Raw genomic sequence first — 57671 nt, 5'->3', positions numbered from 1 at the left:
AGAAAGACATCAGCAATATCATAGCACTACCTATAATTTAGAGCCCGATTTAAAAAATAGTCCTGGTGGCTTGCGTGATATGCAAATTATCCAATGGTTAGCTATTCGCCATTTTGGGGGAGAGTTTTTGCAAAAAATTGGACATTTTGATTATCTCACACCCGAGGAAGTCGAAGAATTCAAAGCCTGTCGCAAATTTTTATGGCGGATGCGTTTTGCCCTGCATTGTGTTATTAACCGCTATGACAACCGCCTACTATTCGATCGCCAGTTAAGCATCGCTAAAATGTTAGGTTATAGTGGAGAAGGAAATGCCCCGGTTGAAAACATGATGCATGATTATTATCGGGTAGCACATAATATTACCGAACTCAATCAAATGCTTTTACAGTTATTTGATGAATCAATATTGAAAAGTTACTCACAATATAAAACTTATGATATCGATGAGCATTTCCAAAGTAGAGATAACCTTATTGATGTTAAACATAATAGTGTTTTTACTGATGATCCGGTAATGATTCTTAAGCTGTTCTATACGCTTTTACTTAATCCTCAAATTACCGGACTTTACTCTAATACCATTAGACAACTCCGTTCTGCAAGGCGAAAACTCACGTATTTATTATGTGAAAAGCCAGAGGCGAGGACGTTGTTTATGAAGATCATCAAACATCCTGATGCAATCAAAAAAGCCATTTTACCCATGCATCAATATGGCATTCTGGCGGTTTATATTCCCGGTTGGCAACAGATTTCAGGAATGATGCAGTTTGATTTATTTCATGCTTATACCGTAGATGAACATACTATCCGTTTATTGCTAGAACTGGATCTTTTACGTTCAGAAGATGGCAAACAAAAACATCCAAATAGTTCAATGGCATTGGCTAAATTGTCAAAACCTGAATTGCTTATTATTACCGGATTATTTCATGATATTGGCAAAGGACGGCATGGCGATCATTCGGAAATTGGCGCAAAATTAGTGGAATCTTTCTGTCAATTACATGAATTAGATGCGAAAGATACTGATTTGATTGTCTGGTTAGTTCGTTATCATTTATTGATGTCAGTAACTGCCCAAAACCGTGATCTGCAAGATCCGGAAGTTATTCGTGAATTTGTTCAACTGGTTAAAAGCAAACGACGATTACAATATTTGCTTTGTTTAACGGTTGCCGATGTTTGTGCAACCAATGAAACCTTGTGGAATAGCTGGAAACAGAGCTTAATGCGTGAGCTTTATCTAACAGCCAAGCGCTCGCTTGATTCTGGCATTCATCAAATACCAGAACAACGCAGTATTGCACGCCAACATAAACAGCAAGCACTAGCTCAATTGCTTGCACAAAATTACGATGAACAATCCATTAAACATTTTTGGCAAAGCTATCGTGTTGACTACTTTTTGCGATATACCGCTGAACAGATTGCTTGGCATGTACAGCTTCTATTGAACCATGAATTGAATCAAACACTCGTTTCAATTAATCCAAATCCTTATCATGGTGGTACGGAAATAATTATCTACTCATCAGATAGACCTTTCCTATTTGCAGCGGCATGTAATGCTTTAAGTATGCTAAATTTAAGTATTCATGATGCTTTAATTATTACCAATAAAAATGGGTTTGCGCTTGATACTTTTATTGTACTAGAACCTAATGGGCAAGTGGTGCCTGAAAATCGTCACCAAGATATCATTCAAACTTTAAATAAAGTTCTTCATCAATCAGTTTATAAAGGTGTGACGATTAAGCCGACTAAACAAAGATTACGATCATTTTCTGTTCCGACTCAAGTTAACTTTGTCTCTTCAATTAACGATACTTATATGGAATTAATCGCACTTGATAAACCGGGATTACTTGCTTGTGTTGGTGAAGTCTTTGCAAAGTTAGACTTATCGTTGAGTAGTGCTAAAATAGCGACAATTGGTGAGCATATTGAAGATCTGTTTATTCTAACAGATAAACACAATAAAGCCCTTGATGATAACACCTGTCAAAAACTACGCGAATCGATAGTATTGGCTATAGATTCAATAAACTAATTATCGAAAAGTTAACACAATGCAATTTTTTATTATTTTATTTCCTATTTTTTCTATTTTTATTGTAGGATTTATTGCCCAAAAAGTTCTGAAGTTTGATGTCGCCAATCTTTCCAAAATGTCGCTGTATGTGCTTTCACCTTTTTTGGCTTTTAAAACGTTTTACACACATACCTTAACCAGTGACTATTTTATCTATATTGCCTATATCTTTGGACTCTGCTTTTCTTTGGTATTTATTGTCAGCATGTGGTCAATTGCTATGCGCTATTCGGTAAAAGAGCGTTGTGCGTTGATTTTAAGTTCATGCTTTATGAACAATGGTAATTATGGCACCCCAGTATTACTGGTGTTTTTTGGATCGCTTGGATTCGATTTAGGTGTCATTATGATGGTGTTACAACAATTTGTTATGAGCACCGTTGGTATTTATTATGCGGCTAAAGGCAGTGCACATAGTGATATTGTGAGTCAAAAAGATGTAATAAAAAAAGTGATTAGAATGCCAGTTGCCTATGGTGCTTTTGCCGGAATTATTTTCCAGCTTTGTCACATTCCACTTTCAAAATCTATTATGACTTCAATTGGAATGATCGGTGACTCATCTATTGTCATCATTATGATTATTCTCGGAATGCAGCTGGCTAAAATAAAAATTACCCAACTTGATTACCCAAAGCTCTCATTTGCTTTAACTGCAAGAATGGTTATATCACCAATAGTGGCTTTTGCGATGGTTTATTTTATGCCTCTGTCACCCATGTATAAACAAATTCTTATCGTTTTAGCCGCAATGCCAAGTGCAGCCAATACGACCTTAATGTCAGTACAATTTGATACTCATCCTGAACTGGTATCTAGTGCAACCTTGGTGAGTACTTTGTTAAGTTTAATTACATTACCTATTGTTCTTTCAATAATTGGTGCGCCAATACCTATCTAAATAAAAATAATAGATGGATAAAATCAATCGATGCCAAGCCATTCTTGTTCAAATTGATTGACAAATTTAACCAATATTTCATGGCGCTGTTCGGCCATTTGTTTAGCGGTGTCAGTATTCATCATATCTTTAAGTAAAAATAATTTTTCATAGAAGTGATTAATTACTGTATTGGTCTGTTTATAATTGTTTTCATCAAGTTTAATTCGAGGTGGGACATTGGGATCATGCATGATATTGTGTTTATTACCACCATAATAAAAAGTGCGCCCAATGCCAATAGCCCCTATTGCATCAAGGCGATCCGCGTCTTGAACAATTTGCCCTTCAAGCGATAATGTGGCTTTTTGTGAAAGATTTTTTCGATAGGACATATTTTCAATAATATCGAAAATAGCATTAATTTCGGCTGATGTTAATTTCAAACTGCGTAAATACTCTTTTAATTCAATTATGGCACTATCAACATCTTCCGTAACTTTTTCATCAATAACATCATGTAAATAAGCACTCATCAACACAATAAAAGCATTTGCTTGTGGCTGGTGGTTAAGAATTTTTTGGGCTAATTTAACCACTCGCTCAATATGCGCCATATCATGACCAGAAAAATCATGGGAGAGCTTTTGCTTTACATACATTTTAACGTTATTAAGAGTGGTTTGGGGTGATATAGTCATTTTATTATGCTTATTAAAATTTAGTGTAAGATTTTATTAAAACCTGAATATTGTTTATATTACCGCAGTTAAAACTCAACCGCTATTTATCCTTTTAATTAATAATTTTTACAAAGAAATTAATTATAAAAAATGAATCAAATCAATTAAAAAAAATCATTAATCCTAAATTGGTATCATAATTAATGACTGTTTGGCCTCATTTACTAAAAAATGCCTAGTATTTAATGTTTTTTTTATATTTTTTTTAATTTCTTTCGATTGTTTTCACTAATTCCGAGAGGTAGAATGCGCTAATCAAAATTCATAATCAGTGCAACTAACTGGAGTTGATTAAGTGAAAATATCAACACGTAAAGTTTTGCCATGGCAACTTATAGAATGCTTCACTCGATATCGTCAATTCATCGCTCTACTATTTGGACTATCTATTTTTTGTATTGCACTGGTAGTGTGTTGGCATTTATTAAAAACCATCAATATTAATGATTTAAGGTCAGCTCTACACCAACTTCCTTACCATGCAATTTTACTTTCGTGTTTATCAGCATTAGCTAGTTATATTATGCTTATCTGCTATGAATGGTCAGCCGCACGTTATGCAGGTGTTAAGCTAAAATTATCAACAATTGCGGTCGGCGGTATTTGTGCTTCGGCGATTGGTAATGCTGTCGGATTATCAGCATTATCAGGTGGCGCCATTCGTTGTCGGCTCTATTTCAAATATGGATTAACCACTATAGATGTAGCAAGGATGTCAATTTTTGTTACTCTTTCATTAGGCTTTACCTTACCTTTATTAGCATCAATCGCGGCACTAATTCATATTGAAAAGACCACGATAGCACTACATACTTCAGTAATCAGTATCGAGTTAATATGTAGTGCAGTATTTATCATTTATGCCGGTGTATTATTATTTTTATATGCTCATCGATTGTCTGAAAAACCAAATAAAGATACGCGTTTATACCAAATTTTTCATTGGAAAATCCGTTTACCTAACTGGCGTTTAGCTAGTAGTCAATTTTTAATTACCTTACTAGATGCTATTTTAGCTGGTGCGATCCTCTATTTCTTATTACCAAATAAGCCAAATTTTATTGTTTTTATCATGATTTATATTCTCGCTTTAGTAGCAGGGGTGCTTAGTCATGTTCCGGGTGGTGTTGGTATATTTGAAGCAATTATATTAGCCGCTTTTTCATCTCAAATTGGTGCGGCATCATTAACTATTGCTTTAGTCATTTATCGATTAATTTATATTATATTACCACTCATTCCCGCAGGAATTTTGCTGTTAATTAATGAAGGTAAAAACTTTCTTTCTGCTCCACAAGTAAAAGAAACCGATACTGGCATTGCTGCAACAATTATGGCCGCCTCGGTATTCTTTGCTGGAGTGGTGATGATGTTTTCAAGTGTCATCCCTGGATTCAATCATCATTTTGTCAACACCTTCATTCCTAACAAAATCGTCAATTTTGCCCATTTAACTGCCAGCTTAATTGGTGTTTTATGTTTATTACTAGCGATGGGATTACGTCGCCGACTTTATTCTGCTTGGGGATTGTCCGTTATCTTGTTGATATTAGGTAGTATCTGCTCATTATTAAGAGGTTTACATTGGATTGAAGCCTTTACTTTATTATCGATAGCAATATCATTGTTCTATTTTAGACACGCCTTTTATCGTAAAAGCCGACTAAGTATTTTGCCCTTTTCGTTAAAATCCTTTGTGATCACATTTGGCTTACTTATCCTATTTGTTTGGCTAATTTTATTTATTTATCAAGATATTCCTTATAGTCACAATTTATGGTGGCAATTTGAATTAGATAGCCGTGTTCCTCGAGCCTTGCGTGCAGCATTAGGGAGTTTTATATTATTAAGTGGTGTGATGTTATTTTGGTCTTTCAAACCGGCATTACCCATCTTAACCATTCCCACTAAAGAAGAATTGAGCGAAGCCCATCAAATCATCCTCAACTCGAAGCAACCTGAAGGCGGATTAGTGATGAGTGGTGATAAATCATTACTTTTCAATCAATCAAAAACCGCTTTTATCATGTATGCAAGGCGAGGAAGAAGTATGGTTGCGCTTTATGACCCGATTGGTAATGATAGTGCGCGCGCAGATTTAATATGGGAATTTAGGGATCTTTGTGATCAACACCATTTACGCCCAGTTTTTTACCAAGTTAGAGCAAACAATTTACCATTCTATATGGATATAGGGCTTAGAGTGGTCAAACTTGGTGAAGAAGCGTTAGTTAATTTAAATGAATTTGATTTAACATCAAAAGGTTATAAAGATCTTCGATATACTTGGAATCGCGGGCAACGTGATGGACTTAGTTTAAAATTTTATCCACCAGGTACTGCACCGCTTGATGAGCTAAAAATAGTCTCGGATGCATGGTTAAAAAACAAACACTCAAAAGAAAAGAAATTTTCGTTAGGCGCTTTTTCGAAATCTTATTTAGATAATTTCACCATTGCAGTTATTGAATACCAAGGCAAAATTATTGCTTTTGTGAATTTACTCGAAACCAATCAAAACTACAGTGCAACCATTGATTTAATGCGAGTTTTACAAGATATTCCTAAATCCACTATGGAATTTTTGATGGTAGGATTGATTCTACATTATCAGGAAAAAGGCTATCAGTACTTTAGTTTAGGGATGGTCCCGCTTGCGGGTATGCAAAGGCGACGTGGTGCGCCAATGATCCAACGCTTAGGGGCGTTAGTTTTTCGACGTGGTGGACGTTTTTATAACTTCCAAGGTTTACGTCGCTTTAAAGAAAAATTTGCTACTCATTGGGAACCACGTTATATGGCGGTTCCCAATGGACTTGATCCTTTGGTCGCCTTGATTGACACCACTATGTTAATTTCTGGCGGTAAAACGAATTTAACTCAAAATAAGAACAAATAAGATGAAAAATATCATACGTTATATTTTATTCTTTATGATTTTAGTATTCATTGCAGTTTGCATAGTCGTAGGTTGGTATTTTTATAAAAACCAACGAACCGCTTCTGTAAATACCATAGCCATTAATCAAAACTTTTCTATTTTATCGGCTACCCCAAAACAATCAGCTGAGGCTGCTGCTATAATTGTTGCCACTAAAGATAATCATTTTACGGCTGATCAATTATTAAGTTTATCTGAATCAACAGGCGCTAAATTAGTACAGTTTGAATTAGAACCGCAAGGAAGTTGTGAAAAACAGCAAACTCGTTTTGAGCAAGCACAAAAAGTCTTAAATGAAGATAAGTTTGTTGTTGCTGGTATGCAAGAAGGTGCCGCCTTTGCTTATCGGTGGTTAACCCAACAAAATGATGATGCCAAAGCTTTATCGATTGAATTTACATTAGATCATAAAGATTGTGATGCACCTTTACCCGCTCAGGCTAACCATGGAGAATGGCAAGTAATTTGGAATAATCCACCAGATGAACAAGTTGCCATTTTTCCTCGACAACAAAAGCAGATTAAAGTAACCACCAAAATTGGCGAATATCAAGCATCACCAATTGAACTGTTAAGTTTACATTTACCATCTATTTTATTTGGTGAGCATGAACCATTACCAGTAATAGAATTACCCGCTAAAGGTAAACAATCGCATCCCAATAGTGTTACTTTTTATTATTCAGGTGATGGCGGTTGGCGAGATTTAGACAAGGTTTCGGCAGAGTATATGGCTTCTCATGGTTATTCTGTCGTTGGTGTTGATGCACTAAAACTATTTTGGCAACATCGTTCCGTTGAACGTAGTGCTAAAGATCTTACTCATTTAATGCAAGAATATCGGAATAAATGGGGCGTTAATAAATTTATTTTAGCTGGTTATTCATTTGGTGGTGATATCTTACCTGCACTATACAATCGATTATCCAAAGACGATCAAGAAAGTGTACAAGCTTTAATTATGATTGCCTTTTCAAAAGACGCTAATTTCGAAATAGAAGTAAGTGGCTGGCTTGGTCAATCTGGCGATGAAATGAAAACCGCGCCGGAAGTAAATCAGATTCCAGCAAATAAATTATTTTGCATCTATGGTGAAGAAGAAAAAGAAGATACCGGTTGTCTACAACCAGAGATGAAAGGAGAGGCTTATAAATTACCTGGTGGTCACCATTTTGATGAAAACTATACGCATCTCGGTCAAATCATTATGGAAGCGATCGATAAACGTATAACACCTTAAAATAAGCAAAAAAGGGGCAATAGCCCCTTTTAGTGATTCACTTGATTTATAAGATCAATGCTTGCTGATTCTGATTTTTCCTTCTGATAACAATACCCCAATGAGGGTTGATAACGTACCGATAGCAGCGATCCAAGTAAAAGGCTCATTTAAAATAACGACTGCAGCAATAATGGTTAAAATTGGAACTAAATACAGATAGATACTAATTTTTACTGCACCAACTAATTTCACCGCATAATTCCAGGAAGCAAAACAGATAGCCGAAGCCCCAACGCCTAAGAATAGAATATTAAAAAGATTAGCCGTGTGCGTGAAGCGATCCAGTCCCCATTTGAAATCAAACAGATACAACGCTGGTAACATCATCACTAAACCATAAAAAAAGAAGCGTCGTGTTAATAAAATCGTATTGTATCCATAATGACTGCATTTTTTAGTCAAAATTGAATAACATGCCCAAAACAAGCAGGCACCTACCGCAAGCAGATCACCCAACGGATTAAGTGACAGTACAAATTTACCATTTAAACTTATTAATCCAACGCCGAAGATTGCAAATAAACACCCGATATAAAATCGCTTAGCTGGCCGTTCAGTTTTTAAAAAGAAGATCGATAAAAGTGCGGTAAACACGGGTGCTAATGTGGTAATCACCCCTACGTTTGAGGCGGTGGTATAAGTTAAGGCAATATTCTCACATAAAAAATAGCAGGTTACACCACAAAACCCGGCACACAAAAACATCAACTCTTGTTTTAAGCCTTGCCAAGCAAAGATCCGTGGCGCTAAAATCCAAAGCGTTAAATAACCCAAACCAAACCGGTAAAATAAGATTTCAATAGGTTTAAAATCGATTAACAATACTTTAGTGGCAATGAAAGTGGTTCCCCATAGAAACACTGTCATCAAAGCAATCAGATGCCCTCTTGTCTTCAATGAAAATAACATAAAAGTTTTTTCTCTCCATCGACTATTTATATGTTAATCATTTCCCTATCATTTGGTTGTCAAATTGGACATACAAAAAATAAAAATATAGGAAAAAGGCTTGGTAATGATAAAAATATCACTATTTTAATAGAAATTTAAGATCGGCTAGATTAACTTGCTGCTAATCTTTTTTCAATATGTTTCCATACATCAATTATTTATGCAGATTATTTGAATATTAGAAAAGCGTGCAATTGAATTAGTAAAAGCAGTAGATAAAAAAAATCCACTCAAAAATTGAGTGGAAGGCAAAAAATGAATTAACGTAATCTGAATATATAGACAGACTAAATCATAAAAAGTTCCAAATAATTTCAAAAAAATTTAAAGTTTTTATATAAATCATTGTATGCAATTGATTTATAAGCATTTGTTTCTTGAATTTTTTTATATATAAAATCACTTAAAATGAATTATCATAACCTTGATACAAGCTAATTGGTAAATTAGTTATGCTTTGATAGGGTTCACCATTAATCATTGCTAACAGTATCGATACTGCATTTTGGGCAATTTGTAGAATTGGTTGACGGATTGTAGTTAAAAACGGCATATGTTGTAGAGTTAATTCAGCACCATCAAATCCAACTACTTGTAATTGCGAAGGTAAAGATAATCCACAATCTCGCGCAGCATTAATTGTTGCAATCGCTGATGAATCATCAGCTAATACTCCATCAATAGTTTGGGACTGTAACCGTTTTTTAATTAACTGATATTTTTCTTCATAGCTAATTGAGAAATCCATATCAAGTGTAATTGACTTAAGACCTGCAACTTGAATGCTATCTTTGTAAGCTTGATACCGTTTATTAGCATCCATATCAACTTGTTTATCATTTGTAATCGAACCAATATAAAGAATTTTCTTACAACCATTTTTTATTAAATGTTGGCTAGCTAGAAGTCCTCCAGCATAGTTGTCACATGAAATAACAGGTATTTTTTCATTTATTTTTCGATCTATCGATACGATATTCAGATCGGGTATTAGGTAATCAGCTAAATTTTCATTCATAGAGTTAACTATGACTCCTTCAACCTGATGACGCCTTAGCATCGATAAAAAATTTTTTTCCTCTTCTTGATTATGATGACTGTTGCAAATTAATATTTTATAACCTTGGCGAGATAATATTCTTTCTAAATAACTGATTAATTCCATTTGGAATGGATTAGTTAAACTTGGAAAAATCAAGCCTATTAAATTACTTTTATTATTTGATAATGAACGTGCTAATTCATTAGGATAGTATCCCAACGTTTCCATTGCTTCTTGCACACGTTGACGAGTTGTTGCACTAATATATCCACGATTATTTAATACCCGTGAAACAGTAGTAGTGGAAACACCCGCTAGTTTAGCAACATCATCTCTGCTTAATTTCATAATCATCCTTTAACTATCATTAATATTATAACGAGATAATTATAATGCTTTTTATAATGACGTAAATCATTCAGTTGATTTGTAATTTTAAGATCAAATTTTTTAGTGACATTCATCACAAAATCACTTCGGAATAAGTGATATCCCTCACAAATTTTGCATTCTAATTGTGGACGCGGTTGACATATGGACGCGGTTGACATGAAATAAAATAAATTATTTCAAAAGTGAATGACAAAGAAATGTCATTTATTCACATATAAATAAAAGGAGTAAAAAATGCAAAAATTACATTATCAACCAAAAGGCTACTGGGTTGGCGATATTATGCCATTTGGAAAAGACGGGGTTTTTTATCTTTATGATCAACGCGACAATCGCAACCCTTGCCCTTTTGGTGAACCGTTTGGATGGTCACTTGCCACTACGACTGATTTTGTTAATTACCAAAATTTGGGAGATTCTATTAAAAAAGGTGGTGAACAAGATGTCGATCAATTTATCTATGCTGGATGTGTCTTCGAAGCAGAAGGTAAAGGACATGCTTTTTATACAGGTTACAACCGCAATTGGGAGAAAGAGGGAAAAACATCACAAGTATTATTACATGCTTGGAGCGACGATTTTAAAACATGGCATAAATCCTCGCAACTTATAACACTAACACCACAACCTGGTTATGACATTAGTGATTGGCGAGATCCCTGGGTAATTTGGAATGATGAAAAGCAAGAATATTTATTGATTCTAGGCGCAAGATTAAAAGGACCGAAAACAGAACAATCTGGTCGAGTTGTTGCTTTTACATCAAAAGATTTAAAAAATTGGCAATTCCAAGGTGATTTTTGGGTAGCGGGTAAATATACCATGATTGAAATGCCTGACTTATTCAAAATTGGAAATTGGTGGTATTTGATTTATACCGAATATAGCGATCAAAGTAAAACTCGCTACGTCATGAGCCAATCTTTAGAAGGTCCATGGATCACCCCTGACGACGATGCCTTTGATGGGCGAGCTTACTATGCAGCAAGAACCGCCTTTGACGGTAAACGTCGTATTCTTTTTGGTTGGGTACCAACAAAAGAAGATAATGATGATTTAAAAAATTTCCAATGGGCAGGAACTTTTGTACCTCATGAAGTTTATCAAAAAGCTGATCATACACTTGGTGTAAAAGTAGTGGATAGTTTATGGAATGCTTTTATTCATCCAAAAAAAATTGATGATTTTTCAATTAATTCTCCTTACGCACGTCAAGAACAATTATTAATTGAAAATACAGGCAAAACATTCCGTTTTTCAACGACAGTTAAATTCAGTAAAGGTACTCGAGATTTTTCCATCCGTTTGATGAAAGATAAACATACTGGCGAATCATATGATTTTATTTTTTCGCTTGTTGATAACCGATTAACTTTCGATAAAACCCCTTGTTATCCTTGGTATCGCGTGATGAATAAAGGTTTAGAGCGCCCTATTCATCTTGAAGCGGATCGTGAATATGAGTTACAGATCATCGCTGATGATACGCTATTTACTTTATACATAGATGGTACTGCGCTAAATGTTCGTGGTTATGATCAATTAGGAAATAGCTTGGCAATCGCCGTCAGTGATGGAACTTTAAGCTGTAAAAATAATTCTTTTTCAAATGAAGGTTGTTTTCCAGAAAAATGGTAATCGTGCCTATCAGGTCACTTAACTATCAGGTTAGATGATCATCATGATCAAGGCTTTCATCAACTATTTATGATCAAAGCCTTAATTTAGATAGGCGATTATCTTCAGTAATTTAAATATGGAAAATTCATTGGAGATATCATAATGAATACAACAGTAATTGATAACAATGGTCATATGGCTGACCATGACATCTCATTTAAAGAAAAACTCGCTTATGGACTAGGTGATTTTGCAACAGGCTTTTCGGGTGTTACCGTTGGAACCTTTGCGCTTTACTATTATACCGATATTGTGGGAGTTTCAGCTACTTTACTAGGAGCTGTACTACTATTTTCACGTGTTTTTGATGCTGTGATTAATGTCGTTATGGGTTTTATTGTTGATAGAACAAAAAGCAAACATGGCAAAGCTAGAGCATGGATTTTATGGTCGACAATTCCATTTGGTTTATCTTTGATAATGGTATTTAGTGCACCAGAAAATTGGAGTGAATTTGCATTATTAATTTTCGCTGCCATCACGCTCAATATACATTGGATTATTTACACTTCAAGCAATATCCCTTATGGCACGCTAGCAGCATTAATGACCCAAAACTCTTACCAACGCAGTCGATTAAATACTTATCGTATGCTTTGCTATTTTGCAAGCATGCTAATCATTCCGTATATTACACTACCTTTAGTCGAATTTTTTGGTGGAGGTGAACGCGGTTGGCAGTTTACCATGATAATTTATGCCGCAATTTTAATTTTTACCTTTTTCTATACTTTTTTTAATACTAAAGAACGGATTAAACCAATTAACCAATTTAAGTACAATGCACCATCACTTGGTGTTTCATTAAAAACTCTTTTAGCAAATAAGTATTGGATCACAATGTTCTTCACCATGTTAGTAAGTTTTAGTATTTTAGGACTAATCAATGGTGTAGGTGTTTACTACGCAAAATATCTTTTGGCCGATAGCCAACTTATCGGTTTAATCAATATGGCTTTTGCACTACCGTTAGTTGTAGTATTAATGTGCTCAGCTTATATTTTAAAAATAATGAGCCGTTTAACATTTATAATTGTTGGTATGGCAACCATTATATTAGGTAGTATTATCATGGCAATTGCACCTCATGATACCTATATTGCAATAATTGGAACTATTTTACGAGGAGCAGGTTTTGCACCTATTATGGGAAATGCATATTCTATGCTAGCCAATACCATCGATTATGGCGAATGGAAATTTGGCATTAGAAATGATGGACTAGTCTATAGTGGAGGAAGCTTTAGCGCGATATTAGGCAGTGGTATTGCTTCCGGAGGAATTGGTTGGATATTAGGAATGGCAGGATATATTGCGACAGATATTGCTAATCAACCTGAAAGTGTATTAACTACTTTACAAGTATTATTTATTTATGCACCCTTAGTATTAAGCGCAATCACCATTATATTATTACGGTTTTATACCTTAGAAAAAATTTATCCTGATATCATCAAAGAACTAGCTCAAAGAACACATAATGTCTATTAACCAGCTAAACGGAGGGATTGATAAATCTGTTATTATTCCCTCTACTTCATCGATTGGCTAAATATTTAAAAACAATCCTAAATCAAAATAATATACAGTTTTCACTATTTGATATTAACTATTCAATTCAGAGAAAACAAAAAAAGCATACTATTAATATCGCTATTTTAAAACCTGCAAGACCAATGGAAAGATAGATAAATCCAGAAATAGGTTAACTTGTATTACTACTTGAATTCACCTATAATGCCCTAATATTACTTATACCACAATTGGGGCTGATTCTGGATTCGACGGGATTTGCGAAACCCAAGGTGCATGCCGAGGTGCGGTAGGCCTCGTAAATAAACCGCAAAAAAATAGTCGCAAACGACGAAAACTACGCACTAGCAGCTTAATAACCTGCATAGAGCCTTCTCTCCCTAGCCTCCGCTCGTAGGACGGGGATAAAGAGGAGTCAAACCCAAACGAGATCGTGTGGAAGCCTTGCTTGGGGCGGAAGCATTAAACTTAATCAAGCTAGTCTATCGGTAGCGTGTTTGTCCGCAGCAGGTAGGCGAAATTTAAAGACAAACTACGCATGTAGTACCAAGGATGTAGAGATTTCGGACGCGGGTTCAACTCCCGCCAGCTCCACCAATTTAATTTTAATTAATATTAAATCCCTAAAATCATTTTATCACTTCATAAATGCTCTATTATCTGAGTAAAACTTTTAATCATATGACTAAATCTACATATGTTAATGTCAAACTTCACATATGCCTGCATTCAAATAAGTAAAACTAATTTAAATTATATAGATTGCTTACCGTAAGAAATATCTAAAGAAGAAAATAAGAAATGAATTTATATATTATGTGAATGATAGGGAATTAGATGTCGCAAATACTTTATCGATTTCTGATAATACTTAAAGGGCTAAACTAACTTAATTATGGTGTTCAAAATGTCAGTAAAGCCCATTGACTTATTATCTATTAGAGCAGAAAAAGTTTTATTTAATCAACAATAATCCGTCCATGTAATGGCTGAATTGGGCGATTATTATCATGGTGCATGATCGAGTGGAATTTTTCGATTTGTTCTGCTGAAGCTTGGGATTGTTGCTGTAACACGATCCATCTTACCCCTTCTGTACATGGAGGTGTTGTTAACGATCCGCTAAAACGGTAATAATTCAATTCCTTTGGGAATAACGCCTTAATATCAACGGCGTTTGCTAAAATGGCGCTTTTTCCTGATTCTGTGGGCATTTGTTGCCATGCTTTTGCTAATTCTGAATTAGCCTCACCTTTATTAAACATTAATGCGATTACGGCCAATTCATTATCTTTGTTTTTATAAACAAAGTGTGCTGCCATTGGGAAATATTTGCCTTTAATGGTGTTTTCACTCGGTGTATGGAAATGAAATTGTTGTAATGTGAATATTTCATCGTCTATTTCTAATTGGTTATTTCCGGAAACATCGATCTCAATAGTATGGCCGTTGTTAATAATATTTTGCTGACCGGCTTCAAAAGTAAGTTTAAGCTTGCTATGTTCTGTTTTTAATACATGATCAATATTGATTGGCGATTGATTTTTACCATTTTCACAAGTTGAATATTCCGGTGAAAGTTTTCCCCAGTTTTCTGGTTTTTCCTGCCCTTCATACCCCCAATGTGGGTGATGTTCAGCTGCAGAACAAGATAAGCTTGTTGCCATAAACATTGCGATAATTACGTTACGTTTCATGTTAGCCTTCAATGAGAATTAAATTTAAGTGTATAAATTTTATACCTCATTTATGAAGATGTCTCAATAAAATATACTTTTTTGTCTCTAAACCTAAATAAAAAGCCATGAACATACTTCTTGTATTATTCATGCTAATTTTCAATAAGTTAAGTGTGATTGATAGTGCAGATATTCTTATTTTATTTGATCAAAATGAACAAGTCTTATCAAAATATCAAAATTGTAGATGATAATAATACTGTAAAAATGTATGGCTAAACTCAAAAGGTAAATACTTTTAGCTTGATACATGTATTTATGAAGTAAAGATTCAATTAAACATGAAATACCGAGTTAATAATCATCCCAGCTCTCCTATTACGGATGAAACCACCGATCATTTTAAAACTTCTGTGAAAATTTTTCCGCATTACGTTCGGTTTTTTTTATGACTAAAAGAATGCACAATAAAGTATTATGGTAAATTTAAATATCCAGGTTTTAAAATGTTTTGATAATCTAATAAATATTCGTAATCTAAATAATGTTTAGGTGAACGAATAAAATTACCAGTCAAATTGGCTTTTGTTTCTTTATCTTCACGTTTATAAGTACCATCTTGTTTATTGTTAAGAACTGATGTCCATTTTAGCAATTTTTTACTATACTTAAATAATGCTTTATTATGGATTTTATTTTTTATATCTTCTTTTGTTACCTCCACTTGAGATAAAAATAAATTATTATCATCCCAATTTATTAATTTATTTGTTTTAAAATATAAATCCATATTATATCTGTTGTATACCATCCATAAATATTTTACCAATTCTCCTTCGTGATTATATTCTAAAAAGCTAATGTCAATTCCATAAAATGAATTGTTTATGCAAGCTAAGGGAGTTTCTCCGGCAAAGATTGTCACATAATATTGTTGATGATTAAGGCTTGAAAAGGCATATTCAGCCCATTTTTTAGGGTTTTTAATTAACTCTAATTCTTCTTTGCTAAGATTATTATCTAAATAGTTTTCTTTGATATTGTTGAGTGTGTTTTCTTCTGAATCTAAACTCTTCTTTATCCAATTGTACTCTTTAAATTGAAAGTTATATTTGCTCATCATTAATCACTTTTTGAATAATACTGAAATATCATCAATTATACTTACACCTTTACCAGATGCATATTTTAAAATATCTTCCGATACACCTTCATATTATCTACATGGAGGTAAACTTTATCACCAAGATTACCTAATTCATTACTTACTGTATTTTTATATTTTGCAGCGTCCCTAATATAAGATTCAGCTGTCTTTTTATACACATTTGATAGGTCTGTAGCTTTTCTTTCTATTATGCCAATTCCTTCAACAAAACTATCAACATATCCTATTCCACTTTTTGTTCCTCCTTTTGCAAGTTTTACATATAGTTCTTTATAAAATGCTTTTCCTGCATCATCAGCAAATCCTTTTGTAAATAGATTCATTGCTAAATTAAAATTTCGTCCTTTCATGATATTTTGAAACCATGTTTGGGATTCCATTATCATTGTAGAAAAACAAGGCAGCGCATTATGTGCCAGCCTTCAACTTCAAAATTATAAACTTCTTTCTTAGTATAAAGATAGTTTTACCCTTTTACACGATACCATTTTTTATTTTTGGTTTGTATGTGGTATTATTCGGTGAGGTCGGCGGCATCTTTCCAGCCTTCTTTGGTGTAAAAGGGTGTTCGGCGGTAGTTTCAATGGTTTCGCCTTCCAGCTCTATTTGTACGGTGGTGTCTGTCTCTTAGCGGATAATGACGTTACTTTTTTAGGCTTATTTTGCCACTGGTTTGGTTTTGAGACAATCACAGATCGCCCTCTCGTATTTGTTCTATTTTTTTATGCCTTACTGCGTGTGAACAAGCGTTCCGATAGGTTTGGCAGAGTTTTCCGGTGTAAACTCTGGTGTTCAAAATCATTATGATCATGAACATTGGGGATTTAATATAGATTTTATACATACTACTATTTAATTAGGAAAATAATGAAAACGATAGCTATACTTTTACTCATTAGCTTTTTGACTTCTTGTGCTTATACGCATAAAGAGGAAAAAACAAGCATAAACTCTAGCAAAGTCATTGTGTTAGACCATGATCCTGTTTTAATTCAGTTAGGCAGTAAAAAATTAGCATTAAAAGGATTAAACCCTGAAGACTTTTCACTGGTACAAAAAGGTAAGACGCTTTTTATCATTAAAAAGCTGTATCTGGGTATAGATGATCTCCAAATAGAATTTATAGATAACAAGGATCAAGATTTCCTATTAACTGGTGAAATAGAATATGCGGTTTCTCAAAACTTAATTGATGATATTGATAGGGGAAATGTATTTTTACCATTTTCTTTTAAAGAAGATATACTGCTACATAACAATAAAGGTAAATTTATTTTATCAACAGCGATTAAAACTACACCACAGCTAGAAGCCATTTGCCATGAAAGATATTTTGATGAGATCCGAAAAGAGTCTTATTTGGTTCAAAAACAGTTCTATCAGAATGAAATAATCGATAACCCAGAAAAATATAAGGATTGTTGCCCTAAGTATATTGAATATGCAAAAAAGTTTTTATCTAAAAAAGAGCGTGATTTTCACTCATTACAAAGCCTGTTTGTTGAATTTACCTATAAAAAAATAAAGTTAAACATGGGTGATGGTTATCATATCGTCTTTAATAATATTAGTGATTTTGTTCCTGAATAAAAATGAGTGATTATGCGGATTGTATTAGTTTAACTAAATAGAAATAAAATACATACCGTATATAATATTCATTTATCTATTTATAACTTTCGAGAAATCCCTAATATCTATGCATAAAATAATTATTTTACTTACATTGACTCTATGGTTGGGTTGTTCGTATGGGCAACCGATAATAACTTATACACCTGCCACTCCCGACACAGCAAAAGATTTGTCAGGTGCACTTATATCACCACCATTAGGGCAGCGGGCAATACTCCATAAAGCAAAAAACGAAGATTCAATTGCAGAGTTGTACAATAATTTTGTTCATAGATATGGAAGTAGGGATAGCTTTTGTTCCTTACTTGGTTGTGAGGAAACCGTAAATTATAATCCTAAACTTTTTAAAATAGAATATTCAGATTATGATGAGGTTTTTAGCAGATATAATTTATATAAAGAAGAAGCGATACCTTTTATTATTTCATTCAAATACCTCAAAAAAGGCGATAAAATCTTAAAATTAGCAATACAAAAATCAGAACCTAACAGTTATCTAAATCTATCTATATATCTGTTATCCTTAAAAAATGGAGAACAGGTTGATTCTAAAAAAATTTACTATAATCACTCGGGAGAAATGGGTTTTACAGATGGTAAAATTTTTTATATAGATGAAAACCTGATCATTTCCACCCGAGACTATTCCTTTACTGAGGACGGAATAACACAAACACCGTTTTATCAATATCAACTAAATGACGAAGGCAAATTTATCCGTTACTATCCTCAAAATGGTAAGTATAAAGATAATGAAGAGCAGGGGTTAGTCGAAAATCATACCCGTGAAGGTTTGTGGATTGAGAAGAAGCTGAATGGTTATTATACTTACCGTTATACTTACCTTGAAGCAAATTACCAAAAAGGGTTACCGATTGGAATTTGGAAGTTTTATGAATTAGATTACCAAGAGAAGCCAGATGGAAATGCTGATCTATCTTCCGCTGAAAAAGGCAAACTTTTGTACACAGAAACCTATAAAGACGGTGAGCTTGTCGAACGCAAATTTGTGGATAAAGAAATTGATGAATTGAATTAAAGATTGTGTAGTAAACAAATGATTATTATGCTTATCACCCTCATAAATATGAACGGTGGTAAGTAAACTGATATAAATGAGTAAATTAAAACGAATAATCATTCAAAACTAATCATTATAATGGCGTTAGTTTTTTTGAAATTTAATAACAAGAGTCCGATAACAAAAGATATGTAACTAGAGTGTTTTTTATGATGATATCCCTAAATAATAAATTGATTATCAATACTCTATTAAACCTTTTTTTATTCAGCTGTAACCCCAATAAACAAGGAAATATGAAATGGATAGCCAAATACGATTTTAATCAATTATACCAATTAACCGACCAAGCAACTGTCTTAGATCCGATGTCTGCTTTTCGTTTTGAAGATTTTATAGCCCCTAATGAAAACACCATTATCTTAATCGGAAGTAAAGATCTTAACGATTTAGATTCAAGCCAAATAGGAGATCAAGCAGTAATACTTATATCGAAAGATCGGGGCAAAAGTTATCAAGAGTTAACGCTTCCTGAACAAGATATGAGATGGATTTATCCCAGCAATGATTATTCATTAATAAAAGCTCAAAGTAGATTACCAGACAACAGTAAAAAAAATTCCATGTATCTTTTAGATAACAACAGCTTAAAAATCGTTAAAATAGATGAATATGATTCTGAAGCTGATATCTCCTATTATAATTTTAATGGAAAATATGCCGTGTATTCCCATAACAAGGCATTAAAACTGGTTAATTTATTGAATCGAGAGGAACACTATCCTTTACCCTACGAATTAAACAACCGTTCTTTTTGGGTTACTGCTGATGATACATTACTTATTCTCGATGCCAAACAACTCATTCGCTACGACCCCAAAAATAATACAAAAACGGTTATACAGCAATTACACAATGATTATGATGTGCTGACTTATAAGGATGGTGAATATTTTTTTACTAAATTCAATGAAAATAAGTCTAAAGGTGGAGGTTCTTATTATAATAATAAAGAAGAGCTTTTATATACTTTCGAAAAAGGGGATAGAAGTAGATATTATCGCTATAAAAATTTTGCATGCGATTATAAACTTACTTCAGCCCTTTATCCTATTTTCCGATATTCGTATGATTATGGTAAAACATGGTATGAAAAAGAGTTTAAGGGCTTTTTTATTGCCTCTAGACCTGTCGGATTTTATAAGGATAAGTTTATCATGTTAGATGCCACATTTTATGATAAAAATGAGAGTGATGACGGAGGAGGAAGGTTATTAATCGGTGAGTTTGAAAAATAGGACGATGTTAAACACGCTTAGTATAATATAATTATTTTTGATTTAATTTATCTATTAATCATACAAATTTTATTGGTATCATGAGCAATTAATGAAATTTAAAAGTCCCCAATGGTTTAGAAGAAGAAAGAAGTTTACAGAAATATTAAAAGGTATAATAAAATATAATGAGTGTATTAATAAAAAATAAAGGAATCTTTTTTATTCTAATAATGATATTAACTTTTTCTTGTCAAGGACAAGTTAAAAATGTTTATAGTAAACAAAAGATTCAAGATGAGAGCGAAGCTGATATTATTAAAAATAATATTTTTCATATTCAATTTGATAATGCAGGGGAACTCCATAAAAATTTAGTATCGGATCAACCTTATGATCATTTTATAATTCAAATAGAACAAGGAAATATAAAATTTAAAGAAAACTATAAATTATTAATTAGTAACTATGGTGATAGAAATGATTTAACATTTACTTTGACAAAAGTAAGTAAAAAAGAATATACCTTAGAAATTATACAAGAAACCAGACATTTAACGGTTGATAAATTCATTTTTGAAAAGGATAAAAACAACTTATTAGAATTAATATCCATGGAACAAATCCAATCAGGAAATACTATTCAAATCTGTAAATATAGTATGTCAAGAAAGAAAGGAAAGGAAATTAATTTAATCATAGATTCAATTAATGATCCTAAATGTTTCAACGTTAAAAATAAGTAATATTAAAAGTTAGATACATAAACAAAAAATAAGTCTACAACCCAAAATGGAAAAAAGAGCAACCTAGCCGGACAATAAACAATCATAACCCAATCAACCCGACAACAAGGTATTACAACCTCAAACCGATTCCTATTCAGCCAACCCCAATCAAATTGTCTATGATTTGTTACATTAATCTGATTTTCATATTAATGTAGCGGATGCCTATTTTGCAAAAAAATAAATGCCGCGAATAAACCTAATGAATATACCTATTTAAAATTAAATCAAGCCTCTTGGGGTGACAAAATTTATCTGGTTGCCAAATGTTACGGTACTCCCCGAAAAGGTAAATTAGTGCTCAGTCTTAGGGAAATTGAAAATACCGATACTACCCAAAACCTGTATTCAAATAACCCGGTTCCTTTTTAGTCAATGGAGAAGAAAAAACAGAAATAGAATACACAGTAGAGGGCTCCATTACCTATACCAAGGAAATAGTAAAAACGTTGTTAAAGTTGCCAATAATAAAGAAGCGATCTATTTTCGCTGTGATATAGCTAATAACAACAAAGCGGATTATTTTATTTCTATTCATGCAGATGGCTTAACCAATTTTACTTCCGGCGCGCATGTTATCTATTATGAAGGAGATAAAAAAGGGCTAGAATTAGCTAATGATATTTTTAGTTGTTATACTGTTGTCAGTATAGGAAAGAAACACCCTGATGCTAGAAATAATGTAGGAGTTCTTGGGGGAAAAATCAAACGAAAGATAAAGTTTTAATCGAGCTTGGTTATATTACACACCCTAAAGATGCAAAAAGTATTTAGGACAATATGGACTTAATAGCAGAGCAACTTGCTCAAGGGTTAGAAATTAACATTGATAAACATTTTTAAGAATAAAATGAAAAAATTACTAATAGTGTCTATTTTTTTTGTTGGCATTTTGGCATGTGTTCAACGCATTGAAGAAAAAAAGATTTCCGAAGCTCCCCCTTCAAATTCAGTACGAATTAAAGAATCCAATACACCGGAGGGTTTTCTACGGTATGAATATTATATCAATGGCAATAAAGCAGCGGATTATATAAAAACTTACTATACTCAAGGCGGTCAATTAGAATCTGTGTATTATATGTCATCATATAAACCAGACGGCATTTCTGCTCAAGGATTTTACCCAAATGGAAAACTAAAATTCATCCGCTATGTAAGAGATGAAGTTAAAAAAGGAGATGTATTATATGTTATTTATTATCCTAATGGACAAATAAATCTTATAGAAACAATAGTTACTGACTCTTTAGAATTACCCAAACTCACTACTATTTACTTTGAAAATGGCGTTAAGCAATATGAAGGGTTTATGGATATGTATAATGCTACCACAATACCTGTAGGATTATGGAAAACATACGATGAAAAAGGCGATTTAATCGAAACCACCTATTATCATCCTGATGAATTAGGCAAAGACTATAAAATCGTAACTCAATATAAGAATGGAAAAGTTGTTTCAAAGAAAATTTACAATTTTGATGATTTATATGAGACTGAGTTAAAAGAGCTTTTCACCATACCGAATAATACTTATTCAGTAAATATTTATAGTGAGTTGCCCTATACGAACGAGCTTTCTTTTGGTAAAGAAGAACTGATATCAACACATTTTCCTAAGAAATGGACAACCCAATTTTGGCAAGAAAAAGTTGAAAGGAATAACAGTAGGATACAACGTAATTATGATTCAGTAATTTTTTATTTGAGTAAATATTCAAATGATTATTTATATCCAGAATTATATTTAAACCCTCAATTAACAATTCTTAAAGACAGATTTTATGAATCTGAAATGAGTAATCTTTACTATGATAAACTACAACATTTTTTTGATAAAAATATTAAAAAAGATAATTATCTTTCACCAGTAAGCAAAATAAATATTAATGATAAAAATCTAAATCTATTTCTATTAACATCTTCTCATACAACACATAAAGACAAGCCAGTTTATAATAGTGAATACGAGCCTTATAATTATTCTAGAATGGATTTAATCACAACAGATAGTACTAACACTATCGATAAATTAAATGTTTATTATTCTTTATCATGGGTAATTAATGGTTATAGAAAATTATTTTTTATAGATAAGAACAATATTATTCATATTAAATATTTTGAAGAAGATGAAGAGGATACGCATTTTATCCGTTATGAAAAATTCCAAATTTCGCCTGAAGGCAAATTTATTCGATATTACGACCAAAACGGATTTTTCCAAAATGAAGAAGAGCAAGGATTAGTCGAAAACCATACTCGCGAAGGTTTATGGATTGAGAAGAAGCTGAATGGTTATTATACTTACCGTTATACTTACCTTGAAGCAAATTACCAAAAAGGGTTACCGATTGGAATTTGGAAGTTTTATGAATTAGATTACCAAGAGAAGCCAGATGGATCTGCTGATCTATCTTCTGCTAAAAAAGGCAAACTTTTGTACACAGAAACCTATAAAGACGGTGAGCTGGTCGAACGAAAATTTGTGGATAATGAAATTGATGAAATGAAGTAATGATAGTATTTTAAACTGCTTTTTTTTGCTTATCACCCTCATAATAATGAACGGTGATAAGTAAACAATAAATTAAAAAAATATAAATAATAACTTAATCATCCTATAATGGAAAACGAAAGCCTTCCGACAGAAAATATAAAATCCTCTAAGGATCAAATTGAACTAGTAGATTTCTATACAGCCAACCCCAACCAAATTGTTTATGATTTGTTACATCAATCTGATTTTGACATTATTGATTTATAAACAAATAGAGATGTATAGATATGAGATGAAGTGGAAAGTTGGCTCCTCCAACAGGACTTGAACCTGTGACATACGGATTAACAGTCCGCCGTTCTACCGACTGAACTATGGAGGAACACTTGACGGACAGAATATTAACTATCTATGACGATTATGTCAATCTATAAAACACTAATTAAGTTTAACTGCTCAGCTTGTAAGCAAATAGCGTGAATACTATGCTAAAATAGTACAGATTAACAAGTAGAGTAAAATTTATGAAAAAGAATATTTGTGTTTTTTGTGGTGCTAGTGAAGGGAATCGTCCAGAGTATCGTACAGCGGCTATGCAATTAGGCAAGGTTATTGCCAATCAAAATAGACGATTAATCTATGGCGGAGGCAATAAAGGATTAATGGGCATAATTGCTAATTCCGTTTTAGATCATGGTGGCGAGGTTATTGGCATCATTCCAGAAAAATTAGTCAAAGCCGAAACTGCACACCTTGGTATTACTCGATTAGAAGTTGTTGAAAATATGCATCAACGTAAAGCAAGACTAACTGAACTTGCCGATGGATTTATTGCAATGCCAGGGGGAACGGGCACGTTAGAAGAGCTTTTTGAAGTTTGGACAGGGATGCAAATTGGTTATCATGAAAAACCCGTCGCACTATTTAATAGCCAATTTTGGCAACCTTTACTGAACTTCTTAAAGCACGCAGTACAAGAAGGTTTTATTCGAGAAAGTTTTTATCAAACATTAATTATCTCAGATACTGCTGATTCAATGTTAGAAAAAATGGACAGCTTTATACCAAAAGACTTACAACGCTGGGTAAAAAAATAATTTAATATAAAAAAAACGCCATCAATTGATGGCGTTTTTAGTTGCATAATTATTATGCGATAGCTGTTGTTTGTGATTCAGGTTTCTTAATCAATGCGTAAGCAACACCTGCAATTACAGAGCCTGCAACGATTGATAATATATATCCACCAACAGGTTTAACTACGCCAGGGATTGCTAATGCAAATAAACCACCATGTGGCGTCATTAACGTTGAACCAAATGCTAATGCCATACCACCAGTGATTGCACCACCAACAATACAACAAGGGATAACACGTAATGGATCACGCGCTGCAAAAGGAATTGCCCCTTCAGAGATAAAGCATAGACCTAAAACTAAAGATGCTTTACCACTTTCTTGTTCTGCTTTAGCAAATTTTTTACGAGCGATTAAAGTAGCTAATCCCATCGCTAATGGAGGAACCATTCCCCCCGCCATAACTGCAGCCATAGGTGCATAAACTTGTGAAGAAATCATACCAGTACCAAAAGCATAAGCAACTTTATTAATTGGTCCACCCATATCAGTACACATCATACCGCCTAATAATGCACCTAACATAACAGCATTAGCACCATTCATGGTATTTAGCCATACAGTAATAATTTTCATTAACCATGCGATTGGCGTACCAACAACAAATTGCATAACAAGACCAGTAATTAAAGTTGCAAGTAAAGGCACAATTAATATTGGTTTCAATGCTTCCATACTTTTTGGTAATGGTAAGTATTTTGTAATAGCTAATGCGACATAACCTGCAAAATAACCAATGATAATACCACCTAAGAATCCTGCACCAGTTGAAACTGCAAGTAAACCACCAACTAGGCCAGGAGCAAGCCCTGGTCTATCAGCAATTGAGTAAGCAATATAACCAGCAAGCAATGGAACCATTAACGAGAAGGCTAAACCACCAATTTGAGCTAAATGAGGTTCACCAACAAGCTCATTTACAAGAGTTTGTTTAACAACTTGTACGCCATTTTCAAGTACAGTAACTGTTTTTAATACTTCTTGGAACTGACCAAAAGCAAAAGAAAGCGCAATGATCAAACCACCTGCAACCACCATTGGCAACATGTAAGACACACCTGTTAGTAGATGTTGATAAAAGCCTTTCTTTTCATTGCTTGATGTTGCAACAGAAGTAGAACCAGACGGTTGATAAACTGTTGCTTCTTCAAACGCTTTATCTAATTCCTGAGCGGTCTTTTTAAGAGCTGGACCAGTTTTGGTACGATAAAGTTTTTTACCAGCAAATTTGCTTAAATCAACATCAATATCACATGCAGCTATAACTACATCAGCAGAAGCAATCTCTTCTGGTGTTAATTCATTTCCAACACCAACAGAACCACGAGTTTCTACTTTACACCACCAACCACGTTTTTTCGCTTCTTCTTCAATCGCTTCAGCTGCCATAAATGTATGAGCAACACCTGTTGGGCAAGCAGTTACCGCAACAATACGTTTTTGTCCACTGTTTGCCACAGAAGTGCTAGTATCACCAGTCGATTGTTCATAAACAGTTGCTTTACTTTGTGCATCATTTAAGATTTTTTTAGGATCAGCAAAAACATCATTTATATCATTAACAACATAAACTTTTTTGCCAATAACTGATTTGTCACTAATATTACCGCTACCAACCGAAATGATAGTATCGGCTGATGTTGCATTATCAACAATTTTAAAATTTAAAGAATTAGCAGCTAACGCTAATTCCGCTTTAGCTAATCGCCCATTAACTGGGCCTGAATTGCTACCTTCAACAATGTATATATTCATGAATACTCCTATCCAGCGATTATTTCAATTTTTTCCGACATGTTGGTAACCGCTTGACGGTCTGACACACCAACACCAGCTTGTTCAACAGATAAAGCGGCAACACTTGATGCAAATACTAGGGTGTCTTTGATTGATTTATTATTTAATAAACCATACATTAACCCACCGACCATTGAATCACCAGCACCAACAGTGCTAACCACTTTACATTTAGGTGGTTTGGCTAACCATGCTTCACGTTTAGTTACCCACAAAGCACCTTTGCTGCCCAGTGAAATTACTACGTTTTCTACCCCACCATCGATAAGTTCCATGGCTGCTGTTTTAATTTCTGATAATGTGGATAGTTTTCTGCCTACCCACATTTCCAGTTCTTTATCATTTGGTTTAATTAACCAAGGGTTGGCCTTAAGCCCTGCTACTAAAGCATCACGGCTACTATCAAATACTACTTTAGGACAAATTGCTTTAACTTGTTTCATCCATTCTGTGAATTTTTCCAGTGATACTCCAGCAGGTAAACTACCACTAATGGCAACCATATCTATCTCTTTCAACCATTCTAAAGAATTGGAAACGAAAGTTTGCCAATCTTGATCGTTAATCGTGAAACCTGAAAAATTTAGGTCAGTGACTTCACTATTTTCTTCAGTGAGTTTAACGTTAATTCGGGTACGACCATCAACGGTCTGGAATTTATCTTCAACATTCAGAGATTTAAAAAGTAAATTAAAACCATCACGATTCTCTTTACCTAAAAAACCACCCACGGTTAATTTAATACCAAGATCAGATAATACTTTGGCAACATTGATACCTTTACCCGCAGCAAGCAAAGCGTTAGTTTGAACTAAGTTAACATCACCAAGCTCAACTTTTGGACAAAAACCTAATAAATCATAAGCAGGATTTAAAGTGATCGTTGCAACACGATAAGTCATGATTAAGCACCCTCTCCTAAACCACTTTCAATTGCTTTACCGATTGCATCTAATACTTGTTCTGCATCATTACCAACAGCAGTAAATTGTAAACGGCTACCTTTTTTCGCACCTAACGCAACAATTTTCATTAAACTAGTTGCACTCACTGGCTCGTTTTTACCATCTAGATTAGCTACCGTCACTTTGCTATTGAACTCTTTAACTAATTTGACAAGAACTGATGATGGACGAGTGTGTAAGCCATTTTCATTTGGAATAACAAATACTCTGCTTAATTCTTCACCATTAGCACCACTGTTTGATGAATCATTAGGTGTTACATTTTCTGATGTTTCAGATGATACAGAATGATCCCCTGAAAGGAGTAGATTATTAAAATCATCACTTTTTGCAGAAATTAATAATGCTAATTTTTGGTTATAAGCTAATGATGCAATGTTATTCACGATAGCTGTAACTGAATCATCAACAGCTGAAATAGTAATAAGAAGCTTAACTGGTTTGCCATCTTGATTAAGATCATTCACCGTACGGCTAATAGCAATCGCATTTTTTAAATTGCCTTCGCGGCTGTCACTTAACCATACCCCATTACCTAAATAACTTGGTTTATTATCAAGTACGTTCGTAATAAAGCTGACATTAACCGCATCGTGTTGTTTTAAACGTGAAGCATTTAAAGCTTGTAATGTAGTTAAGCTATCAGCTTGTATATCCAATAATAATGAGGATTCATCAATTACAAATTGACTATCTTCTACACTTTCTTTGCCAGTTAAAATAGCTAAAGCTTCATCGGCAGTTTGGATTTTTTTGATTCGCTCTTCAACACCATCAGCACCAAGTACATGAGTTAATTGGCGAAGTAATTCTAAATGCTCATCAGAACTCGCAGCGATACCAATAGCTAGATAAGCTTTTTCGCCATCATCACCCCACTCTACGCCTTGAGGAAAACAAAAAACTTGAACCCCAGTTTTTTTAACTAAGTGGCGAGTTTTAGGTGTGCCATGAGGTATAGCAATACCAATACCTAAATAAGTTGCAGCTTGACTTTCACGTTCAAGCATACCATCAACGTAGCCTTCTTCAACATAACCAGCGCTAGTTAATGCGGCTGCAATCTTTTTAATTGCCTCACTTTTGTTGGTTGCTTGTTCATTTAAATGGATATCTTCTTTAACTAAATGAAACATATAATAAATACCTCTGGGTTATAATATTGGATGTACTAAAAACAACTCAGCAATCCCATAATCGTTATTGAATCATGATTGAATCGTTTCAGCGATAATGAATATAAACGTCCTAATTATCAAATAAATTATATCTATTAATTCCTAAAATGTGATCTAGATCAGCTTTTTGAGTAAATCTTTTTAGCTCTATGACGATTTAATTTGACTTTTTAGCAATTTTTCTCGACTCAGGCTACCTCGATAAATTAAACGTCGCGGTATGACTGTTGTTCCTGGTTGATAGTTCTTTTTATGCAAACTATTTAATAATAATTCAATGGTTACTTCTGATACTGATTTATGATCTTGAGATAACGCAATCAATTTACACGGTAAAAAATCGAGTAACTCATTATCACCAAAGGTGGCAATTGTTAGATTATCCGGTAAACGACCAAACTTTTTCAGAATTGCATCAATGGTGCCTTGTAATAAAGAAAAAGAAGTGGAAAAAATGCCGTTTGGTAAATCATTATTTGCCAACCATTGACTAAAAGTAACCTCTGCATCGCGACGACTATAATTATTTGCACACAAAAAATCAACTTTATTGCTATGATTTAGAGCAACTTCCTTAAAACCCTCCATTCGTAGCTGGCTAACAGACAAGTTAGGTAATGCACCAATATAAGCGACTGTTCCATCAACAAATTGATTAAAAGCTTGAGCTAGCATTTTAGAATCTTCTTTGTCAGATCCAACAACATTCCTAAATTCAGATGTTGAGAGTGTTCTGTCTAATGCAAACAAAGGAGTATCACTATTTTGCCAACCGTTGTAAAACGCATAATCAGAATCATTAACAAACGATGAAGAAATGACTAAAGCATCTACACGGCGTTGTTTTAAATGTTTTACACACTCTTTTTCAATTTCCGGATTATCTTCAGAACAAGAAAGCAATAATTGATAGCCTTCTTTTCTTAACAACTGCTCTAAGTAACTTGCAATTCGGGTATAACTTATATTTTCAAAGTCTGGAATGATGATACCAATAGTACGTGTTTTCCCCGCTCTTAGACCTGCTGCTACAGCATTGGGTTGGTAATTATATTCTTTCACTACTGCCATCACTTTAGCAATGGTTTTATCACTAACTCGGTAGTGTTTAGCTTTACCATTTATTACATAGCTGGCTGTCGTTCTTGAAACGCCAGCTAACAGTGCAATTTGTTCTAATTTCATGAATATATCTCAATAAAAAAATTCATCAGTTATTTAAACTGAACACAAATTAAATGTAAACAGAACTTATCATTTAAACTTAACGAATTATAAGAAAAAAAGGATTTAGTGTGAATCTAAACCCTTTTAGTTAAAAAATCTTTTATTAATAATAAATAGCAATGTTTTGGTTATGGATCGTTTCTATTTTTACTGGCGTATCAAATATATCTTCTAAAATAGTTGAATTCATAATTTCTTTTGGACTACCTTGATAGACAAGTTGGCCATCTTTCATGGCTAAAATATAATCAGAATAAACTGAGGCAAAATTGATATCATGGATAACAATAACAATCGTTTTACCGAGCTCATCGGCCGCTCGGCGTAACTGTTTCATCATCGAAACTGCGTGTTTCATATCAAGATTGTTTAGCGGTTCATCAAGCAAAACATACTCAGTATCTTGACAAAGCACCATAGCAACATAAGCACGTTGTCGTTGCCCGCCAGAAAGTTCATCTAAAAACCGATCTTTATACTCAGTTAAATTTAAAAATTCCAGTGCTCGATGGATATGTGCTAAGTCATCTTTATTTAATCGCCCTTTTGAATAAGGATAACGTCCAAATCCTACTAATTCAAAAACAGTTAATCTGCTAGTAAAACGGTTTTCTTGCCTCAATACCGATAAGTAGGTGGCAAGTTTGTCACTTGGCGTATTAACCACGTCCATACTTTGTATTTTTACTTGTCCTTCATCAGCCAGTAATAGACGACTAATAATTGATAATAATGTCGATTTACCTGCACCATTAGGACCTATGATAGCTGTCACTCCACCTTGTGATATGGTCGCATTCACATTTTTTAATACAGATATGGTTTGATATTTTTTACTAATATTATCAATTTCTATCACATTGGAACCTTTTTCAATAATAAGAAGATAAACAGCGAACCACCAATAAACTCAATTACAATAGATAATGCACCAACCATGTTTAAAACATGCTCTAAAAACATTTGCCCACCAACAAGGAAAATAATTCCTAATAAAAATGCGGTTGGCAATAAAAAGCGATGTTGGCTGGAACCACTAATACTGTAAGCTAAATTTGCAATAAGTAAGCCTAAAAACGTAAATGGACCAACTAATGCGGTCGATATTGACACTAATACCGAAACTAATAATAAAATAATGGTGACACTTTTTTGATAATCGATACCAAGATTAATCGCATTATCACGACCTAATGCTAGTACATCAAACCGAAAACGCATTCGCCATAAAAATAGACCAATTATGCTCGAAATAACTAATGAAAAGACAATTAGTACGGGTTCAGCTCGAGTAAATGTTGCAAAAATTCGACTTTGTAATACAGCAAATTCAGTCGGCGCCATTAGACGTTGTAATAAATTGGAAAAACTACGGAACAGCGTTCCTAGAATAATCCCAATTAATAAAACTAAATGAAGATTTTGTTTAAGTTTGTTGAATAATCCTCGATACAAAAATAGAGAAAATAAAATTAATAGTAATGACTCAAAGATAAATTTACCGACAATACCAATATAAGGGATACCTTGGACATCAATAAAAAATATTACCACTGTTTGAATCAACACAAACAGTGATTCAAACCCCATTATTGAAGGTGTTAAAATTCGATTATTCGTAACAGTTTGGAAAAGTAATGTTGACGTTGCCGCCGAAAAAGCAACTAAAATCATCGTTAATACAATCCAAGTCCGATGTGTCAAAATGTAGCTGATGTTGCCTTTTAAATTAAATGTCATGAAAAAAACAACACAAAGCACAGCAATACCAAGTAATAACCATACTGTTTTTCGGCTAGAAATATGGCGTTTTTGATTAACTAGCATGACATTTTTTACTCAACAATACTAAAAAAATAATAGCCCCTACTACACCAAGAATGACACTGGCTGGTATTTCAAATGGATAACGGATAACGCGTCCAATAATATCACATAGCAAAACAAGCCCACTGCCTAATAAACAGATCCAAGGAATCGTTTTTCTAACATTATCACCAAATAATAAACTGACAATATTGGGAACAATCAGTCCTAAAAATGGCAATACACCAACCACCACAACGACTATTCCACCTATCAAAGCAATCACAACAAGACCAATTAACATGACTCGATTATAATTAAGCCCAACATTAACCGAAAAGTCTCTACCTAAACCGGCAACAGTGAACCGATCTGCACTCCAACAAGCGAGTAGAGTAATACCTCCAACTAACCATAATAACTCATAACGACCTTGCAAGATTCCGGAAAAGTCTCCTGACTCCCAACCACCAAGTGATTGTAATAGGTCAAAATACATCGCAAAAAAAGTACAAATGGCACTAATTACCGCACTAAGCATAATCCCAATAAGAGGCACCATCAGGGCAGATTTATAAATAATCTTGCGAGAAATGAACATAAATAACATAGTGCCCGCCATAGCAAATAAGCTGGCAACCACCATTTTCATCATCACACTTGCACCAGGCGCAAGCACCATCATCACTAATAAACCAAGACTAGCCGACTGAGTTGTACCTACTAACGACGGTTCCACAAAACGATTTTGGGTAAGGAGTTGCATAATTAAACCAGCAACACTCATCGCGCTGCCAGCTAATAATAGTGCCACTGTTCTAGGTACTCGACTAACAAAAAAGATTTGTCGCATATTACTGTCAGACCATAAATCAGCTAACGTAACATGCCCAGCACCAATAAAAAGGCTTAATGCAGCCATTGCGAATAAAAAAACAATGCCTGCAATAAAGTAAACCGTTTTAGACATGATTTATATTAATTTGCTGATGATTTTTGTAAAACATCACTTATTTGATCCATCAAACGACTATAAGTTTGAATACCACCAGAGATATACATAGAAGTAGAATCTAAATAAACAATATGGTTTTGTTGCCATGCATCGGTTTTTTGAATTAATTCGTTATTTAAAACCTGTTGTGCAGATTGTGCTTCTTTATTACCAATTGCGTTATCTCTATCAAGCACAAATATCCATTGTGGATTAACACTTAATACAAATTCAGAAGTTACTGCATTACCATGACGTCCTGCTTCTTGGAATGTTGTTGCAGGTTTAAAACCTAATACATCAAAAATAAAACCAAAACGTGATTTAGGGCCATATGCAGACATTTTGCCGCCATTAACCATAATCACTAAAGCCGTTCCAGCAGTGCTAGTTTTTGATTTTAAGCTATCAATTTTTTGATTAAAATCAGCAATTAGTTTTTTAGCTTCTGCTTGTTTACCAAAAATATTACCTAACTGCTCAGTACGCTGCGTCAAACTAGCCACAAAATTATTAGGATCAATATCAAGCGAAATTGTCGGCGCAATATCACTTAATTTTTTATATACATCATTGGCCCGACCACCTGCAATAATCACATCAGGTTGTAATGAACTTAATACTTCATAATTTGGTTCAAATAATGTGCCGACATTGGTATAAGTTTTATCAGCATATTTAGATAAGAACTCGGGAAAATGCACATCAGATTGAGGAACTGCTGTAACGGGAATATTTAATGCATCAATAATATCAAGTGTTGCAGTATTAAATACGACTACTTTTTTCGGATTTTCAGGAACCTCTGTTTTACCTTGAGCATGTTCAACAACAATTGATGTTTTATTAGCGGCAGGTGCTTCTTTTTTATCATCACAACCAACCAAAGCAAATAAAGCGGTTAGTAATACTAAAAATTTAAATTTGATAGATGAAAACATTGTAACTCCTAATTATTAGCTTAGTTCAAAAGCGCGTAAATGATAAATAGAATGATTATCATTTAGGCTGAATTGTAACTAAAAATAAATAAGTGTTCAATGAACTTTGATAAACAAAAAAATCAATAATTAATAAGCTTATAAAAACATCAGCCAATAATATTAAATTAAAGGCTGATTATTGATCAATTCTACGTCAATTAATAATTGGAATCTTCGGATAATTCTTTAAGCTTTCTGGTTAACGTATTTCGTCCCCAACCTAAAAGGTTGGCAGCATCTTGTTTGTGACCACGAGTAAAATTAAGTGCGGATTTCAATAAAATCCGTTCAACTTCACTAACGGTTTGTGTCAATATCCCTGTTTGGCCCGCTAATAATGCTTGCTTAGCCCACTGTTCGAGCATCGTTTTCCAATCTGTTAACGGCTGAGGATGGGTATTAACGTCATAATTAACAGATGTAGCGGGCACCGATAACTGTAAAAGTTCTGGAGGTAAATCTTGAACAAAAATTTCATTATTTGACGACATTACAGTCACCCAACGACAAACATTTTCCAATTGCCTAACATTGCCCGGCCAATTAAACATACATAATAAATTAAGTGCTTCAGGACTCAGCACTTTACTTTCGACGCCTAACTCTTTGGCAGTAGTACGTAAAAAATGTTCAGCCAGTTTTGGAATATCTTGTGCTCTATCTCGTAATGGCGGTAATAAAATACGAATAACATTTAAGCGATGGAATAAATCTTCTCTAAACTTACCTTCTCTTACTCTCGCTTGAAGATCTTGATGGGTTGCGGCAATAATACGAACATCAACTTTAACCGGTGAATAACCACCGATCCGATAAAATTGACCATCGGCAAGCACTCTTAATAATCTCGTCTGCACATCTAACGGCATATCGCCAATTTCATCCAAAAATAGCGTACCACCGTTGGCCTGCTCAAAACGCCCATGCCTTATTTGGGCTGCACCAGTGAATGCGCCTTTTTCATGACCAAACAATTCAGATTCAATCAGATCTTTTGGAATGGCAGCCATATTCAGTGCAATAAAAGGTGACTGAGAACGTGGACTATGGGTATGCAATGCTTTAGCAACTAACTCTTTACCAGTTCCTGATTCGCCGTTAATCAGCACACTAATAGATGATTTTGAAAGTCGCCCAATAATACGAAACACTTCCTGCATTGATGGAGCTTCACCGATAATACCAGTAGAAGCTTTACTGCTAGAAGGACTGCTCGGTTTATTGCTTTGAGTTTGTAAAATAGCTCGTTCCACCAGTTGAATAACTTCATCAACATCAAAAGGCTTAGGAATATAATCATAAGCACCTTTTTGGTAAGCATTAACAGCGGCATCAAGATCGGAATGCGCCGTCATAATAATCACAGGCAAATTGGGCATTTGCTCTTTAATATAATTAAGTAAAGATAAACCATCAATTCCAGGCATTTTTATGTCAGATAAAATGACGGCTGGCTTTTGTGGGTGATTCACTAAAGCATCAATCACATCTTGACCACTTGAAAAACTGATGCAATTAAAATGAGCATTAGTAAGTGCTTTTTCTAACACCCATCTAATCGAACTATCATCATCAACAATCCAAACATTCATTTCAATTAACCTCATTGTTTGATGGGCAGATAGATAGAAAACTCTGTGTGGCCTGGCCAACTATTAAACTCAATTTTTCCATGGTGCTGATCGATAATATTATGAGCAATCGACAAACCGATACCATTACCACCTTCATAACCACTCACCATCGGATAAAACAACGTATCTTGAATATGCACTGGAACGCCAGGTCCATTATCTTCAATATCGATGCGAGCACAAAGTCGGTAACGCTGACCATGCAAAGTAACCTGAAATGCCGTTCGCGTTCTTATTGTGATATAGCCTGTTTTCGAACCAATCGCTTGTATCGCATTACGAATGATATTTAAAACTACCTGTTCAATCTGTTCAGAGTCATGCACTAATTCAGGCAGACTAGGATCATAATCACGTATAATCGTTACGTTTGACGGCTTTTCTAAACTTAAAAGCGCATAAATTCGCTCAATAGCTTGGTGAATATTCTGCTGTTTTTGTTGTAAACGTTGTTGTGGGCCTAATAACCTATCAACAAGATTCCTTAATCTATCTGCTTGTTCAATAATAATTTGTGTATAGTCTTGCAACTCATTTTTAGGCAGTTCACGTGATAATAGCTGCGCTGCACCTCTAAGCCCACCTAATGGGTTTTTAATTTCATGGGCAAGTCCGCGGACTAGCTCACGTGCTGCATTTTGTTGAGCTTGTTGTAATTGTTCTTGGCTTAGTTTTTTATGGCTATTAAGTGGTGCCATTTCTATTAAAATATGGCCATTAGCAAGCAGTTGTGCCGTCAATGATAAAATATGTAGTTCATTATTTATCACTAAATTTACTTCACTATCGGTAAAACCTTGGTTTTGATCTAAGGCATTTTGCATTAAATCAAGGTCTAACGAAAAATACCCTAACAAATCAGGAAGACAACTTTCTAATATTTTTTTAGAACTTTGGGCTAGTAATTGTTGTGCCGCAGTATTGGCATAAAGAATATTGAGCTTTTTATCAAGTAATAAAATATTGGTTATCATAGAGTCGAGAACAAGATTCGCATCAGATTCATTATCAAATGTCATCGTAAGCACTCCGTTCTCATTTTAGATACCACCGCCAAATAGCGGTGGTTAAAACGTTAAATAATAAAATAATGACTTATAGGCTGTAATACAATTCAAATTCAACCGGATGTGGAGTCATGCGTACACGATCAACATCTTGGCGTTTTAAATCGATATAAGCATCGATAGTGTCATTAGTAAACACATTACCACGAGTTAAGAATTCACGATCCGCATCTAAAGCATTTAACGCTTCTTCAAGTGAACCTGCAACTTGTGGAATTAATTTAGACTCTTCTGGTGGTAAGTCATATAAGTTTTTATCCATCGCATCGCCCGGATGAATCTTATTGATAATACCATCTAAACCAGCCATTAACTGTGCAGCAAATGATAAGTATGGGTTACCAGCTGGATCTGGGAAACGAACTTCGATACGACGAGCCTTAGGACTAGTAACAACAGGGATACGAATTGATGCAGAACGGTTACGAGCAGAATATGCAAGCATAACGGGTGCTTCATAACCCGGTACTAAACGTTTATAAGAGTTTGTTGCTGGATTAGCAAAAGCATTAATTGCTTTAGCGTGTTTGATAATACCACCGATATAGAATAAAGCCATTTCAGAAAGGCCAGCATATTTATCACCAGCAAAAAGGTTCACACCATCTTTAGCAAGTGATTGATGGCAGTGCATACCAGAACCGTTATCACCAAACATTGGTTTTGGCATAAATGTCGCGGTTTTACCATAAGCATGTGCAACATTTTGTACTACATATTTATAGATTTGCACTTCGTCAGCTTTTTTAGTTAATGTATTGAAACGGCAAGCAATCTCATTTTGACCAGCAGTTGCAACTTCATGGTGATGAGCTTCAACAACTAAACCTAGTTGCTCCATAATTAAACACATTTCAGAACGGATATCTTGTGAAGAATCAACAGGAGGAAGCGGGAAGTAACCACCTTTTACACCTGGGCGGTGACCTTTGTTACCTTCTTCGTATTTAGTACCTGAGTTCCAAGCAGCTTCAATATCATCGATATGAACAAAACTACCTGACATCGGCGTTCCAAAACGCACATCATCAAATAGGAAGAACTCTGGTTCAGGCCCAAAAATAACAGTATCAGCAATGCCTGATGATTTTAAAAACTCTTCAGCACGTTTAGCAATTGAGCGCGGGTCACGATCATAGCCTTGTAATGTCGCTGGCTCTAAAACGTCACAACGAATATTCAATGTCACATCTTCAAAAAATGGGTCAATCACGGCACTTGATGCATCTGGCATTAACACCATATCTGATTCATTAATACCCTTCCAACCTGCAATTGAAGAGCCATCAAACATCTTACCATCTTCAAAAAAATCTGCGTCAATTTGACTAACAGGAATGGTAACGTGTTGTTCTTTACCTTTAGTATCAGTAAAACGTAAATCAACAAATTTAACATCGTTTTCTTTTATTAGTGTAAAAACTTTTTGTGTAGACATGTAGCTTCTCCATTGAGGACATATAAAATAAATGTTCAGTTCAAAGGCATATTTGCCTATTTATTAAATTATATGCAAATTTGATGCCAATTTTTTAACCACTATTTTTGAACGGTTTTTACTGGTTAGATAATAGCAAAAATTAACATTAATGCACCAAAATAATGCATAAAGCACCAAAATAATGCACCGAAATGTAACATACTGCTACTTGCGTTACATTTTGGTGCCATTAATGAAAAGTTAATTTGTTAGCTCTTTTGAATGAGCTACCATTCTTTTCGATGACCTGTTATTATTAAATAAAAGGTTGTTTTATCCCAATCCTTTTTTAGGGTTTCTTCTGAAATAAATGTAGCCTCATATGATACATTATCTTTTGGATTGAAAATTGCTACTGGTTTTAGTTGTTCCCAATAACAACATACGAATTTCAAATCGCCCATTCCCATAGTCTTAATTAAATATTCATGAGCTTGCTTAGCATATTTACCTTCAACTTTATAAATAACCTCAATAGGCCATGTTTGCCCATAGTCGGTTGTCCTACACTTTTCATATTGAAAAAAATCAGGGGCATTTGGATCAATTTCATGGAAAAAGTCTCGACAAGTTAGATTCGGATCAAACCGTAATGAACTAGATTGACTGTCTTCCTTTAGTTCCTCTAGGCTTAGTATTTCGTCAGTATTAAGATTATTTGATTCTGCTAATGCTGACGAAATTAAAGTAACGAAAATGAATGGCAACAAAATAAATCTTTTAAATAACATAGTTTCAATCCTTAAAACTTTTAAATCTTATTAGCTTAAAATAAGATTTCTCCCTTTAGGTCTATATTTCAGTAGACAATATCGTTATAATCTTAACCTATTTTTAATAATACTAGGTAATCATAAAAGTATGGACTTTGTTACAATCGAAATTATACCTTTTATCCAAAATCACCTTTTACTTTCATTAGGTTGGATTGTGTTATTCGTCGCAATCATTGTAATGACCGTGAAAAGTAAATTATCAAAAGTGAAAATAATTAATAACGCGCAAGCAATTAGTATGATCAACAAACAAAACGCAGTTATTGTCGATATTCGCTCAGCAGATAGTTTCAAAAAAGGGCATATTACTGAATCTCACAACATTTTACCCGTTGACATTAAAAATGCTAGCGCAAAAACCATTGAAAAATTTAAAGAAGATATTATCATCGTGGTTGATGATAATGGTTTAACATCAGCAAGCATTGGTGAAGTATTAGTCAAACAGGGCTTTTTGCATGTATTTACATTAAAAGATGGTATTGCTGGATGGAACGGCGAAAACTTACCATTAGTTAGAAAATAATATAATATTAAAATAAGGTTTTATCATGACAGAACAAAACAATACACCTGAAACACAATTTGCTATTCAACGCATTTATACCAAAGATGTTTCATTTGAAACAAACAACGTTCCAGAAATTTTCACAAAACAATGGCAACCAGAAATGAATTTAGAACTAAATTCATCATCACAAGCGTTGAGTGAAGGTGTGCATGAAGTTTCTTTACGTGTCACAGTAACAGTAAAACAACAAGAAGAAGTTGTATATATTTGTGAGGTGACTCAGTCAGGTATTTTCTCGCTTATCGGATTTGACGATGCTCAAATTCAACATTGTGTAGGTGCTTATTGTCCTAATATTTTATTCCCTTATGCGCGTGAAGTTATTTCAAGCTTAGTAAATAAAGGAACTTTCCCACAACTTAATTTAGAACCTGTAAATTTTGAAGCTTTATTCATTAGCTATTTGCAACAGCAAGAAGCTAAAACCGAATCGACTGAAACTTTACAGTAATTACTAGTTAATAAAGTCTATGTTTATGAATAAAAATGCAGCAGTGACAGTGATTGGCGCAGGTTCTTATGGGACCTCGCTGGCAATATTACTGGCACGAAATGGCCACTCAACTTTATTATGGGGACATAACCCAGATAAAATGGCTATTTTGCAACATGATAGACAAAATAGACAATTTTTACCGGATATTTCTTTTCCTGACCAACTTCAAGTTGAAGCGGATCTTAAAACTGCCGTTTCAGCTTCACCAATTTTATTAATTGTTGTTCCAAGCCACGCATTTGGTAGCATTCTTAAACAAATCAAACCATTTTTAAGAAAAGATAGCAAAATTGTTTGGGCAACCAAAGGACTTGAAGTCGATACCGGTCGACTATTACAAGATGTTGCCAGAGAAGTATTGGGTGATAAAATCCCATTAGCGGTTATTTCAGGTCCTACTTTCGCTAAAGAAGTTGCATCAGGCTTACCAACAGCAGTAACCGTTGCCTCAACCGATGATCAATTTTTAACTGAACTCCAAAATTTATTTCATTGTAGTAAATCATTCCGCGTTTATAGCAGTAAAGACTTTATTGGCGTTCAACTTGGTGGCGCGGTAAAAAATGTTATTGCAATTGGTGCTGGTTTGTCCGATGGGCTGGGTTTTGGTGCTAATGCGAGAACAGCTTTAATAACCCGCGGACTTGCCGAAATGATGCGATTAGGCGAAGCTCTTGGTGCCAATCCTGCCACGTTTATGGGGATGGCTGGTTTAGGCGATTTGGTACTTACTTGTACAGATAATCAGTCCCGAAATCGTCGATTTGGTATTTTACTAGGTCAAAACAAATCCATTCAAGAAGCACAAGATATTATTGCTCAAGTGGTTGAGGGTTGCCGAAATACTAAAGAAGTTTGGGCATTAGCTCAAAAATATCATGTTGATATGCCTATCACAGAACAAATCTATAAAGTGCTTTACGAACATAAAGATCCAAAACTTGCAGCCATGTCATTATTGGGTCGCTCACAAAAACAAGAGTTAAAAAGCGAGTCTTAGATCTTTAAAAACCCCGCTCCTCAACTTTTTTTGATTCAGTGATTAACTCGATTTAATAAGAACATGATTAACATCGATTTAAGATCTCAAAAAACCCCACTCCTCAACTTTTTTTGATATGTCGTGGCGTTTTTGGGATGCGTTTTAAACACTCATTCCTAGTCCCTTTTCCTTGGCTTTCTGGTAAATATCATAACCAACATAGACATCTAAAACTGCCGTTCCCACACTTTTAAATAACGTGATTTGCTGATCGTTTTGGCGACATTTTTGTGGATCAATAACTAAATCACCTAATTCATAAAAATCTTGTTTTGTAACTAAATGTTGATTAATTGGATCGATAATATCACCCGCCTCAGCAAATACACCATCTTTGGTATCAAGTACGCGAATATCAGCATTTTTAACAATATTACTTGGTATTTCGTGCATTTCTGGTGTGTAAGCACCTACTCCATTGATATGTGTTCCTGGTTTAACCAAATCGCCATTGAAGGTCACAACTTTTGATGTGGTGACTGAGGTAATGATATCTGCTTGGCGAATATCTTCATCTAAATCGTTCGAGAAATAGAGGTTAGCGGAAAAAAGTGCGAATCGTTTCTTCATCTCTTCAGTAAATTGCTTGCCTTTATTGACATCAAGCCCAAAGATCGCCACATCAGTCAATTGACGGACGGTTAACATCGCTTCTAACTGTGAAGCAGCTTGTCCACCAGTACCAATTAATACGGCTCGTTTAACATCTTTTCTGGCTAATAAATCGGTAGCTGCACCTTGTACCGCGCCTGTGCGTAATTGGGTCACAAATGTGCCATCTAACATCGCACAAACTTCACCTGTTAACGGATCGATCATAAACACTTGCGCGGGAACAGATGGCTTACCAAGTTTCGGGTTATCAGGAAAAACCGAGACAATTTTCAAGCCAACCACATCATTTTCTTTTATATGAGCAGGCATAATCAAACATTGCCCTTTTTGCATGTCAAAGTTGATGCGTAATGGAACTTCACTATTACCTTGAGTATAGATTTTCAGTGCTTGTTTATCCGCTGCAACGGCATCTTTCATAGTATAGAATTGTTGAATATCTTGGGCAGTTAAAATTAACATTTCGATTCCTTATTTAATATTTATTTTCATATTATTTATTATCCATTATTTAATCTTACCAACAAAAAATTAAATACTCTTGTTTAATATAAATAGATAATTTTCGCTTTCTTGTATATTTAATTTATTTTCATTATTATTACAAAGTACAATTTTGTACGGAAATTGAGAAATCAGATGTTATTTAAAATATTAAAGTTTTTTCTAAAAATTTTATTTCATGTAAAGATTCAAGGGAATCTCAATAATTTAAAACAAGACAGATTACTTATCACACCTAATCATGTTTCCTTCCTAGACGGCATTTTAATCGGCGTATTTTTACCAGTTAAACCAGTATTTGCTATCTACGCAGGCTACATTGATCATTGGCTAGTCCGTTTAGCCAAACGTTACGTTGATTTTGTGCCAATGGATCCATTAAGTCCAATGGCGATTAAAAGGTTAGTTCGTGAAATTGAAAAAGGACGACCAATTGTTATTTTCCCGGAAGGTCGAATTACCATAACCGGCTCATTAATGAAGATTTATGACGGTGCAGCATTTGTTGCTGCTCGTTCTCAAGCAACGATTGTACCTGTCTGGATTGAAGGTGCAGAATTTACGTTGACTAGCCGTTTAAAAGGCTTATTTAAACGTCATCTATTTCCTAAAATTACAATTCATGTATTGGAACCAACATCAATCCCAATGCCTGATGCACCAAAAGCAAGTGAACGACGATATATTGCTGGTGAAAAATTACATCAAATTATGATGAATGCCAGAATGGCAAGCCGACCAAAATTGACACTTTTTGAAGCGTTGCTCGAAGCCCAAGTTCGCTATGGGGTAAAATCGCGAATGGTTCAAGATCCTACCACTCACGAAGCTTCCTATCGAAACTTGCTTAAGCAAATTATCGGTGTTAGTTGCATAATTTCTAAGATTACCAAACAAAAAGAAAGAGTTGGTTTATTGCTCCCTAATGCAACGATTACTGTTGCAACTATTTTTGGTCTATCAGTCAAAAATCGTATTCCAGCCATGCTTAATTATACAGCAGGAACTAAAGGGTTAACCTGTGCAATTACTGCGGCTGAAATAAAAACGATCATTACTTCACGCAAATTTATTCAAAAAGGTAAGCTTGATTATCTATTAGAAGAAATTAAGGACGTAAATTGGTATTTCCTTGAGGACTTGCGTAGTAGTTTGACTTTTGTTGATAAACTTTATGTTGCACTTCATCAATACATTCCACGTTTAGTGAAACGACAACAATCAAGTGATGACGAAGCTTTAGTGTTATTTACATCAGGCTCAGAAGGCAATCCTAAAGGTGTAGTGCACAGCCATGGTAGTTTATTGGCAAATGTTGAACAGATTCGTACCGTTATCGATCCGACACCGGCTGACCGTTTTATGTCCGCATTGCCATTATTCCATGCTTTTGGTATTACTGCCGGCTTATTTTTACCGTTGTTTTCTGGAAGTCGTACCTTTTTATATCCGAACCCATTACATTATCGTATGGTGCCAGAAATCATTTATGACCAAAACTGTACCGTGTTATTTGGCACACCAACATTTTTAGCCAATTATGCTCGCTACGCTCATCCTTATGATTTTATGCGATTACGTTATGTGGTTGCCGGCGCTGAAAAACTTTCCGAAGCGGTGCGAGAACAGTGGAAAGATAAATATGGCATTCGAATTTTAGAAGGTTATGGCGTAACCGAATGTGCGCCAGTTGTTGCCCTTAACGTGCCAATGGCATTTAAGGCAGGAACTGTTGGTCGGCTATTGCCAGGTATGCAATCAAGATTAATACCTATCCCAGGGATTACCAATGGCGGGGAATTACAGCTTAAAGGACCTAACGTAATGAAAGGTTATTTACGAGTTGAAAAACCCGGTGTACTTGAAGAGCCTGTTGCCGTTGATGAAAATGGTAATGCAGAAAAAGGCTGGTATGATACTGGCGATATCGTAGATATTGATAAAGATGAGTTTTTGACAATTAAAGGGCGACTGAAACGCTTTGCTAAAATTGCAGGCGAAATGGTTTCACTGGAAAGTGTTGAAGCGCTAGCTAGAAAAGTTGATCCTGATGCCATGCATGGCGCTACAGTAAAAGCTGACGCCGCTAAAGGTGAAGCGCTTGTGCTATTTACTACTTCAACTACATTAACTCGAGAACAGCTTAATCAGGCAGCACAAGATTTAGGTATTCCTGCATTAGCCATTCCTAGAGATATTCGTGTGGTTAAAGAATTACCATTGCTTGGTACTGGCAAAATCGATTTTATTACGCTACGCAAAATGGCTGATGAAAATGAATAATAGCAAGGATTCACTATGAATAAACAGCCTTTATTAACCGTTGGCATGGCTGCAACCATGCTAGCCCAGTTTTTTTCAGCCTTTGCTGATAATGCTATTTTCTTTGCAATATTAGCTTTTATTAAACAACTCAATTATCCAGAGTGGAGCCAATCGGCATTACAAATCGGTTTTGTCATCCCTTTCATCCTTCTTTCGCCATTTGTTGGTCAATTTGCTGACAGCATGTCTAAAGGCAGAGCGATGATGATCTCAAATGGTATTAAATTATTAGGTGCTGCTGTTATTTGCTTAAATATCAATCCATTTTTAGGTTATTTTCTAGTTGGTGTGGGAGCAGCCGGTTATTCACCAGCAAAATATGGTATTTTAGGTGAGCTAACCTCAGGCGATAATTTAGTGAAAGCAAATGGTTTAATTGAAGCATCAACAATTGCAGCTATTTTACTAGGCTCACTTGCTGGAGGCCATATTGCTGACTTAAACATCACATTTGCATTACTTACTTGTGTAATAATGTATGGCCTAGCTGTTATAGCCAATATTTTTATTCCTAAACTTCCTGTCGCTCGAAAAGACATTGAGTGGAAGTTTATGAGTATGATAAAGGATTTTGCTAAAACCTTTAAAATCATTTTCAATAATAAACAAGCACTTTATACTTTACTTGGCACTAGCCTATTTTGGGGAGCGGGTATTACCTTGCGCTTTTTATTAATTAGCTGGGTGCCAATTGTGTTAGGTATTACTGACAACTCAACCCCAACAAATCTAAATGCCGTTGTGGCAATAGGTATTGTTGTTGGTGCTGGCCTTGCTAGTGCTATGGTTTCAATATCCAATACATTACGATGTATTCCAGCAGGAATATTAATGGGGTTTGCCGTCATTGCATTTACCTTACAAAGCAATATGACGAGTTCTTATATTCTTTTAGTGATTATTGGTGCTTTAGGTGGTTATTTTTTAGTCCCATTAAATGCATTAATTCAAAAAATGGGGAAAGAACTTATTGGTGCTGGTAGTGTAATTTCAATACAAAACTTAAGCGAATATAGTGCAATGATGATTATGCTCAGTGCTTATACGTTAGCTATTGCTTGTGGATTATCTGTTATTACTATCGGTGTAGGTTTTGGTATGCTATTTGCCATTCTTATCGGGTTTGTATGGTTAGGTTTAAAATCACATGTCAAACATTAATTTATCAGCAATGATCACCGAAAATCGCAATAGAGCGAGCGAGAACATCGACTGCGCATCCACCCTTGAAATACTTCAAATTATCAATAATGAAGATAAAAAAGTGGCAATCGCTGTCGAAAAACAATTAGCTAATATAGCCAATGCGGTAGATGCAATTAGCGATGCTTTCTTAAATCATGGCCGTTTAATTTACCTTGGTGCCGGCACTTCTGGACGATTAGGTATTTTAGATGCGAGCGAGTGCCCACCTACTTACGGAACGCCTCCAGAACAAGTCGTTGGGTTGATTGCAGGCGGGCACCCTGCCATATTTAAAGCGGTTGAAAATGCAGAAGATTCACCTGAGCTAGCAGTTAATGATCTAAAAAATATCAATTTTAGCAAAAAAGATATTTTAGTAGGTATCGCAGCAAGTGGACGCACACCTTATGTTATCGGTGGTATGCAATATGCTCAATCACTGGGTTCAACAGTAATTAGCTTATGTTGCAACCCCAATGCACCGATGATTAACTTGGCCAATATTGCCATTACCCCAATTGTTGGCGCAGAAGTAGTTAGTGGTTCATCAAGAATGAAAGCAGGTACGGCACAAAAATTAGTGCTTAATATGTTAACCACAGCCAGCATGATTAAAATTGGTAAGGTTTACGGTAATTTAATGGTTGATGTTGAGGCCACTAATGCTAAACTCGTAGAACGTCAAATATCAATTGTCATGCAAGCGACCGATTGTAGTCGGGAGACGGCTATCTCCACGCTAAGTCAATGTAACAAAAATTGTAAAACAGCTATTTTAATGATTCTTGCAGGTTTAACAGCTCAGCAAGCAAAAACAGCATTACAACAAAATAACGGTTTTATCCGTAAAGCATTAGAACAAAGCAATAAATAATCTTTCTTAGCATTACACAAATGTTACTATTCTGATAAAGAAAGATTATTCTAAAATTTAGCAATATATTTTATCAAACCTTGATGAAGATCGAATTTATAAATCATATTGTTAACTAAAATAAGTAAATAGATTTATTTTATTAACTTTATATTAGCAATAATATAAAAAACTGGGAGGTACGTTATGGTTGGAATAATCTTGGCAACTCATGGTGAGTTTGCTGAAGGTATTTTACAATCAGGGACGATGATATTTGGAGAGCAAGAAAACGTTAAAGCCGTTACTTTGCATCCAAGTGATAGTCCTGAAAGTTTAAAGGAACGGATGCTGGCAGCAATTGCTACTTTCGATGATCAAAATGAAGTACTTTTTTTAGTCGATTTATGGGGTGGAACACCATTTAACCAAGCCAATACACTCTGTGGAGAACATCCAAATTGGGCTATCGTTGCAGGTTTAAATCTTCCAATGTTGATTGAGGCATACTCATCACGTTTATCGATGGAGACCGCCAAAGAAGTGGCTGCCGCCATTATTGAATCAGCCCAAGAGGGTATTAGAACAACGGTTGAAGTGGCAGCTAAACCAACGCCAAACAATCAACAAACAAGCACTATCCCTGAAGGTACTGTTTTAGGCGATGGTAAATTGAAAATTGTATTAGCTCGCGTTGATTCACGCTTGTTACACGGACAAGTGGCAACCTCTTGGACTAAAGCGACTAACCCTAATCGTATTATTGTGGTTTCAGACTCAGTTGCCAAAGATGAGTTAAGGAAAAAACTGATTGAAGAAGCCGCACCTCCTGGTGTTAAAGCCAATGTGGTGCCAATTAAAAAAATTATTGAAGTTGCGCATGATCCCCGTTTTGGTAACACCAAAGCTTTATTACTTTTCGAAAACCCTGAAGATGTACTTCGCGCTATAGATGGCGGTGTTGATATTCAAACATTAAATGTTGGTTCAATGGCGCATTCTGTCGGCAAGGTAATGGTCAACAAAGTGCTGTCAATGAGCGCTGAAGATGTTGATACATTCGAGAAATTAAAAGCGAAAAATGTGAAATTCGACATTCGCAAAGTACCTAATGATTCTGAGGATAATATGGATGAATTATTAAAGAAAGCGAAACAAGAATTAGCTGAACAAAAGAATTAGTTTAATTAAGGGGTTATTATTATGACTTTATCAATTATTGCTATCATTTTAGTGATAGTTATTGCGTTCTTAGCTGGAATGGAAGGTATTTTAGACCAATTCCAATTCCATCAACCATTAGTTGCTTGTTCACTAATTGGTCTAGTGACAGGAAATCTAGAAGCTGGCGTAATGTTAGGTGGTTCATTACAGATGATAGCATTAGGCTGGGCAAATATTGGCGCAGCTGTTGCACCTGATGCCGCGCTTGCTGCTGTTGCTTCATCTATTATTTTAGTTCTTGGTGGACAAGGTGAAGCTGGTGTATCGACAGCTATCGCAATTGCCATCCCACTAGCAGTTGCTGGCTTATTTTTAACAATGATTGTGCGAACTATTGCCGTCCCATTAGTGCATTTAATGGATGCTGCAGCAGAGCAAGGTAATATCCGTAGAATTGAATGGTTACAAATATTAGGGGTTTGTTTACAAGGTTTACGTATTGCAATACCAGCAGCAGCGCTGTTATTTATTCCTGCTGAAGTGGTAAAAGACGCATTAAATTCAATGCCTAAATGGCTATCAGAAGGTATGGCTATTGGTGGAGGCATGGTAGTAGCTGTTGGTTATGCGATGGTAATTAATATGATGGCAAGTCGTGAAGTTTGGCCATTTTTCATTATCGGTTTTGTTGTTGCTGCGATATCACAATTAACCTTGATTGCAATTGGTGCTCTAGGTATTGCTCTAGCACTAATTTATCTAAATCTTTCTGAACGTGGCAATTCATCAAATGGTGGTAGTAAAGGCGATCCACTTGATGATATTTTAAATGATTACTAAGAACTTGGAGAAGAACATGACAGATCGAATTCATTTATCGAAAAAAGACCGTTTATCGGTAGCTTGGCGTTCAACTTTCCTTCAAGGTTCTTGGAACTACGAACGTATGCAAAATGGTGGCTTGGTTTATTCAATGATTCCTGCTATCAAAAAATTATATACCACAAAAGAAGATCGTTCGGCAGCACTTAAACGCCATTTAGAATTTTTCAATACACATCCTTATTTAGCATCACCTGTACTTGGTGTGACGTTAGCCCTGGAAGAAGAACGAGCTAATGGAGCGCCTGTAGATGATGTAACTATTCAAGGGGTAAAAGTGGGAATGATGGGACCTTTAGCTGGGGTTGGTGATCCAGTTTTCTGGTTTACACTTCGTCCTATGCTTGGTGGACTAGGTGCCTCACTTGCCTTAAGTGGTAATATTCTAGGTCCAATTCTATTCTTCCTACTTTGGAACATTATTCGCATGTGTTTCATGTGGTTTACCCAAGAATTAGGTTACCGTACTGGTTCTAAAATTACCGATAACTTAAGTGGTGGTGTACTCCAAAAAATCACTAAAGGTGCGTCTATCTTGGGGATGTTTGTACTGGCAGCTTTAGTACAAAGGTGGGTATCAATAAAATTCCAACCAGTCGTATCAACCGTAAAATTAGATAATGGTGCATTTATTGATTGGAATTCCCTACCTGCTGGTGCCGAAGGTATACAAAAAGCATTGATGCAAATGCAAGAAGGACTCGCACTTAGTCAAAACCAAGTAATGACTTTACAAAATAACTTAGATCTATTAATTCCTGGACTTGTACCATTACTATTAACGTTCTTCTGTATGTGGTTACTTCGTAAAAAAGTATCACCTATTATAATTATTCTTGCACTATTTTTAGTCGGTGTTACTGGTCATGTTATTGGTCTTTTATAAAGCCAACAATGTTGACAAAAAAAGTTGAGGAGCGCACTTTTTAAGCAAAAATGCTGTTTTTCCTCAAACATAAATCACCCTTTTCTCCATAAATAATGAGAAAAGGGTGCCTTAGCAACTCAGATTAAAATAATGGATATAAGTAGCTAAATGGTTCAATCATTAAATACCAAAGTAGATTTAACAGTAAAAGCGACTGCTTTTTCAGGTTTTTCAGAATATGGCCAGATTATGATTGGTGATAAGGCGTTCGAATTCTATCATCAACGCGATCCTCGGAAATATATTCAAATTCCTTGGGAAGAGGTCGATTATGTTATCGCATCGGTATTTTTTAAAGGTAAGTGGATATCTCGTTACTCCATACAAACAAAAAAAGACGGTACGTTCGCTTTTGCGTCCAAAGAGCCGAAAAAAGTATTAAAAGCAATACGTGTCTATGTTGATAGCAAAAAAATGGTCAAAGCGTTAGGATTTTTTGACGTGTTAAAACGAGCTTTGTTCCGGAAAAAGTCTTAAAGATCAACCATCACTTTTAAAATATATCATTATATAGCAAGCAAGCTCACCATTATCAATGAAGCTAATTATTTATAATATAACTAGTTAAAAAGATGAATTTATGTTCATTTATAACTAAGCTTGTCGATAACTGATGCTACCTAACTTTTTCACACACAATCAGCCATTGCACTTTTTGCTAGAAAGAGTATAATTTTGGGGCTTTGATTTTGTCCGTGTTGGGCAAAAGAAAGATTATTTTTTAATTTAAGAGGATGTTATGGTAACTATTCGTTTAGCTCGTGGTGGCTCTAAAAAGCGCCCTTTTTATCAAGTAGTTGTCACTGATAGCCGTAACCCACGTGATGGTCGTTTTATTGAGCGCGTTGGCTTTTTTAATCCAATTGCACAAGGTAAAGCAGAAGAATTACGTTTAGATCTTGATCGCGTAAATTATTGGGTTGGTTTAGGTGCTACTATTTCTGATCGTGTTAATACATTGATCAAACAAGCACAAAAAGCTGCTTAATTAAGTAATAGTGTAAAGATGAATACTGAGAATCTAATCGTTGTTGGTAAACTTGGTTCAAGCTACGGCATTCGTGGATGGCTCAGGATTTTTTCGTTTACAGAATTTCCAGATAGTATTTTTGATTACAAACCTTGGTATATCCAGCGTGCTGGAAAATGGCAGGAAGTAATCGTTGAGAGCTTTAAACCTCATAATCAAGATATGATTGTCAAACTCAAAGGCGTTGATGATCGAGATCAAGCCAATGCGTTAACTAATGCTGAAGTATTCGTTGATGCAGAAGAGTTGCCTGAGCTTAATCAAGGCGATTTCTATTGGAAGGATTTGATTGGCTGTAGAGTGAAAACAATTAACGGTTATGATTTAGGTCAAGTAACTGATTTAATGGAAACCGGTTCTAATGATGTGTTGGTTGTTAAAGCAAATCTAAAAGATGCATTTGGAGCAACAGAACGTTTAATTCCTTTTGTTGAAGAACAATTTATTAAACAAGTTGATTTAACAACAAAAATGATTGTGGTCGATTGGGATCCCGCATTTTAATCGGTAAGGTAAGAATATGTGGATTGGCGTAATTAGCCTTTTTCCCGAAATGTTCCAAGCTATTACCTGTTATGGTGTAACTGGTCGAGCAGTAAAAAACGGACTGTTAACAGTAGAATATTGGAACCCGCGCGATTTTGCGCATGATAAGCATAAGACTGTCGATGATAGGCCTTATGGTGGTGGTCCCGGCATGTTAATGATGGTACAACCACTTAGAGATGCGATTCATGCTGCGAAAGCAGTAGCAGGTGAAAATACAAAAGTAATCTATCTTTCCCCACAAGGGCGCAAATTAAACCAACAAGGTGTTTGCGAGTTGTCACAATATCAAAAATTGATTTTGATTTGTGGTCGATATGAAGGTATAGATGAACGCGTTATCCAAACCGAAATTGATGAAGAATGGTCAATTGGGGATTACGTGTTAAGTGGCGGTGAATTACCGGCGATGACAATGATTGATGCATTAGCAAGGTTTATTCCAGGTGTATTGAATCATGAATCATCAGCAGAAGAAGACTCTTTTGCGAACGGTTTACTTGATTGTCCACACTATACCAGACCTGAGGTGTTAGATGGAATGGCGGTGCCTGATGTGTTAATGTCTGGTCACCATGAAGCGATTCGTCGCTGGCGATTGAAACAATCACTAGGACGAACTTGGTTGAGAAGAGAAGATCTTCTTGAAAATCTAGCTCTGACTGATGAAGAGCAACGTTTACTCACTGAATTCCAATGTGAATATCGTGATAAACCGAGCCATTAATATTTCAGTATAACTAGTAAGAGACAAAATTATGAAAAATGCAATTATTCAGCAATTAGAACAAGAACAAATGAAAAAAGACATCCCGTCTTTTCGTCCGGGTGATACGGTAGAAGTTAAAGTATGGGTTGTTGAAGGTAACAAAAAACGTCTTCAAGCATATGAAGGTGTGGTTATTGCAATTCGCAATCGTGGTTTACATTCTGCATTTACAGTACGTAAAATTTCGAATGGCGAAGGTGTTGAACGAGTATTCCAAACTCACTCACCAACTGTTGATTCAATTACTGTGAAACGTCGTGGTCAAGTACGTCAAGCTAAACTTTACTACTTACGCGAACTTCGTGGTAAAGCGGCTCGTATTAAAGAGCGCCTTAACTAATTCAAATTGGTTAATATTTAATAAACTATTAAAATTATATCCAATTAAATATGGTCACCTTTATGGTGACCGTTTTTATGTGTATAGTTGATTCCCGCCAACAATTGTTGACAGATTTCAAGCAATATCTAAAGCTATAAAGGGTAATACTATGGATAACTATCTTGTTGAAATTCTCGCCACCACAACCAAGTTATTCGCTTTAATGACACCACCAGCAGTGCTAAGTGCATTCTTAAGTGGTACTAAACAATATGATGAACAACAACGCCGAAAGACTGCACTTAAAACATCGTGTGCCGTTTTTATTATTGGTATTGTGTTATTCTTTTTTGGTAATGCCATGTTTAGTGTGTTTGGTTTTACACTCGATGCTTTTAGAATTGGGTCGGGAGCATTACTATTTATTACCGCTGTTTCATTGATGAATGATTCACCTGAAAAAAATAAAATTCATACTGATGATGATGATATTAGTGTGGTTCCTCTTGCAATACCTTTATGTATGGGACCAGCCTCCATTGGTACGATTATTGTTATGGGGACAAGTTCGGTAGGTATGCAAAACCTGATTGGCGCCCTTTCGCTATTGATTGCCTCAAGCGGTATTTATGCCATGTTACTATGCGCAAAAAGCATTGCTAACGTTTTAAAAAATACTGGTATTGCAATTTTGTCAAAACTTACTGGGTTATTAATATCAGCTATTGCCGCTCAAGTGGTATTTACTGGCGTCTCTGCATTTTTAAAATAAGTTTTATAATTCAGATAATTAAAATTTCAATTCTAACAGTAAGTAATCACCTACAATTGATAGTTAAGGTGATTACATAAACTGATAATAAAGTTAATCGGATTTACGTTTTTTGAAAAAGTAATATGAAGCTAAAATTACGAAAATTAAGATTACCTCAGATAATAAAATAAAATGCCCTGATTCACCAAACCATACCCCAACAATAATAATAATGTTAACAGTAATAGAAATCATCGCTAACCAAGGAAATAGCGGAGATTTAAATTTGATCATATCTTTAGAGTATTTGCCTTCATTCACTCCCTTACGAAATTGATATTGGCACCAAGCAATAATAATCCAAGCAAAACACCCAACTTGTCCAGTACTTGCTACCAAATAGAGATATAATTTTTCAGCAGCAATATATTTAGAAAACAACGAAACTAACGCAATAATTGCGATAAATAATATTCCTTTAGTTGGCACGCCTCGTTTATTGACTTCTGAAAAGTATTTTGGTGCTAAATCATCTTGAGCCATCGACCATAGCATTCTCGAGCTGGCATAAACAGCCGAATTAGCGGCCGATATTGCAGCACAAAAGATAACAAATAGCATCACATATGAAGCAAAGGTAATCCCGGCTTTATTGAATACCCAAACAAATGGGCTAATTTCATTATGGGTTGCTCCATAAGGGTAAACTAGTGCTAACACCGCAATCGCTAACACATAAAACAAGATGATACGAAAAGCCACACCAGTGATAATTTTTGGCAATACGCTTTGAGGTGATTGCGCTTCACCCGCTGCACTACCAATTAATTCGACGCCCTGAAATGAATAAGTAACAATTGTCATACAAACAAAAATTGATAAAAATCCACTAGGAAACCAACCTTGTTCGGTTTTAAGTGTTGGTAATACATGTGTTTGATTATATTGATGATAAAGTAAATAAATGCCAACAGCTATAAATGCAATAATTGCCAATACTTTTATCGTTGAAAACCAGTATTCACTTTCGCCAAAAGCTCTAACAGACGTTAAATGGACACAAGTAATAACGGTTAAAATAATTAGACTAAGAATATAGATGGGAATAGAGGAAAAAACTTGGTGAGCGATCATCGAAGCTGCAGTTAAGTCAGCCGCCATAGACAGTACCCAGCTTAACCAATATAACCAGCCAATGGTATAACTCCAAATAGGATGTGGAATAAACATTAGTGCATAATGCTGAAAAGAACCCGCATGTGGGAATGCACAAGAAAGTTCACCTAAGCAAAGCATGGTCGACAGCATAATACTACCCGCAAGTAGATATGCGATAATCGTTCCTAATGGTCCAACCGTGCTAAGTGGTGCTGCAATACCAATAAATAATCCAGTTCCTATTGAGCCACCTAACGAAATCATCAATAAATGACGATTTTTTAAGTTTTTCTTTAAGGTACTGGGATAAGGACTTTCTTGAGATTCTGATGTTGCCATGTAAACCGCCTAGTAATCAATAATAGCTGCTGGTTGCCCAGCAGCTGATAGATATTAATAAACAAACCGTTTTTCTACACCATTGGTTTGGCAAGCCATAAGTAGGGCTGTATAATCAAGCTCAAACCCAATCATATCGCCAACACGTAATGTTTCAGAAACATCTTCAATATCAACAATAGTATGATCGCTGGTTTGACCTAAGACCGTAATGTTGTCATTAATCGGTATACAGCTTTCTGCTGGCACATCTTGACGGCCAAAAGCGAGAAGCGCGCGTTTACGAGTACCATGATCAACAAAAGTTTTGCTGTTCAAAAAGGCATCAACACCTAATTCTCCAACAGGAACGGTTGGTTTACTATTAAGCTCGATGATTTGTGCATACAATTTATACATGTCACTACAAGCTTTTTCTACAGGTTTGTTTGAGTGATGAAACTCATCAAGATATTTCATATCCACATACTCAATACCAAACTCATGTAAACCACCAATTCGAATGTGATTAAGCCCTTCTGGCCAGATCCCTTTATCAAGCAGATGGTAACTTGTACAATTACCAGCTGATAGATACTTGATCTTGATATTACAAGCTTCTTCTACTTTACGCGCTATGTGTAAAAAATCCACACCATTTTTAACAGTTGGTAGAACAGTACCATAGCAGTTGAAGTTAGTCCCAAGCCCATAAAGCTCAACACCCGGTAAAGATAAGATTAGTTTGACTGTTTCGATGATATCATCGACATGTTCAAACCAAATACCTTCACGTAAATCGCCCATATCAACCATTAAAAGTACTTGATGGACTTTTTGTTGTTTTACCGCTTCATCAGAAAGTGCTTGGATAACTTGTTTTTCACTGTTTAAGCTAATATCTGCGTATTTCACTACTTCACTGATTTCACTTAAACAAGGACTGCGTAATAAACAAGTTTTACAATTTAAAGCATCTTTAAGTTTCTTCAAATTGTAGGTTCTTGATTCAGCAATCACATCAATACCACCATCAAGCACCGCTTTGGCGGTTTCAACACAACCATCAAAGACTTTATTTACCGCCATCACTTCAATGCCGTATTTAGCAAGAAGCTCTTTTTCAACACGGGCATTGTCTTTTAATTTACCTAAATCAATTTCCAATATAGGTTTGTACATAAATTTACTCCTCTATATCTTATTGCAAGCGGTTACGTCTTTGTGCGCGATGGTATATCCATTCAGCTAACACAATTGCAAGCACTGCACCACCAACAATTTTAGCGATGTACTCAACATATCCACCCATATCAATTTGTGCTGGTGGAATAAAGACTAAGATCACCGCAAATAGCGTAGATAAGAAACCTAAACCAGGTAAAATAATTGGTAAAACTTTACCAGGAATCTTGAAGCTACGTGGTACATCTGGTTGAGTAATACGTAAGCGATAGTACGCAATAAACATCACTAAATAAGGAATAAAGTAACAAATGGTTGTTAATGCAGTTAACATCCAATATGCAGCAGCAATACTTGGTGATACGAATGTTGAGAAACAAAGTACCGTTACAATTATTGCTTGGATAACTAAAGCAAATGCTGGTGTTTGATATACAGGATGTAATCGACCAATACGTTCACCAAGTAAGTTATCTTCTTTTGATGCTTCTTGTAACATATAGATAGGACCAACTAACCATGAGTTAATTTGACCTAATGCACCAAAGAACAAACAAATTGCCATTACTGGTAATAACCAAGGCATGTGTAGCTCTTTAGCAGCAGCTTCCATCGCTTGCATTACACCGGCAACAATATCAGTATCAGCAGCAGGTAATAAGGTATTAATTGCCCAAGTACCAATCATATAGATACCAACGATAACAACTGCAGATACCGCCATCGCTTTAGGGAAGTCACGTTGTGGATCACGAGTACGACCAGCGATCATTGGTGCAACTTCTAGTCCTGCAAAAGCAAACATCATGCTTGATAAAAATACAATAGTATCCCAGCTACTTAAATCCGGAATCCAATCACTAACATGGCTATAATCAGTTGCCATTGGATGACCAGTCATTAACCATACAATAGCTAATAACACGATAATAGCAGCAGGAATAAATACACCTAACCATGCACTAACACTGTTAATGATTTTAGTCCATTTCATGCCTTTGATATTCATTAACGTTAAGATCCAGAATACTGCCATGGAGCCAACACCAATAAATACCTGATTCTGAGCAAGTTCAGGGCTAAACATATAACCAATTGCAGTAAAACCAAACTGCAACATTAATGGGAAGAAAAGCACACATGAAAACAGGAAGCAAACAACCACTATCCAACCGACACGTTTACCAAATGCTTCTTTTACCCATACAAAGATCCCACCATCTTTTGGCCAGCCTGTTGAAAGCTCACCACAAACCATGGCTAATGGAAAAAACAAACAAAATGCAGCAAGTAGCCAAAGCACCATTGCTGACGCTCCGTAAGGAGCAACATTAGGAATTTGACGTAAACTCAATATTGCAATGACATTCATAAACACAATGTCTTTAATACCAAGTAAACTTGAATCTTTAGAATCACTCATAATAACCTCACATAATAACAACTGGGGCAGTTATTGCCCCAGCCAGTTCATGATTAATACACGTCGTATCCAACCATATCCTCGTAAGTGTCTTCACGGCGAATCAATCGATCTTTGCCTTCTTTATCAATCATAACAACAGCAGTACGTGGGCGGTTGTTATAAACTGTTTGGCTTTCGATGGTATAAGCACCGGCATCAAGGAAAGCAATGATATCGCCAATTTGTGTGTCTTTAGGTAATAAGAATTCTTCACCTTTAACACCCACATGGAAATAGTCACCACCGTCACATAATGGACCCGCTAATTTAATGTACTCATCATGTTGCTCAGTGATTCTTGATGCATCATAAACATAGAAGAACCAATCAAAGTGTTGACTGTCAGATAATACGCTGTAACCCGCATCAACAAATTTCCATTCAACATGTTCTTCAATGTTACCGTCTAAATCGTAGTTAGTTTTACGTTTTTCACAAGCAACTTCAGTTAAAAGCACACCAGCTGAACCGGTTACTTTACGACCTGGTTCGATACAAATTTCAACGTCAGTACGCCATTTATGTACTTCACTGATTACCGCATCGGCGAAATCTTGTGCAGTAATACCAGCATACATATTGTCTTCTAATGGATTACCATTTTCTTCGTCATATTTATATGGAACAGGAATACCACCACCAACGTTGATTAAATCAAATTTAATGCCAAGAACTTCTTCTAAACGGCGTGATTCATCAACTAATACTTTAGTCGCTTTTGCAAAAGGTTCTGCTTCTGGTACTTGATCCCCTACGTGCATATGTAAACCACGTAAATGAACATAAGGCATTTCAAGAATACGACGGCAAGTCTCTTCAGCTTGTTCTAAGTCGATACCAGATTTAGCGTGATAAGCGGTTACTAATTCTGCGTGAGTTGCTGACGGTACATTTGGTTCAA

General features: G+C 35.1%; 50 protein-coding genes, 1 tRNA gene, 1 other RNA gene and 2 pseudogenes (2 of these 54 running past the window's edge). 30 read left to right on the top strand and 24 right to left on the bottom strand.

The window, feature by feature from the left end:
* Both glnD and J3T98_RS06000 read left to right on the top strand, forming a co-directional pair.
* Positions 1–2056: the 3' portion of a bifunctional uridylyltransferase/uridylyl-removing protein GlnD gene (gene glnD / locus J3T98_RS06005; RefSeq protein WP_267362391.1), read on the top strand. It extends 629 nt beyond the left edge of the window; the window shows 2056 of its 2685 coding nt (coding positions 630–2685); its start codon lies off the left edge, out of view; it ends in the stop codon at positions 2054–2056.
* Between the two features lie 19 nt (positions 2057–2075).
* On the top strand, positions 2076–2999 hold the full coding sequence (locus J3T98_RS06000) for an AEC family transporter (RefSeq protein WP_267352954.1): 924 nt from the start codon (positions 2076–2078) through the stop codon (positions 2997–2999).
* Positions 3000–3022: 23 nt separating this feature from the next.
* Here the strand turns inward: J3T98_RS06000 and J3T98_RS05995 are convergent, their stop codons facing one another.
* Positions 3023–3679 carry an HD domain-containing protein gene (locus tag J3T98_RS05995; protein WP_267342461.1) on the bottom strand — a complete coding sequence of 219 codons (657 nt, stop codon included), beginning with the start codon at positions 3677–3679 and terminating at the stop codon, positions 3023–3025.
* A 337-nt stretch (positions 3680–4016) separates the two neighbouring features.
* On the opposite strand from J3T98_RS05995, the gene mprF reads away from it, so the two are divergent.
* On the top strand, positions 4017–6620 hold the full coding sequence (gene mprF, locus J3T98_RS05990) for a bifunctional lysylphosphatidylglycerol flippase/synthetase MprF (RefSeq protein ID WP_267362390.1): 2604 nt from the start codon (positions 4017–4019) through the stop codon (positions 6618–6620).
* 1 nt (position 6621) lies between these two features.
* On the top strand, positions 6622–7902 hold the full coding sequence (locus tag J3T98_RS05985; RefSeq protein WP_267362388.1) for a virulence factor family protein: 1281 nt from the start codon (positions 6622–6624) through the stop codon (positions 7900–7902).
* Between the two features lie 54 nt (positions 7903–7956).
* Here the strand turns inward: J3T98_RS05985 and J3T98_RS05980 are convergent, their stop codons facing one another.
* Both J3T98_RS05980 and J3T98_RS05975 read right to left on the bottom strand, forming a co-directional pair.
* Positions 7957–8853: a DMT family transporter gene (locus J3T98_RS05980; protein ID WP_065563676.1), complete on the bottom strand. Its 897-nt coding sequence runs from the start codon at positions 8851–8853 to the stop codon at positions 7957–7959.
* 445 nt (positions 8854–9298) lie between these two features.
* Positions 9299–10285 (bottom strand): LacI family DNA-binding transcriptional regulator, encoded by a 987-nt coding sequence (locus tag J3T98_RS05975; protein ID WP_267362386.1) that lies wholly within the window; start codon positions 10283–10285, stop codon positions 9299–9301.
* Between the two features lie 279 nt (positions 10286–10564).
* Between J3T98_RS05975 and J3T98_RS05970 the strand changes: the two genes are divergently transcribed.
* The 3 genes from J3T98_RS05970 (at position 10565) to ssrA (ending at position 14140) form a co-directional block, all read left to right on the top strand.
* The gene (locus tag J3T98_RS05970) at positions 10565–11968 is read left to right on the top strand and encodes a hypothetical protein (RefSeq protein WP_267362384.1); all 1404 of its coding nucleotides are present in this window, start codon (positions 10565–10567) and stop codon (positions 11966–11968) included.
* 144 nt (positions 11969–12112) lie between these two features.
* The gene (locus J3T98_RS05965; RefSeq protein WP_267362383.1) at positions 12113–13501 is read left to right on the top strand and encodes an MFS transporter; all 1389 of its coding nucleotides are present in this window, start codon (positions 12113–12115) and stop codon (positions 13499–13501) included.
* Positions 13502–13775: 274 nt separating this feature from the next.
* Positions 13776–14140, top strand: a transfer-messenger RNA (tmRNA) gene (gene ssrA, locus J3T98_RS05960).
* A 362-nt stretch (positions 14141–14502) separates the two neighbouring features.
* Here the strand turns inward: ssrA and J3T98_RS05955 are convergent.
* From J3T98_RS05955 to J3T98_RS05945, 3 genes are all read right to left on the bottom strand, one after another.
* Positions 14503–15240 (bottom strand): carbonic anhydrase, encoded by a 738-nt coding sequence (locus J3T98_RS05955; protein ID WP_267331839.1) that lies wholly within the window; start codon positions 15238–15240, stop codon positions 14503–14505.
* Positions 15241–15697: 457 nt separating this feature from the next.
* Positions 15698–16342, bottom strand: a complete 645-nt coding sequence (locus tag J3T98_RS05950) for a hypothetical protein (protein ID WP_267362382.1) — start codon at positions 16340–16342, stop codon at positions 15698–15700.
* A gap of 68 nt (positions 16343–16410) precedes the next feature.
* Entirely contained in the window at positions 16411–16770 is a 360-nt protein-coding gene (locus J3T98_RS05945) for a hypothetical protein (RefSeq protein ID WP_267362380.1), read from the bottom strand.
* Between the two features lie 487 nt (positions 16771–17257).
* Between J3T98_RS05945 and J3T98_RS05940 the strand changes: the two genes are divergently transcribed.
* The 6 genes from J3T98_RS05940 (at position 17258) to J3T98_RS05915 (ending at position 23632) form a co-directional block, all read left to right on the top strand.
* The gene (locus tag J3T98_RS05940; RefSeq protein WP_267362379.1) at positions 17258–17980 is read left to right on the top strand and encodes a hypothetical protein; all 723 of its coding nucleotides are present in this window, start codon (positions 17258–17260) and stop codon (positions 17978–17980) included.
* Positions 17981–18089: 109 nt separating this feature from the next.
* Complete coding sequence (locus tag J3T98_RS05935; RefSeq protein WP_267362378.1) at positions 18090–19064, top strand: hypothetical protein; 975 nt, start codon at positions 18090–18092, stop codon at positions 19062–19064.
* A gap of 278 nt (positions 19065–19342) precedes the next feature.
* Complete coding sequence (locus J3T98_RS05930) at positions 19343–20344, top strand: hypothetical protein (RefSeq protein ID WP_065735138.1); 1002 nt, start codon at positions 19343–19345, stop codon at positions 20342–20344.
* Positions 20345–20511: 167 nt separating this feature from the next.
* Positions 20512–21069, top strand: coding sequence for a hypothetical protein (locus tag J3T98_RS05925; protein ID WP_267362377.1), 558 nt, complete (start codon positions 20512–20514; stop codon positions 21067–21069).
* A gap of 358 nt (positions 21070–21427) precedes the next feature.
* Complete coding sequence (locus J3T98_RS05920; RefSeq protein WP_267362376.1) at positions 21428–21838, top strand: N-acetylmuramoyl-L-alanine amidase; 411 nt, start codon at positions 21428–21430, stop codon at positions 21836–21838.
* A 123-nt stretch (positions 21839–21961) separates the two neighbouring features.
* The gene (locus J3T98_RS05915) at positions 21962–23632 is read left to right on the top strand and encodes a toxin-antitoxin system YwqK family antitoxin (RefSeq protein ID WP_267362375.1); all 1671 of its coding nucleotides are present in this window, start codon (positions 21962–21964) and stop codon (positions 23630–23632) included.
* 288 nt (positions 23633–23920) lie between these two features.
* Here the strand turns inward: J3T98_RS05915 and J3T98_RS05910 are convergent.
* Positions 23921–23996, bottom strand: a tRNA-Asn gene (locus J3T98_RS05910).
* Positions 23997–24138: 142 nt separating this feature from the next.
* Here J3T98_RS05910 and J3T98_RS05905 point away from each other — a divergent pair.
* Complete coding sequence (locus J3T98_RS05905; RefSeq protein ID WP_267362373.1) at positions 24139–24711, top strand: TIGR00730 family Rossman fold protein; 573 nt, start codon at positions 24139–24141, stop codon at positions 24709–24711.
* 52 nt (positions 24712–24763) lie between these two features.
* Here J3T98_RS05905 and fruA read toward each other — a convergent pair whose 3' ends face one another.
* The 12 genes from fruA to J3T98_RS05845 form a co-directional block, all read right to left on the bottom strand.
* Entirely contained in the window at positions 24764–26506 is a 1743-nt protein-coding gene (gene fruA, locus J3T98_RS05900) for a PTS fructose transporter subunit IIBC (RefSeq protein WP_267362372.1), read from the bottom strand.
* Positions 26507–26514: 8 nt separating this feature from the next.
* The gene (gene fruK, locus J3T98_RS05895) at positions 26515–27450 is read right to left on the bottom strand and encodes a 1-phosphofructokinase (protein ID WP_065735134.1); all 936 of its coding nucleotides are present in this window, start codon (positions 27448–27450) and stop codon (positions 26515–26517) included.
* A 2-nt stretch (positions 27451–27452) separates the two neighbouring features.
* Positions 27453–28649: a fused PTS fructose transporter subunit IIA/HPr protein gene (gene fruB, locus J3T98_RS05890; RefSeq protein ID WP_220225633.1), complete on the bottom strand. Its 1197-nt coding sequence runs from the start codon at positions 28647–28649 to the stop codon at positions 27453–27455.
* A gap of 189 nt (positions 28650–28838) precedes the next feature.
* Positions 28839–29876, bottom strand: a complete 1038-nt coding sequence (gene cra, locus J3T98_RS05885; protein ID WP_220225632.1) for a catabolite repressor/activator — start codon at positions 29874–29876, stop codon at positions 28839–28841.
* Between the two features lie 145 nt (positions 29877–30021).
* A complete protein-coding gene (locus J3T98_RS05880; protein WP_220225631.1) occupies positions 30022–30777 on the bottom strand; it encodes an ABC transporter ATP-binding protein in 756 nt (251 codons plus the stop codon).
* On the bottom strand, positions 30774–31745 hold the full coding sequence (locus J3T98_RS05875) for an iron chelate uptake ABC transporter family permease subunit (protein ID WP_267357100.1): 972 nt from the start codon (positions 31743–31745) through the stop codon (positions 30774–30776). The genes J3T98_RS05880 and J3T98_RS05875 overlap by 4 nt, the downstream gene beginning before the upstream one ends.
* Positions 31735–32694, bottom strand: coding sequence for an ABC transporter permease (locus J3T98_RS05870; RefSeq protein ID WP_267362371.1), 960 nt, complete (start codon positions 32692–32694; stop codon positions 31735–31737). Before J3T98_RS05870 ends, J3T98_RS05875 begins: the two co-directional genes overlap by 11 nt.
* An 8-nt stretch (positions 32695–32702) precedes the next feature.
* A complete protein-coding gene (locus J3T98_RS05865; protein ID WP_267338792.1) occupies positions 32703–33659 on the bottom strand; it encodes a siderophore ABC transporter substrate-binding protein in 957 nt (318 codons plus the stop codon).
* Between the two features lie 200 nt (positions 33660–33859).
* The gene (gene glnG, locus J3T98_RS05860) at positions 33860–35293 is read right to left on the bottom strand and encodes a nitrogen regulation protein NR(I) (RefSeq protein WP_267362370.1); all 1434 of its coding nucleotides are present in this window, start codon (positions 35291–35293) and stop codon (positions 33860–33862) included.
* A gap of 11 nt (positions 35294–35304) precedes the next feature.
* On the bottom strand, positions 35305–36354 hold the full coding sequence (glnL, locus tag J3T98_RS05855) for a nitrogen regulation protein NR(II) (protein ID WP_267362369.1): 1050 nt from the start codon (positions 36352–36354) through the stop codon (positions 35305–35307).
* Positions 36355–36430: 76 nt separating this feature from the next.
* Complete coding sequence (glnA, locus tag J3T98_RS05850; RefSeq protein ID WP_065563711.1) at positions 36431–37840, bottom strand: glutamate--ammonia ligase; 1410 nt, start codon at positions 37838–37840, stop codon at positions 36431–36433.
* A 269-nt stretch (positions 37841–38109) separates the two neighbouring features.
* Positions 38110–38613, bottom strand: a complete 504-nt coding sequence (locus tag J3T98_RS05845; protein ID WP_267362368.1) for a DUF4952 domain-containing protein — start codon at positions 38611–38613, stop codon at positions 38110–38112.
* A 130-nt stretch (positions 38614–38743) separates the two neighbouring features.
* On the opposite strand from J3T98_RS05845, the gene J3T98_RS05840 reads away from it, so the two are divergent.
* The 3 genes from J3T98_RS05840 to gpsA are packed head-to-tail and all read left to right on the top strand — an operon-like array spanning position 38744 to position 40725.
* Positions 38744–39184 (top strand): rhodanese-like domain-containing protein, encoded by a 441-nt coding sequence (locus J3T98_RS05840; protein ID WP_065563713.1) that lies wholly within the window; start codon positions 38744–38746, stop codon positions 39182–39184.
* Between the two features lie 25 nt (positions 39185–39209).
* A complete protein-coding gene (gene secB, locus J3T98_RS05835; RefSeq protein ID WP_065563714.1) occupies positions 39210–39680 on the top strand; it encodes a protein-export chaperone SecB in 471 nt (156 codons plus the stop codon).
* Positions 39681–39705: 25 nt separating this feature from the next.
* The gene (gene gpsA, locus J3T98_RS05830; protein WP_267362367.1) at positions 39706–40725 is read left to right on the top strand and encodes an NAD(P)H-dependent glycerol-3-phosphate dehydrogenase; all 1020 of its coding nucleotides are present in this window, start codon (positions 39706–39708) and stop codon (positions 40723–40725) included.
* Between the two features lie 144 nt (positions 40726–40869).
* Here the strand turns inward: gpsA and J3T98_RS05825 are convergent, their stop codons facing one another.
* Positions 40870–41844, bottom strand: a complete 975-nt coding sequence (locus tag J3T98_RS05825; protein WP_267362366.1) for a hypothetical protein — start codon at positions 41842–41844, stop codon at positions 40870–40872.
* A 177-nt stretch (positions 41845–42021) separates the two neighbouring features.
* Between J3T98_RS05825 and aas the strand changes: the two genes are divergently transcribed.
* The 13 genes and pseudogenes from aas to J3T98_RS05765 all read left to right on the top strand — a co-directional run bounded on the left by aas (position 42022) and on the right by J3T98_RS05765 (position 52662).
* Positions 42022–44169, top strand: coding sequence for a bifunctional acyl-ACP--phospholipid O-acyltransferase/long-chain-fatty-acid--ACP ligase (aas, locus tag J3T98_RS05820; protein WP_267362364.1), 2148 nt, complete (start codon positions 42022–42024; stop codon positions 44167–44169).
* Between the two features lie 15 nt (positions 44170–44184).
* The gene (gene lplT, locus J3T98_RS05815; RefSeq protein ID WP_065563718.1) at positions 44185–45372 is read left to right on the top strand and encodes a lysophospholipid transporter LplT; all 1188 of its coding nucleotides are present in this window, start codon (positions 44185–44187) and stop codon (positions 45370–45372) included.
* On the top strand, positions 45359–46270 hold the full coding sequence (gene murQ / locus J3T98_RS05810) for an N-acetylmuramic acid 6-phosphate etherase (protein ID WP_267362363.1): 912 nt from the start codon (positions 45359–45361) through the stop codon (positions 46268–46270). Before lplT ends, murQ begins: the two co-directional genes overlap by 14 nt.
* Before the next feature lie 186 nt (positions 46271–46456).
* Positions 46457–46823: pseudogene (locus J3T98_RS11220) on the top strand (PTS sugar transporter subunit IIA); the annotation flags it as partial.
* 65 nt (positions 46824–46888) lie between these two features.
* Positions 46889–47431, top strand: a pseudogene (locus J3T98_RS11215) (PTS system mannose/fructose/N-acetylgalactosamine-transporter subunit IIB); the annotation flags it as partial.
* Positions 47432–47452: 21 nt separating this feature from the next.
* Positions 47453–48253 (top strand): PTS mannose/fructose/sorbose transporter subunit IIC, encoded by an 801-nt coding sequence (locus tag J3T98_RS05800; protein WP_267357091.1) that lies wholly within the window; start codon positions 47453–47455, stop codon positions 48251–48253.
* A gap of 16 nt (positions 48254–48269) precedes the next feature.
* A complete protein-coding gene (locus J3T98_RS05795) occupies positions 48270–49181 on the top strand; it encodes a PTS system mannose/fructose/sorbose family transporter subunit IID (protein ID WP_267352917.1) in 912 nt (303 codons plus the stop codon).
* Positions 49182–49331: 150 nt separating this feature from the next.
* On the top strand, positions 49332–49700 hold the full coding sequence (locus J3T98_RS05790) for a DUF956 family protein (protein WP_065563723.1): 369 nt from the start codon (positions 49332–49334) through the stop codon (positions 49698–49700).
* Between the two features lie 262 nt (positions 49701–49962).
* A complete protein-coding gene (gene rpsP, locus J3T98_RS05785; RefSeq protein ID WP_065563724.1) occupies positions 49963–50211 on the top strand; it encodes a 30S ribosomal protein S16 in 249 nt (82 codons plus the stop codon).
* An 18-nt stretch (positions 50212–50229) separates the two neighbouring features.
* Positions 50230–50757: a ribosome maturation factor RimM gene (rimM, locus tag J3T98_RS05780; RefSeq protein ID WP_065563725.1), complete on the top strand. Its 528-nt coding sequence runs from the start codon at positions 50230–50232 to the stop codon at positions 50755–50757.
* A 16-nt stretch (positions 50758–50773) separates the two neighbouring features.
* Complete coding sequence (trmD, locus tag J3T98_RS05775; RefSeq protein ID WP_065563726.1) at positions 50774–51526, top strand: tRNA (guanosine(37)-N1)-methyltransferase TrmD; 753 nt, start codon at positions 50774–50776, stop codon at positions 51524–51526.
* Between the two features lie 31 nt (positions 51527–51557).
* The gene (gene rplS, locus J3T98_RS05770; RefSeq protein ID WP_065563727.1) at positions 51558–51908 is read left to right on the top strand and encodes a 50S ribosomal protein L19; all 351 of its coding nucleotides are present in this window, start codon (positions 51558–51560) and stop codon (positions 51906–51908) included.
* 151 nt (positions 51909–52059) lie between these two features.
* Positions 52060–52662 carry a MarC family protein gene (locus J3T98_RS05765; RefSeq protein ID WP_065735090.1) on the top strand — a complete coding sequence of 201 codons (603 nt, stop codon included), beginning with the start codon at positions 52060–52062 and terminating at the stop codon, positions 52660–52662.
* A gap of 93 nt (positions 52663–52755) precedes the next feature.
* On the opposite strand, the gene J3T98_RS05760 is transcribed toward J3T98_RS05765, so the two are convergent.
* The 4 genes in view from J3T98_RS05760 to lysA are tightly spaced (at most 54 nt apart) and all read right to left on the bottom strand, a layout consistent with a single transcriptional unit that may run on beyond the window.
* Positions 52756–54141 (bottom strand): amino acid permease, encoded by a 1386-nt coding sequence (locus tag J3T98_RS05760; RefSeq protein WP_267330387.1) that lies wholly within the window; start codon positions 54139–54141, stop codon positions 52756–52758.
* A gap of 54 nt (positions 54142–54195) precedes the next feature.
* Positions 54196–55302: an alanine/ornithine racemase family PLP-dependent enzyme gene (locus tag J3T98_RS05755; RefSeq protein ID WP_267362361.1), complete on the bottom strand. Its 1107-nt coding sequence runs from the start codon at positions 55300–55302 to the stop codon at positions 54196–54198.
* A gap of 19 nt (positions 55303–55321) precedes the next feature.
* The gene (locus tag J3T98_RS05750) at positions 55322–56728 is read right to left on the bottom strand and encodes an APC family permease (protein ID WP_065563731.1); all 1407 of its coding nucleotides are present in this window, start codon (positions 56726–56728) and stop codon (positions 55322–55324) included.
* 53 nt (positions 56729–56781) lie between these two features.
* Positions 56782–57671, bottom strand: partial view of a diaminopimelate decarboxylase gene (gene lysA, locus J3T98_RS05745; protein WP_065563732.1) — the 3' portion only. It continues 508 nt past the right edge of the window; the window shows 890 of its 1398 coding nt (coding positions 509–1398); its start codon lies beyond the right edge, outside the window; the stop codon is at positions 56782–56784.

It is taken from the genome of Gilliamella sp. B2772 (genome assembly GCF_026536985.1).
Lineage (GTDB): Bacteria > Pseudomonadota > Gammaproteobacteria > Enterobacterales > Orbaceae > Gilliamella > Gilliamella apicola_E.
The sequence above is the reverse complement of the archived record's forward strand: the minus strand, read 5'-3'. Positions and strand labels throughout refer to the sequence as shown.

Coding starts and splice junctions, on each gene's coding strand:
- J3T98_RS06000 (WP_267352954.1), top strand. CDS start 2,076: ATGCAATTTTTTATTATTTTATTTCCTATTTTTTCTATTTTTATTGTA.
- J3T98_RS05995 (WP_267342461.1), bottom strand. CDS start 3,679: ATGACTATATCACCCCAAACCACTCTTAATAACGTTAAAATGTATGTA.
- J3T98_RS05985 (WP_267362388.1), top strand. CDS start 6,622: ATGAAAAATATCATACGTTATATTTTATTCTTTATGATTTTAGTATTC.
- J3T98_RS05980 (WP_065563676.1), bottom strand. CDS start 8,853: ATGTTATTTTCATTGAAGACAAGAGGGCATCTGATTGCTTTGATGACA.
- J3T98_RS05975 (WP_267362386.1), bottom strand. CDS start 10,285: ATGAAATTAAGCAGAGATGATGTTGCTAAACTAGCGGGTGTTTCCACT.
- J3T98_RS05970 (WP_267362384.1), top strand. CDS start 10,565: ATGCAAAAATTACATTATCAACCAAAAGGCTACTGGGTTGGCGATATT.
- J3T98_RS05965 (WP_267362383.1), top strand. CDS start 12,113: ATGAATACAACAGTAATTGATAACAATGGTCATATGGCTGACCATGAC.
- J3T98_RS05955 (WP_267331839.1), bottom strand. CDS start 15,240: ATGAAACGTAACGTAATTATCGCAATGTTTATGGCAACAAGCTTATCT.
- J3T98_RS05950 (WP_267362382.1), bottom strand. CDS start 16,342: ATGAGCAAATATAACTTTCAATTTAAAGAGTACAATTGGATAAAGAAG.
- J3T98_RS05945 (WP_267362380.1), bottom strand. CDS start 16,770: ATGGAATCCCAAACATGGTTTCAAAATATCATGAAAGGACGAAATTTT.
- J3T98_RS05940 (WP_267362379.1), top strand. CDS start 17,258: ATGAAAACGATAGCTATACTTTTACTCATTAGCTTTTTGACTTCTTGT.
- J3T98_RS05935 (WP_267362378.1), top strand. CDS start 18,090: ATGCATAAAATAATTATTTTACTTACATTGACTCTATGGTTGGGTTGT.
- J3T98_RS05930 (WP_065735138.1), top strand. CDS start 19,343: ATGAAATGGATAGCCAAATACGATTTTAATCAATTATACCAATTAACC.
- J3T98_RS05925 (WP_267362377.1), top strand. CDS start 20,512: ATGAGTGTATTAATAAAAAATAAAGGAATCTTTTTTATTCTAATAATG.
- J3T98_RS05915 (WP_267362375.1), top strand. CDS start 21,962: ATGAAAAAATTACTAATAGTGTCTATTTTTTTTGTTGGCATTTTGGCA.
- J3T98_RS05905 (WP_267362373.1), top strand. CDS start 24,139: ATGAAAAAGAATATTTGTGTTTTTTGTGGTGCTAGTGAAGGGAATCGT.
- fruA (WP_267362372.1), bottom strand. CDS start 26,506: ATGAATATATACATTGTTGAAGGTAGCAATTCAGGCCCAGTTAATGGG.
- fruK (WP_065735134.1), bottom strand. CDS start 27,450: ATGACTTATCGTGTTGCAACGATCACTTTAAATCCTGCTTATGATTTA.
- fruB (WP_220225633.1), bottom strand. CDS start 28,649: ATGTTTCATTTAGTTAAAGAAGATATCCATTTAAATGAACAAGCAACC.
- cra (WP_220225632.1), bottom strand. CDS start 29,876: ATGAAATTAGAACAAATTGCACTGTTAGCTGGCGTTTCAAGAACGACA.
- J3T98_RS05875 (WP_267357100.1), bottom strand. CDS start 31,745: ATGCTAGTTAATCAAAAACGCCATATTTCTAGCCGAAAAACAGTATGG.
- J3T98_RS05870 (WP_267362371.1), bottom strand. CDS start 32,694: ATGTCTAAAACGGTTTACTTTATTGCAGGCATTGTTTTTTTATTCGCA.
- J3T98_RS05865 (WP_267338792.1), bottom strand. CDS start 33,659: ATGTTTTCATCTATCAAATTTAAATTTTTAGTATTACTAACCGCTTTA.
- glnG (WP_267362370.1), bottom strand. CDS start 35,293: ATGAATGTTTGGATTGTTGATGATGATAGTTCGATTAGATGGGTGTTA.
- glnL (WP_267362369.1), bottom strand. CDS start 36,354: ATGACATTTGATAATGAATCTGATGCGAATCTTGTTCTCGACTCTATG.
- glnA (WP_065563711.1), bottom strand. CDS start 37,840: ATGTCTACACAAAAAGTTTTTACACTAATAAAAGAAAACGATGTTAAA.
- J3T98_RS05845 (WP_267362368.1), bottom strand. CDS start 38,613: ATGTTATTTAAAAGATTTATTTTGTTGCCATTCATTTTCGTTACTTTA.
- J3T98_RS05840 (WP_065563713.1), top strand. CDS start 38,744: ATGGACTTTGTTACAATCGAAATTATACCTTTTATCCAAAATCACCTT.
- secB (WP_065563714.1), top strand. CDS start 39,210: ATGACAGAACAAAACAATACACCTGAAACACAATTTGCTATTCAACGC.
- gpsA (WP_267362367.1), top strand. CDS start 39,706: ATGAATAAAAATGCAGCAGTGACAGTGATTGGCGCAGGTTCTTATGGG.
- J3T98_RS05825 (WP_267362366.1), bottom strand. CDS start 41,844: ATGTTAATTTTAACTGCCCAAGATATTCAACAATTCTATACTATGAAA.
- aas (WP_267362364.1), top strand. CDS start 42,022: ATGTTATTTAAAATATTAAAGTTTTTTCTAAAAATTTTATTTCATGTA.
- lplT (WP_065563718.1), top strand. CDS start 44,185: ATGAATAAACAGCCTTTATTAACCGTTGGCATGGCTGCAACCATGCTA.
- murQ (WP_267362363.1), top strand. CDS start 45,359: ATGTCAAACATTAATTTATCAGCAATGATCACCGAAAATCGCAATAGA.
- J3T98_RS05800 (WP_267357091.1), top strand. CDS start 47,453: ATGACTTTATCAATTATTGCTATCATTTTAGTGATAGTTATTGCGTTC.
- J3T98_RS05795 (WP_267352917.1), top strand. CDS start 48,270: ATGACAGATCGAATTCATTTATCGAAAAAAGACCGTTTATCGGTAGCT.
- J3T98_RS05790 (WP_065563723.1), top strand. CDS start 49,332: ATGGTTCAATCATTAAATACCAAAGTAGATTTAACAGTAAAAGCGACT.
- rpsP (WP_065563724.1), top strand. CDS start 49,963: ATGGTAACTATTCGTTTAGCTCGTGGTGGCTCTAAAAAGCGCCCTTTT.
- rimM (WP_065563725.1), top strand. CDS start 50,230: ATGAATACTGAGAATCTAATCGTTGTTGGTAAACTTGGTTCAAGCTAC.
- trmD (WP_065563726.1), top strand. CDS start 50,774: ATGTGGATTGGCGTAATTAGCCTTTTTCCCGAAATGTTCCAAGCTATT.
- rplS (WP_065563727.1), top strand. CDS start 51,558: ATGAAAAATGCAATTATTCAGCAATTAGAACAAGAACAAATGAAAAAA.
- J3T98_RS05765 (WP_065735090.1), top strand. CDS start 52,060: ATGGATAACTATCTTGTTGAAATTCTCGCCACCACAACCAAGTTATTC.
- J3T98_RS05760 (WP_267330387.1), bottom strand. CDS start 54,141: ATGGCAACATCAGAATCTCAAGAAAGTCCTTATCCCAGTACCTTAAAG.
- J3T98_RS05755 (WP_267362361.1), bottom strand. CDS start 55,302: ATGTACAAACCTATATTGGAAATTGATTTAGGTAAATTAAAAGACAAT.
- J3T98_RS05750 (WP_065563731.1), bottom strand. CDS start 56,728: ATGAGTGATTCTAAAGATTCAAGTTTACTTGGTATTAAAGACATTGTG.